Annotated in this window: 43 protein-coding genes (2 of these 43 cut by a window edge); 20 read left to right on the forward strand and 23 right to left on the reverse strand. The window is 66.8% G+C overall.

From position 1 onward, the window contains the following. Both C8271_RS01230 and C8271_RS01235 read right to left on the reverse strand, forming a co-directional pair. Nucleotides 1-453, reverse strand: partial view of a hypothetical protein gene (locus C8271_RS01230; RefSeq protein ID WP_106505778.1) — the 5' portion only. 444 nt of this gene lie to the left of the window's left edge; 453 of the gene's 897 nt are visible here — the first part of the coding sequence; its start codon is at nt 451-453; its stop codon lies beyond the left edge, outside the window. Between the two features lie 99 nt (nt 454-552). Next, a complete protein-coding gene (locus C8271_RS01235) occupies nt 553-1,647 on the reverse strand; it encodes a LacI family DNA-binding transcriptional regulator (RefSeq protein ID WP_106505779.1) in 1,095 nt (364 codons plus the stop codon). A gap of 555 nt (nt 1,648-2,202) precedes the next feature. Between C8271_RS01235 and C8271_RS01240 the strand changes: the two genes are divergently transcribed. From C8271_RS01240 to gdhA, 8 genes are all read left to right on the forward strand, one after another. Next, nucleotides 2,203-3,216, forward strand: a complete 1,014-nt coding sequence (locus C8271_RS01240) for a carbohydrate ABC transporter permease (RefSeq protein ID WP_245920715.1) — start codon at nt 2,203-2,205, stop codon at nt 3,214-3,216. Continuing rightward, entirely contained in the window at nt 3,213-4,118 is a 906-nt protein-coding gene (locus C8271_RS01245) for a carbohydrate ABC transporter permease (RefSeq protein ID WP_106505781.1), read from the forward strand. The genes C8271_RS01240 and C8271_RS01245 overlap by 4 nt, the downstream gene beginning before the upstream one ends. 148 nt (nt 4,119-4,266) lie before the next feature. Beyond that, nucleotides 4,267-5,667, forward strand: coding sequence for an ABC transporter substrate-binding protein (locus C8271_RS01250; protein ID WP_106505782.1), 1,401 nt, complete (start codon nt 4,267-4,269; stop codon nt 5,665-5,667). A gap of 2 nt (nt 5,668-5,669) precedes the next feature. Next, nucleotides 5,670-6,545, forward strand: a complete 876-nt coding sequence (locus C8271_RS01255; protein WP_106505783.1) for a glycerophosphodiester phosphodiesterase — start codon at nt 5,670-5,672, stop codon at nt 6,543-6,545. Further along, nucleotides 6,542-7,243: a glycerophosphodiester phosphodiesterase gene (locus C8271_RS01260; protein WP_106505784.1), complete on the forward strand. Its 702-nt coding sequence runs from the start codon at nt 6,542-6,544 to the stop codon at nt 7,241-7,243. The genes C8271_RS01255 and C8271_RS01260 overlap by 4 nt, the downstream gene beginning before the upstream one ends. Before the next feature lie 133 nt (nt 7,244-7,376). Next, nucleotides 7,377-8,687: a metal-dependent hydrolase family protein gene (locus C8271_RS01265; protein WP_245920717.1), complete on the forward strand. Its 1,311-nt coding sequence runs from the start codon at nt 7,377-7,379 to the stop codon at nt 8,685-8,687. A gap of 31 nt (nt 8,688-8,718) precedes the next feature. Beyond that, nucleotides 8,719-10,140 carry a sodium:solute symporter family protein gene (locus C8271_RS01270; RefSeq protein ID WP_106505785.1) on the forward strand — a complete coding sequence of 474 codons (1,422 nt, stop codon included), beginning with the start codon at nt 8,719-8,721 and terminating at the stop codon, nt 10,138-10,140. Between the two features lie 188 nt (nt 10,141-10,328). Beyond that, entirely contained in the window at nt 10,329-11,675 is a 1,347-nt protein-coding gene (gene gdhA, locus C8271_RS01275; protein WP_106505786.1) for an NADP-specific glutamate dehydrogenase, read from the forward strand. Between the two features lie 128 nt (nt 11,676-11,803). On the opposite strand, the gene C8271_RS01280 is transcribed toward gdhA, so the two are convergent. Continuing rightward, nucleotides 11,804-12,895, reverse strand: a complete 1,092-nt coding sequence (locus tag C8271_RS01280) for an aminoglycoside phosphotransferase family protein (RefSeq protein ID WP_245920718.1) — start codon at nt 12,893-12,895, stop codon at nt 11,804-11,806. A gap of 365 nt (nt 12,896-13,260) precedes the next feature. On the opposite strand from C8271_RS01280, the gene C8271_RS01285 reads away from it, so the two are divergent. Continuing rightward, nucleotides 13,261-14,175 carry a sulfite exporter TauE/SafE family protein gene (locus tag C8271_RS01285; protein ID WP_106505788.1) on the forward strand — a complete coding sequence of 305 codons (915 nt, stop codon included), beginning with the start codon at nt 13,261-13,263 and terminating at the stop codon, nt 14,173-14,175. Nucleotides 14,176-14,190: 15 nt separating this feature from the next. Here the strand turns inward: C8271_RS01285 and C8271_RS01290 are convergent, their stop codons facing one another. From C8271_RS01290 to C8271_RS01345, 12 genes are all read right to left on the reverse strand, one after another. Next, complete coding sequence (locus tag C8271_RS01290) at nt 14,191-15,087, reverse strand: hypothetical protein (protein ID WP_106505789.1); 897 nt, start codon at nt 15,085-15,087, stop codon at nt 14,191-14,193. Then, nucleotides 15,084-15,836 (reverse strand): hypothetical protein, encoded by a 753-nt coding sequence (locus C8271_RS01295; protein ID WP_138774499.1) that lies wholly within the window; start codon nt 15,834-15,836, stop codon nt 15,084-15,086. The genes C8271_RS01290 and C8271_RS01295 overlap by 4 nt, the downstream gene beginning before the upstream one ends. Nucleotides 15,837-16,211: 375 nt before the next feature. Beyond that, nucleotides 16,212-16,784: a cysteine hydrolase family protein gene (locus C8271_RS01300; protein WP_106505791.1), complete on the reverse strand. Its 573-nt coding sequence runs from the start codon at nt 16,782-16,784 to the stop codon at nt 16,212-16,214. Between the two features lie 36 nt (nt 16,785-16,820). Continuing rightward, nucleotides 16,821-19,880: a type III restriction-modification system endonuclease gene (locus C8271_RS01305; RefSeq protein WP_106505792.1), complete on the reverse strand. Its 3,060-nt coding sequence runs from the start codon at nt 19,878-19,880 to the stop codon at nt 16,821-16,823. A gap of 124 nt (nt 19,881-20,004) precedes the next feature. Then, nucleotides 20,005-21,669, reverse strand: a complete 1,665-nt coding sequence (locus tag C8271_RS01310) for an RNA-binding domain-containing protein (RefSeq protein ID WP_106505793.1) — start codon at nt 21,667-21,669, stop codon at nt 20,005-20,007. A gap of 2 nt (nt 21,670-21,671) precedes the next feature. After that, the gene (locus tag C8271_RS01315; protein ID WP_170957756.1) at nt 21,672-23,645 is read right to left on the reverse strand and encodes a site-specific DNA-methyltransferase; all 1,974 of its coding nucleotides are present in this window, start codon (nt 23,643-23,645) and stop codon (nt 21,672-21,674) included. A gap of 11 nt (nt 23,646-23,656) precedes the next feature. Then, the gene (locus tag C8271_RS01320; protein ID WP_106505795.1) at nt 23,657-24,364 is read right to left on the reverse strand and encodes a DUF4391 domain-containing protein; all 708 of its coding nucleotides are present in this window, start codon (nt 24,362-24,364) and stop codon (nt 23,657-23,659) included. Beyond that, nucleotides 24,357-27,602 carry a helicase-related protein gene (locus C8271_RS01325; protein WP_106505796.1) on the reverse strand — a complete coding sequence of 1,082 codons (3,246 nt, stop codon included), beginning with the start codon at nt 27,600-27,602 and terminating at the stop codon, nt 24,357-24,359. The genes C8271_RS01320 and C8271_RS01325 overlap by 8 nt, the downstream gene beginning before the upstream one ends. A 186-nt stretch (nt 27,603-27,788) precedes the next feature. Beyond that, entirely contained in the window at nt 27,789-29,255 is a 1,467-nt protein-coding gene (locus C8271_RS01330) for a purine-cytosine permease family protein (RefSeq protein ID WP_106505797.1), read from the reverse strand. 151 nt (nt 29,256-29,406) lie between these two features. Next, on the reverse strand, nt 29,407-30,162 hold the full coding sequence (locus tag C8271_RS01335; RefSeq protein WP_106505798.1) for a VIT1/CCC1 transporter family protein: 756 nt from the start codon (nt 30,160-30,162) through the stop codon (nt 29,407-29,409). A 301-nt stretch (nt 30,163-30,463) separates the two neighbouring features. Continuing rightward, entirely contained in the window at nt 30,464-31,957 is a 1,494-nt protein-coding gene (locus C8271_RS01340; RefSeq protein WP_106505799.1) for a dicarboxylate/amino acid:cation symporter, read from the reverse strand. Between the two features lie 211 nt (nt 31,958-32,168). Then, nucleotides 32,169-32,591 (reverse strand): YccF domain-containing protein, encoded by a 423-nt coding sequence (locus tag C8271_RS01345; protein WP_106505800.1) that lies wholly within the window; start codon nt 32,589-32,591, stop codon nt 32,169-32,171. 79 nt (nt 32,592-32,670) lie between these two features. Here C8271_RS01345 and C8271_RS01350 point away from each other — a divergent pair, with 79 nt between their 5' ends. Then, nucleotides 32,671-33,474 carry a methyltransferase domain-containing protein gene (locus C8271_RS01350; protein ID WP_106505801.1) on the forward strand — a complete coding sequence of 268 codons (804 nt, stop codon included), beginning with the start codon at nt 32,671-32,673 and terminating at the stop codon, nt 33,472-33,474. Nucleotides 33,475-33,499: 25 nt separating this feature from the next. Here C8271_RS01350 and C8271_RS01355 read toward each other — a convergent pair whose 3' ends face one another. The 3 genes from C8271_RS01355 to C8271_RS01365 all read right to left on the reverse strand — a co-directional run bounded on the left by C8271_RS01355 (nt 33,500) and on the right by C8271_RS01365 (nt 37,997). Then, nucleotides 33,500-34,309 carry a fructosamine kinase family protein gene (locus C8271_RS01355; protein ID WP_106505802.1) on the reverse strand — a complete coding sequence of 270 codons (810 nt, stop codon included), beginning with the start codon at nt 34,307-34,309 and terminating at the stop codon, nt 33,500-33,502. Next, entirely contained in the window at nt 34,306-36,621 is a 2,316-nt protein-coding gene (locus C8271_RS01360; RefSeq protein ID WP_106505803.1) for a glycosyl hydrolase family 95 catalytic domain-containing protein, read from the reverse strand. The genes C8271_RS01355 and C8271_RS01360 overlap by 4 nt, the downstream gene beginning before the upstream one ends. Before the next feature lie 113 nt (nt 36,622-36,734). Next, nucleotides 36,735-37,997 (reverse strand): MFS transporter, encoded by a 1,263-nt coding sequence (locus tag C8271_RS01365; protein WP_170957757.1) that lies wholly within the window; start codon nt 37,995-37,997, stop codon nt 36,735-36,737. A gap of 236 nt (nt 37,998-38,233) precedes the next feature. Here C8271_RS01365 and C8271_RS01370 point away from each other — a divergent pair, with 236 nt between their 5' ends. The 5 genes from C8271_RS01370 (at nt 38,234) to C8271_RS01390 (ending at nt 43,312) form a co-directional block, all read left to right on the forward strand. Then, on the forward strand, nt 38,234-39,076 hold the full coding sequence (locus C8271_RS01370; RefSeq protein WP_245920720.1) for an IclR family transcriptional regulator: 843 nt from the start codon (nt 38,234-38,236) through the stop codon (nt 39,074-39,076). A 115-nt stretch (nt 39,077-39,191) separates the two neighbouring features. Next, nucleotides 39,192-40,220: a siderophore ABC transporter substrate-binding protein gene (locus C8271_RS01375; RefSeq protein ID WP_106505805.1), complete on the forward strand. Its 1,029-nt coding sequence runs from the start codon at nt 39,192-39,194 to the stop codon at nt 40,218-40,220. A 29-nt stretch (nt 40,221-40,249) separates the two neighbouring features. Beyond that, a complete protein-coding gene (locus tag C8271_RS01380; RefSeq protein ID WP_106505806.1) occupies nt 40,250-41,308 on the forward strand; it encodes an ABC transporter permease in 1,059 nt (352 codons plus the stop codon). Between the two features lie 190 nt (nt 41,309-41,498). Continuing rightward, nucleotides 41,499-42,560: an iron chelate uptake ABC transporter family permease subunit gene (locus C8271_RS01385; protein WP_106507786.1), complete on the forward strand. Its 1,062-nt coding sequence runs from the start codon at nt 41,499-41,501 to the stop codon at nt 42,558-42,560. Continuing rightward, on the forward strand, nt 42,557-43,312 hold the full coding sequence (locus C8271_RS01390; RefSeq protein ID WP_106505807.1) for an iron ABC transporter ATP-binding protein: 756 nt from the start codon (nt 42,557-42,559) through the stop codon (nt 43,310-43,312). Before C8271_RS01385 ends, C8271_RS01390 begins: the two co-directional genes overlap by 4 nt. Before the next feature lie 8 nt (nt 43,313-43,320). Here C8271_RS01390 and C8271_RS01395 read toward each other — a convergent pair whose 3' ends face one another. From C8271_RS01395 to C8271_RS01405, 3 genes are all read right to left on the reverse strand, one after another. Continuing rightward, nucleotides 43,321-43,773: a hypothetical protein gene (locus tag C8271_RS01395; RefSeq protein WP_106505808.1), complete on the reverse strand. Its 453-nt coding sequence runs from the start codon at nt 43,771-43,773 to the stop codon at nt 43,321-43,323. A 146-nt stretch (nt 43,774-43,919) separates the two neighbouring features. Further along, entirely contained in the window at nt 43,920-44,753 is an 834-nt protein-coding gene (locus tag C8271_RS01400; RefSeq protein WP_106505809.1) for an aldo/keto reductase, read from the reverse strand. Between the two features lie 160 nt (nt 44,754-44,913). Then, entirely contained in the window at nt 44,914-46,134 is a 1,221-nt protein-coding gene (locus C8271_RS01405) for an alpha/beta hydrolase (RefSeq protein WP_106507787.1), read from the reverse strand. A 211-nt stretch (nt 46,135-46,345) separates the two neighbouring features. Between C8271_RS01405 and lysX the strand changes: the two genes are divergently transcribed. Both lysX and C8271_RS01415 read left to right on the forward strand, forming a co-directional pair. Continuing rightward, on the forward strand, nt 46,346-49,786 hold the full coding sequence (lysX, locus tag C8271_RS01410; RefSeq protein WP_170957758.1) for a bifunctional lysylphosphatidylglycerol synthetase/lysine--tRNA ligase LysX: 3,441 nt from the start codon (nt 46,346-46,348) through the stop codon (nt 49,784-49,786). A 221-nt stretch (nt 49,787-50,007) separates the two neighbouring features. Continuing rightward, nucleotides 50,008-51,513, forward strand: coding sequence for an LssY C-terminal domain-containing protein (locus tag C8271_RS01415; RefSeq protein ID WP_106505811.1), 1,506 nt, complete (start codon nt 50,008-50,010; stop codon nt 51,511-51,513). 194 nt (nt 51,514-51,707) lie between these two features. Here C8271_RS01415 and nhaA read toward each other — a convergent pair whose 3' ends face one another. Continuing rightward, nucleotides 51,708-53,105 carry a Na+/H+ antiporter NhaA gene (gene nhaA, locus C8271_RS01420; RefSeq protein WP_106505812.1) on the reverse strand — a complete coding sequence of 466 codons (1,398 nt, stop codon included), beginning with the start codon at nt 53,103-53,105 and terminating at the stop codon, nt 51,708-51,710. A gap of 61 nt (nt 53,106-53,166) precedes the next feature. Next, a complete protein-coding gene (locus tag C8271_RS01425) occupies nt 53,167-54,579 on the reverse strand; it encodes a sodium:proton antiporter (RefSeq protein ID WP_106505813.1) in 1,413 nt (470 codons plus the stop codon). A gap of 342 nt (nt 54,580-54,921) precedes the next feature. Between C8271_RS01425 and C8271_RS01430 the strand changes: the two genes are divergently transcribed. The 3 genes from C8271_RS01430 to C8271_RS01440 all read left to right on the forward strand — a co-directional run. Beyond that, a complete protein-coding gene (locus C8271_RS01430; protein WP_106505814.1) occupies nt 54,922-55,131 on the forward strand; it encodes a hypothetical protein in 210 nt (69 codons plus the stop codon). Nucleotides 55,132-55,146: 15 nt separating this feature from the next. Beyond that, nucleotides 55,147-55,719 carry a hypothetical protein gene (locus tag C8271_RS01435; RefSeq protein ID WP_106505815.1) on the forward strand — a complete coding sequence of 191 codons (573 nt, stop codon included), beginning with the start codon at nt 55,147-55,149 and terminating at the stop codon, nt 55,717-55,719. A 151-nt stretch (nt 55,720-55,870) separates the two neighbouring features. Continuing rightward, nucleotides 55,871-57,671, forward strand: the 5' portion of a protein-coding gene (locus C8271_RS01440; RefSeq protein WP_106505816.1) for a serine hydrolase domain-containing protein. It continues 26 nt past the right edge of the window; only the first 1,801 of its 1,827 coding nucleotides appear in the window; it begins with the start codon at nt 55,871-55,873; the stop codon falls past the right edge of the window.

The raw sequence follows: 57,671 nt of genomic DNA on the forward strand, positions 1-57,671 counted from the left end.
CACGTCCCAGAGGGCAGAGACGAATCGCCCGTCGGCCACGACGGTGGCCGCATCGTCGGGGCGGAACCACCAGCTGCCTGAGGAGCCGTCCAGCGTGCCGGGCACCTCACCCAGGCTGCCGCGGCAGCGCAGGGGACCCGACGGGGTCATGCCGTCGGCAAGTTCGACCTGCACGGACCCGTCGGCCCGGCGTGCGCCAGCGAGCACGCGCACCTGCGGGGTGCTCAGGCCGCGCAGCAGCAGCATGTGCTCCGAGCGTGTGGCGCCGATCCCGAAGGCATGCACCGGGGCAGGGTTGTTTGAGAGAGCCAGATGCTCGTCGATGCGCACCGCCAGAGGGGTGCCCTCACCTCCGCCTTCAGAGCTCATCGAGGAGGATCCCCACAGCGTGATCGGGCGGGACGAGCCTGGTGGGGAGAAGAAACGACGGGAGATCTCGGTGCCGGTGGGCATTGATCCTCCCTCGTCCTGCCGCGGGGCATCCCTCCGTGCCCCATCCCTGATTCTAGGGCGCGGTGCGGGCGTGTCGCACGGGGCTGTGGACGACTCCGGTCACAGCGCCGCGAGTGTCGACCCGGGCATGAGTTCTCCGGGAATCAGCACGTGCTCGACAGCGTCGGACGGTGTCTCGTCGCCCTGCTCGGACGGGGCGGTCGATCCTTCCGGCGGGAGAGACGCGATAGGCGTGTCCGGCCCGGAACCGTCGGCCTCCACCATGCGCACCATGTGGGCGACCGCCGTGCGGGCCACCTCCCGCACGGGAAGGCTCACCGTGGTCAGTCCGATTAGGTCGAGCCCGTCGGCGACACCGTCGAAGCCGACGACGGAGACGTCCTCGGGCACGCTGATGCCGCGACGCCGTGCCGCGCGCAGGAGATCGAGGGCGACGTAATCCACCGGGCACACGATGCAGGTCAGCGACTGCTCCGCCGCCGCATCGAGGGCGCGTTCAACGCCGTGCTCGACCGGGAGTAGGTCCACCTCGACCGTGCGGATGCCCAGCTGCTTGCAGCGATCCAGAAAGGATCGGACCCGCAGCAAGAACACCCGCGAGTACAGCTCTGGGGCACGCAGCACAGCGACGGCGCGGTGCCCGTGAGCGGCGATGTGATCAGCCATGAGTCGACCGTGCATGCGCTCGTCGTAGCTGATGGAGTTGATACGCGGGTCATCGTTGGGGCGGCCGATGATCATCATCGGGCGGGAGCTGGAGGCGGCGATGATCTCCTCGGGCGGGGTGACGCCGGTGGACACAAACAGGCCGGCCACGCCGAGCCCGATCAGCTGCTGGAGGCCTTGCGCTTCCGCGTGGCCGTACTCATGGCGCCGGGCCGTCACCGTGATCAGAGCGCGAGATGCGGCCTCCGCTGCACGGTTCAGCTCCGAGTGGAGCAGACCGTAGGCGGGGTTTGTGGCGTCGCGGATCAGCAAGCCGAGGTGCCCCTGGCGGCGGCCAGCGAGGGCGCTCGCGGCCATGTTCGGAGAGTAGCCGAGCAGTCGAGCGGCCTCGCGAACCTTGATCTGTGCATCGGGGGATACACGGTCATCGCCCGTGAACACGCGGGAGACGGTGGAGCGGGAGAGCCCCGAGGCGCGGGCGACGTCCTCCATGGTGGGAGGGCGAGAACCGGGCAGCGGACCGAGCATCGAGAATCTTCCTGCGGGGTGGTGGCACGGCAACGGGCCGTCTGGATGGGGCGCGTCTGGATGGGGTGCGTCTGGATGGGGCGCGTCAATGCGTTGTCTGTCGACTGTAGGGCTCGCGTCTCGGCCTGACCAGGGTGTGGCGGTGAGCAGTCGGTGAACGTGCAGAACATGTACTTCCGAGGCGGGCGGCCAGGCGGTGAAGACTTCCCGAGCAAGTGGTGAAGTCTGGTCAACGGAGGAATGTCCGACCCGGCGTGTCGGGCTGTCGAGGAGTGCCAGACCCGTTCGTGGGAGCGCTCCCACCAGCGTGCTTATGCGGTGTTCACCCATGGTTCACGGACGCGCGCCGACGGTGGCGCGGCGTCCTGACGTGCATTTATGGTCGCCGTGTCAGCTCGAGACACCCGTCGTCGGGAGTGCCGCGCGCCGCCGAGGCGTCGGTCACCCCCTCCTCGCCTCCGCGCCGTGCATGCGGTCGGACGGCGCCCCGCCCCACTGATCATGCGGTTTCCCCGCGGTTTCCCCGACCTGTGCGTCATGGATGGGAGCGCTCTCATGGCCATTGCCACCACCCTTCGGGACACCCCCGAGACCACTACGGCAGCCGCTGCCCCCGGCTCCAGCGGTGACCGCTCCGCTGCGGCAGCAGCACAGGGTCGCAGCCGCCGCCGCGACACTCCCGCCCGTCGGCGCCGCCGGCGACGGGACGCCCTCCTCTTCGCGGCGCTCGTCGCACCGAACTTCCTGGCCATCGTCGTGTTCTCCTACTACCCGGCTGCCTACAACATCGGCCTGAGCTTCTTCGAATGGGACTTCGTGGCGCCCTCGCCCGAATGGGTGGGCCTGGAGAACTACACGGATCTGTTCACCAGTCCGAAGTTCGGACGCGTGCTGCTGAACACGCTGATCTTCACCCTGGTCAGCGTCTTCGGATCGATCTTCGGCGGGATCCTGCTCGGCGGCCTGCTCGCCACCAAGCTCCCGCTGACCGGCTTCGCCCAGACCATGGCCTTTGCTCCGCACATGCTGCCCGGTGCAGCCGTCGGCACCCTGTGGCTGTTCATCTTCGACCCGAACTACGGGCTCTCGCGCTGGCTGTTCTCCCTGGTCGGCATGGCATCCCCGGACTGGACCACCACCTCGGACTGGTCGCTGTGGGCGATCACCATCGCCTACACCTGGCAGCGACTCGGCTTCGTCACCGTCATCTGCTACACGGCGATCCTGGACCTGCCCAAGGACCTGTATGAGGCGGCCGCACTCGATGGCGCCCACGGCTGGAAGCTGTTCCGCTTCATGACGCTGCCGCTGCTCAGCCCCATCACGTTCTTCCTGTCCATCACCGGAGTCATCTCCGCCGCCCAGGCCTTCGACATCATCTCGATCATGACCGGCGGCGGTCCAGGCATCTCCTCCTCGACCTTGAGCTGGATGGTCTACGAGGAGGCGTTCCAGAAGTTCAACATCGGTTCGGCCTCCGCGGCCGCCACAGTCCTGCTGGTCATCCTGCTGATCCTCACGTTCATCCAGGTCCGTGTGGGAGAGAAGAAGGTGAACTACGACTCATGAGCACCCACGCCACCACCAGCTCGCCCGAGATCCGGGACACCGCCGACGCCCCGAGCCGCTACCGTCGCGCCCGCGGCCCACGCCGACCCGCCTGGCAGACCGCACTCTTCATGGTCGGGATCATCGGGATCATCGCCATCTTCTTCGTTCCGCTGTACTGGCTGTTCTCGTCGGCCTTCAAACCGCAGGACGCGATCTACACGTGGCCGCTGAAGTGGATCCCCACCGAACTGACCCTGAAGAACTTTGCCGAAGCCTGGTCCACCGCACCGTTCGACCGCTTCTACCTCAACTCCATCATCACCACGCTCGTGGGAACCGGACTGGAGATCCTGCTAGCGATCCTGTGCGCCTACGCCTTCGCCTTTGTCGATTTCCGCTTCAAGAAGATCGTGTTCGTGCTGATCATCGCCTCGATGATGCTGCCCGGCCACGTCACGCTGATCGTCAACTACATCACCGTGGCGAACCTCGGATGGCTGAACACCTACCAGGGCCTGATCCTGCCCGGCATCGCCAGCGCCTTCGCGATGTTCCTGCTGCTGCAGCACATGCGCACCATCGACGTGGACATTATGAAAGCCGCAGAGATCGATGGAGCGGGGCATCTGCGCCGCATGTTCACCATCGCCGTGCCGCTGTCCATGCCGATGATCATCACCTCCACGCTGATCGTGATGGTCGGCAAATGGAACGAATACGTCTGGCCGCTGATCGTCACCAGCACCACGAACATGCGCACCCTGCCCATCGGCCTGCTCTTCCTGCGCAGCCAGGAGGGCTACTCGAACTGGGGCGCGATCATGGCCGGCACCGTCTTCGTGTCGCTGCCGATGCTCGTGCTCTTCTTCCTGGGCCAGAAACGGATTATCGGCGGTCTCGCCGCTGGTGCCCTGAAGTGACCCTGCCCCGGTCCCGACCGTCGCCCGCGTGCGGACAGTCAGCCCCGCCGCCGACCCTTCACTGCTGTTCCTCGTCCACCTCGACTCTCGTCCACCCGGACTCTCGTTCACACGGCCTGACCCCACCACACCGTCCCAAGGAGACGCCATGACCACCCCCCGTTCCTTCTCCCCGTCGCGCCGCAGCATTCTGACCGCCCTCGGCCTCGGCGCAGCCGGTGCCTCCCTCGCCGCCTGCGGTGCCCCCAACGGCGGCAGCTCCGAGGACGCTGAGAATCCCGTCCGCGACGGCTTCAGCCAGGCTGACATCACCGTGCCCAATGAGTACAAGGACCGCACCCCGATCCTGTTCTGGGCGCCCTTCACCGGCAACCTTCTCGAAGTCCTCAACGGCCTGTTCACCGCCTTCAACGAGTCCCAGAACGACATCGTCGCGGTGGCGGAATCCGTGGGCGGCTACGCCGATCTGAATCAGAAGTTCACCGCTGCGCTGCAGGCCCGCACCGTGCCCGACATCGTTTGCTTCCCTGAGATGCAGTGGCTGCAGTTCTACTTCTCCGGCGCGCTCGCGCCCCTGGACGACTACTTCGATGACGAGTGGAAGCTCGATAACTACATCGACAACTACACGCCCGAGTGCAAGGCCGCCGACAAGACCTACCTTGTGCCCTTTGCCCGGTCCACTCCGCTGTTCTACTTCAACCGCACCCGCTACCAGGAGGCCGGGCTGCCGGAAGAAGGCCCCGAGACCTGGGAGGACCTCGCCGAGTTCGGTAAGGAGCTCTCTAAGATCAAGGTCGAGGGGCGCTCGCTGAGCGCGATGGCCTTCTCCACCGACGACGCCTGGCACTCGCAGGCTGACATCTGGGGCTTCGGCGGCCGCAACAGCGACGACGACTTCAAGGTCACCATTGACGAGGCGCCCGGGATCGAGTGGCTGGAGTACCAGCGCAAGCTGATCCACGAGGACAAGATCGCGTACATGGCCAAGTCCGCTGGCACCGACTTCGAGTCTGGTGTCACCGCTGGTAAGCGTGGTTCGACGGCTGGCCTGACCGGCACCACGAAGGCCGTGGGCGACAAGTTCGAGGTCGGAACCGCCTACATGCTCTCCAAGGAGGGTCAGGAGAAGGCCGTGCCGACCGGTGGCTCTGGGCTGTCGATCGTCCGCGCCGATTCAAAGGATCGCCAGGACGCATGCGCTGAGCTGTTCCGCTTCCTGGGCACGCCCGAGAACTCGGCGACGTGGCACATCGGCACCGGCTACGTGCCGATCGTCAAGGCCGCCCGCGACACCCAGGAGGTCAAGGACCTCGTGGCGAAGGACCCCAACTACGAGGTGGCCCTCAACCAGCTGGAGAACGCCCGCACCGCTGACTACACCAACTGGTTCCAGTCCGCGGTCACCGAGATCTCCACGGCCGTTGCGCAGGTGCACGGTGACGGCACCGATCCCAAGAAGGCTCTGGGCTCCATCAAGGACTCCCTGCAGGAGATCCTCGACGACAACCGCGAGGACATCGAGAAGATCAAGTTCGAGAGGATCTGAGCATGAGCACGCTCGTCACGAGCGGATCGGACGTGCCCGGCTCTGATGCCTCAGGCGCGGCGGGGGCGTCGCACAGCGGCGCCCCCGCCGCGGCCGGCGCACGACCCGACCGTCACATCCCGCAGCTGGTGGGTCATCGCGGAGCTGCGGCCCTCGTCCCCGAGAACACCCTCGCCTCCTTCCGCCGCGGCGTGAAGGCGGGTGCTGATCGGCTCGAGTGCGACGTCCACCTGTCGGCCGATGGCCAGGATGTGATCATCCACGACGGCACCATCGACCGAACCGCCCAGCCTGACTCACCCCGTCGCACCGGCGCCGTGAAGGACCTGACGCGGGCCCAGCTCGATGACGTTCTCGTCGGCGGCGGCGAGTGCCCGCCAAGCCTGCGCGAGGTGCTCGAGGCGGCGGTGCGTGACGACGGCAGTCGGGTCCCGGTCAGCGTCGAGATCAAAGCCGTCGAGGCGGCCGAGCTCGTTGCCGACATCCTCGTGGACACGTTCACGCCGCAGGACGTCGCCGACCCGGCAACAGCTCCCGTGTGGGTGCTGTCCTTCCACGCGGACGCTCTGCGGATCGTGAAGGAGCGGGCCGGTCACCTGCCGCTGTTCCTCACGATCGATGAGCCCACCGAGGCGTTCTGGCAGACGGCGCAGGAGCTCGGTGTCACCACCGTCGGCCTGCGGATCGCCACCGCCCGGATCGCAGACCTCGAGAAGGCGAGGAGCCTGGGCATGCTCGTGGACCTGTGGACCGCACGCAGTGACGAAGAGTTGGAGCGGGCTGTTGAACTCGGCGCCGACACGATCGCGGTGGACGACCCGGAGTGGGCGCGTGAGCGTCTGCGAGAACTGATCCCTGGACACGAGGTGAACTCATGACCACCCCCCGCATCGTCGGCCACCGCGGAGCTCCCGCGCACGCGGCCGAGAACACCCTTGCATCCTTCGAACAGGCCCTCGCAGATGGCGCCGACCTGCTCGAATGCGATGTTCACCTGCTGGCCGACGGTCACGTGGCGATCATGCACGACGAGACCATCGACCGCACCGCGGACTCCGACTCGCCGCTCACGAGCGGCGCGCTCGCCGATCTCACCCGGGAGGACCTCGCCCGGGTGCGGGTGGGCGGTGGACACCGGGTGCCGTTGCTGCCCGAGCTGCTGGAGGCAAGCCCCGTCGGCCTGTTCCTGGAGATCAAGACACCGCAGGCCGCTGCTGCAGTCGCAGAGCTGCTGCGCACGAGTCCGCATCCCAGCGCCGCAGCCACCACGGTGATCTCCTTCCACGCCGAGGCGCTGCAGGTTATCCGGGAGGAGCTGCCGGATCTGCCGATCTCCTACCTGGTCAGCCGTCTGGACGAATCCGCCATCGCGCAGGCGCGCGAGCTTGGCGCCGACGGGGTGGGTCCCTGGGTTCGCACGCTGACCCTGTGGGGCGCCGAGCAGGTGCATGAGGCGGGGATGAGCCTGAACCCGTGGACGGTGAACACCGAGCAGGAGCTTGCGGTGGCGCGTGCCTGCGGGGCAGACACCATCACCAGTGACGACCCGGCGTGGGTGCGCCGCAGCGAGAGCTGAGAGTCCGGATCACGAGGCGGTCACGCTTGTGGACGCCCCTGGGACCGGCGCCTCATTCTCCCTAGGATGCATGGGACCTGCTGGCTGAAGAACCTGGTCAGCTGTGCCCGCCACGATCTCCAGGGAGGCTCCCGTGACTCGCACCGTTCTCACCAACGCCCGTTTCCTCGACGTCGACGCCGGAACCTGGCGGACCGCGGACATCCAGATTGACGGCGACCGCTTCAGTGCCGTCCATGAGCGGGGGGACCGTGGCGACCATGGTGGCGGCCCAGACCCGTCGGCCTCCCCCGATGGTCAAGACCGTCCCGCAGAACCGTCGACCGGAGAGGACACGGAGCGCGCCGGGCAGGTCGAGCGCATCGACCTGTCCGGCTCCTATGTGCTGCCGGGCCTGATCGACTGCCACGTGCACGTCTATGCCATGACTGCCAACCTGGCCTCCCTCACTCACTCCTCCGTGCCATACACGGTGATGCAGGCCCAGCGCCTGATGGGTGACATGCTCGACCGCGGATTTACCACCGTGAGAGACGTGGCTGGCGGTGACTTCGGCCTGGCAGCTGCGCAGGAGGAGGGCCTGCTGCGTGGCCCGCGCCTGTTCTTCGGCGGCAAGGCGCTCAGCCAGACCGGTGGCCACGGCGATACCCGCGGTCCGGCCGACCATTCGCACGGTCCATGCGGTTGTTCCGCAGCGATCGGAGTGATCGCTGACGGTGCGGACCAGGTCCGCGCTGCCGCTCGAGATCAACTGCGCACGGGAGCGCACCACATCAAGATCATGGCTGGGGGAGGGGTCGCCTCACCCACCGATCGGGTTGACTCCCTGCAGTACTCCGCCGCGGAGATGGCCGCAGCCGTCGAGGAAGCCGCTGATGCGAACCGCTACGTCGCTGCCCACGCCTACACCCCCGGGGCGATCACCCGCGCCGTCACCAACGGCGTGCGCTCTATCGAGCACGCGAACCTCATGGACGAAGCGTCCGCCCAACTGATCCTGGATCGCGAGGCGTTCGTCACCATGAATCTCGTGACCTACTGGGCGTTGCACGAGGAGGGCCCTGCCATGGGTCTGCCCACAGAGAGCCATGCCAAGGTGCGCCATGTGCTCGATGCCGGAGAACGGGCGCTACGTCTGGCTCATGAGGCCGGCCTGAACCTCTGCTACGGCTCCGATCTGCTCGGCGGCATGCAGATACATCAATCACGAGAGTTCGAAATCCGCGCCCGACACCAGGATGCGCTCGACGTGATCCGCTCAGCGACCACCACCGCCGCGCGGCTGCTGCAGCGTGAAGGCGAGCTGGGCGTGATCCGCCCGGGTGCCCTCGCAGATCTCGTAGTGCTGGACCGCGACCCGCTGGCAGATATCACCGTGCTCTCCGAACCGGACCCGCTGCGCATCATCCAGGGCGGCCGAACCGTGCGCGAACGCGCCGCCTGACACTCGCCCACCGCATCCGAAAGATCCCTCGATGAACATCACCCATGTCCTCGTCCTGATCTCCTACCTCGTCGTCATGGTGCTGGTAGGAGCCTGGTTCGGCCGTTCCAAAGAGACGGCCGACGGGGAGGACTTCGTGCTCGCCGGTCGTTCGCTTCCCGCCCCCGTTCTGGGCGGAACGATGCTTGCGACATTCGTTGGCTCCGGCTCGATTATCGGCGGAGCGAACTTCGCTTACACGTATGGCCTGTTGCCCGGATTCCTGTTCTTCTCAGGCACAGTTCTGGGCACCGTGCTCATGGTGGGGCTCTCCCGCCACGTGCGTGTGTTCGCCACCCACACGGTGCCGGAGGTGTTCGAGCGGCGATTCAACCCGACGGTGCGCGTCATCGGCACGGTACTGATCCTGTTCGCCTTTGTCGGCATTGCCGCGTACCAGTTCACTGGCGCCGGCTACATCGTCAGCCTGATCACTCCGCTGGATGAGGGCACAGGGTCGTTCCTCTCGATGCTGCTGATCACCTTTCTCGCCCTCACCGGCGGCATGAAGTCGGTGGCATGGACCGACTTCCTGTCCGCTTTGGGCATTGTGTTCGCCCTGTGGGTCGCCACCTTCTTCGTGGTGGGAGTGGATGTGGGCGGACTCGCCGACCTCTCCCAGGGCAGCGCCCGACTGAGTGAGCACTCTGGCGTTCTGGGCGGCCTCACCGCCGTGCAGATGCTCGGCTTCGCCATTCCCATTCTCGTGCTGATGCTGGGCGACCAGAACATGTACCAGCGCCTCAACGCAGCCAAGAGCGACGGACACGCCTTCGCCGGAGCCATCATCTTCGCGGTCGGCGCGGTGCTGATGGTGACGCCCGTTGTGCTCCTCGCGGTTGCCAGCGCGATTCTGCAGCCAGAAATCGAGGCGGACATGGCAGTGCTCTCTCTGTCCAGCGCGGAGTTCACGCCCGGTGTCATCGGCGGTCTCCTGCTGGCTGGAGCGCTCGCGCTGATCGTCACCACCGGTTCCTCATACCTGCTGACCTGCTCCTCGAACATCACCTACGACTTGATCGGGCAGCTGCGCCGCAAGAACCCTGCCACTGACGGGCAGAACCTCTGGTATGGCCGTGTGGCCGTGTTCGGTGTGGCTGTGCTCGCCTACGTCCTGGTGAATTTCTTCCCCAGCGTGCTCGCCATCCAGATGTACGCATACACGATGTACGGCGTGACCATCACTCCGGTGATCCTTGCGGCTCTGTTTTGGAAGCGCGCCACGGCACCCGGGGCGATCACCGCGATGCTGGTGGGTGCCGCGACCACACTCTTCTGGGAGCTCACAGGGCGCTCAGAAGACCTCAACTCCGTGCTCGTGGCGCTTCCGGCAGCGGTGATCGCCCTCGTGACCGTCTCCTTGCTCACCTCGCATCGGGATGATGAGGAGCACCTCGACCCCGCGAAGGCCTGACGAACACAGTGCCGCCCCTGAAATCGAGGCTCGGATCGCGTCGCGTTTCGGCAAGCAAGCGCGAATGAAGCCGCTCTAGCACCCGTCTCACCGTGGACGTCCCGTGCACATCGGGCGGAGGGCTCGTACCCTGGGCGCGTCCTCGTTCCGTCGGATGGGGAGTCACCGCTGATCTGAAAGGTCGTTCCGTGCTGCACGAAACCCTGACATCGACACTCGACGAGGTGCTGCGCCGCAATCCTGGCGAGCCCGAGTTCCACCAGGCCGTGCACGAAGTGTTCGAATCGCTTGAGGCGATCGGCGGCGGCCACGAGGAGTACCGCGCAGCGGGCGTGCTGGAGCGGCTGTGCGAGCCGGAACGGCAGATCATCTTCCGGGTGCCGTGGGTGGACGATGAGGGCCAGGTGCACGTCAACCGCGGTTTCCGTGTCGAGTACAACTCGGCTCTGGGCCCCTACAAGGGCGGTCTGCGGTTCCACCCGTCGGTGAACTTGGGCATCGTGAAGTTCCTGGGCTTCGAGCAGATCTTCAAGAACGCGCTGACGGGCCTGCCGATCGGTGGTGGCAAGGGCGGTTCGGACTTCGATCCGCATGGCCGCTCCGACGGCGAGGTGATGCGCTTTTGCCAGTCGTTCATGACGGAGCTGCACCGCCACCTGGGTGAACAGACGGACGTTCCCGCCGGTGACATCGGCGTGGGCGCCCGCGAGATCGGCTACCTGTTCGGCCAATACAAGCGGCTGACCAACCGCTATGAGGCCGGCACCCTCACCGGGAAGGGCCTGGACTGGGGTGGCTCGCTGGTCCGCAAGGAGGCCACCGGCTACGGCACAGCTTTCTTCGTGGACGAGATGCTGCATGCCCGCGGCGATGGTGGTGTGGATGGTCGACGTGTGGCAGTGTCCGGATCCGGCAACGTGGCGATCTACGCGATCGAGAAGGTGCAGCAGCTCGGCGGCGTCGCGGTGACCGCGTCGGACTCCTCCGGATACGTGGTGGACGATGCCGGTATCGATCTGGATCTGCTCAAGCAGATCAAGGAGGTCGAGCGCGGCCGTATCAGCGAATACGCCGATCGTCGCGGTGGCAGCGCCCGTTTCGTTGAGGGTGGCAGCGTGTGGGATGTCCCCGTGGCGATCGCCCTGCCCTGCGCCACGCAGAACGAGCTCGATGCCGATGCCGCCCGCACACTGATCTCGAACGATGTGCGTGCCGTGGCGGAAGGCGCCAACATGCCGTGCACCCCCGAGGCCGTGGATCTGTTCGCTGAGGCTGGCGTGGCCTTCGGCCCGGGCAAGGCAGCAAACGCCGGCGGCGTGGCCACCTCCGCTCTGGAGATGCAGCAGAACGCCTCCCGGGACAGCTGGAGCTTCGAGTACACCGAGAAGCGACTCGCAGAGATCATGCGCACCATTCACAACACGTGCCTGAGCACCGCTGAAGAGATCGGCCGCCCCGGAGACTATGTGGCGGGCGCCAACATCGCAGGCTTCCGTCGCGTGGCCGACGCAATGCTCGCCTTCGGCATCATCTGATCAGCGGCGCCGGGCAGGTCCGATGGGCCTGCCCGGCGCGACCGTGCGTCGCGCTGCCGTGGTTGGAGGCGGTGCTTTCGTCACTGCGTGTGCTGTTGCGTCGGCGCCATGTCCCAGGGTCGGCGCGCTCACACACCCAGCTCGCGGGCGAGCGTGCCCCGCAGAACGGGCAGAACCTGCTGATGGCGGCCCTCTTCGTAGGCGCAGACCGCAATGTGCACGAGCATGGCGCCGCGCTCGTAAGCGGTCCATGCCCGCATCCGCTCCCGCAGCGCGCCGGGATCCACCAGCGCATCCGGCGCCGGCCCGAGCTGGGCGCGCTCACGTGCGTACTCATGGACGAACGCCTTCACCTGATCGTCCGTCATCGGCACGTACCACGGCCCGCCGTGCACACTGCCACCCAGGATCGCGAGATCCCGGGCAGGATCGTCTGCCTGAGCCCACTCGAAGTCGATGAACACGGGGCCGACGGGAACCTCCGGCGCCGACGGCGTCTGCGGCCACAGGATGTTCGTGGCGCACAGGTCTCCGTGGGTGAGTGACACCGACTCCAGCGCGCTCACCTGCGGAGCGATCTGGGCGACGCGGTCCAGGACAGCGTCCAGCAGGGGATCCAGATCAGCCCGTGCGATCACGTCGGCGTGCTCGTCGCGCCACTGGGAGACGAGCTGCCCCACCTCCGTGAGTAGATCCATGCCGCCCGGTGGCACCTCCGCCCAGGGATCGGGTCCCGGCGTCACGGGCCCGCGAGCGGGGGCGAGCACGGTGTGCAGCTGCGCGAGCCGGCGCGCATGCGCCAGCACATGCTGCGGCGTCCACGCCGACGGTGCGAGCACACGGCCGGGGAGGTAGGACACGACCGCGTACGGCAGCCCCAGCGGCGAGTGCTCAGCCTGATCATGCACGGCGACCGCCGACGGACCGACCCCGGCGGGGATCACGGTGAGCGCCGCGATCTCGCGACTGAGAGCCTGGGTGAGCTCCCCAGGTGCGACGTACGGGATCCGTACCACGAGCGGTGCGTTCTCCTCCGGCTCGAGCAGCCACGCCACGAATCGCTCACCCGCACCCAGCTGACGAACATGAGCGCTGCCGGTCAGAGCGGTAGGCAGGGGAGCGTCGCGATGCTGGCCGGGCAGCTGAACCGGTTCGCCGCTGTGCTGCAGCGGGAGCACAAGGGTGCCCTCATGCCATGCCTCCAGGATCCGTTCGCCCATGGCCGGTGAGGTCGGATCAGGAGCTCGCGTTGCGGACTCGGATGCCGTTGGGGCCGCAGCTGCTGCGCCCGATGGCCGGTCTGACACGGGTGAGTCAGGGCTGGACGCAGCTGGAGAAGCGTGCGGTGGCTGCATCGGTACGTTGCTCCTCCCGGTGATCGCATCGCCTGTGCGCGCGGCAACGGTCAGAAAACCCTATCCCTGATACAGGCCGCTTCTCGGAATACCCTGGTGTGGCGCCGAAGGGCCTCGCAGAAACGCTATACCGCATCTGTTGATGAGCCCCGTGGCGCCCCGAGCACTGATGTCAGGCGCGCCCACGCCGTGCGAGAGCGCGCATGGTCACCGACACCGGAGGAGTCCGCATGGAGATCGCACTGGCCGTGATCATCGGCATCGGTGTGGGTGTGGTGGTCGGTGCGCTCGGTGCGGGCGGCGGCATTCTCGCGGTGCCCGTGCTTGTGATCCTGCTGAACCAGGAGCCGCATGCCGCGACGGCCTCCAGCCTGGTCATCGTGGGGCTCACCGCAGCGGTGAGCATCGTGCATCATGCGCGGCGCGGCAATGTGGCCTGGCGCGATGGGTCGATCTTCGCCGGGGTGTCCGTTGTTGGCGCCGTCGTCGGCTCCCGAGCGTCTGCGCTCGTTCCGGCCCACGTACTGCTGGTGCTGTTCGGCGTCATGCTGGCGGTGATCGCGGTGCTCATGGCCCGTCGCGCACGGGCCACGCGGCGCGACGAGCACCAGAGCATGGCTGCGACGAATACCCATCAGCCACCGCTGGATCACCATGACGATCCCGTGCTCGATGCCCCCGGTCCTGATCGAGTGCTCACCGCCGACGGGCACGAGCAGATACACGGAGCCTCAGAACCTGCTCACCCGTCATCGCACACGCGACCGACGGGCCAAGCCCGGGTGCCGGTGGTTGTGGCAGCGGCACTGTTCACCGGCGCGTTGACCGGGTTCTTCGGGGTGGGTGGCGGTTTCGTCGTGGTGCCGATGCTCGTGATCGCCCTGGGTCTGGCCATGCGGCGAGCTTCCGGCACGAGCCTGTTGGTGATGATCGTGGCGACCGGCGTGAGCCTGCTTGCGAGGATCGGCACCGACGTCTCGATCGACTGGGCCGTGACTCTCGCCTTCGCCGCCGGTTCCATGATCGGTGGCGCACTGGGTGGGCCGCTCTCGGCGAAGGCGCGCCCGTCGACACTCACCTGGATTTTCGCTGGGCTACTGGCCGTGGTGTCGGCCGTGACGCTGCTTCAGACGCTGTTCGCCTGAGTCGTCGCCTGTGCGCTACCAGGAGAGTGTCACCAAAGCAGCCTCGGAATCTTTGACGACGCCCGTCATGGATGCTGTGGGCAGGGCAGGCGCAGTGGACCGAGTGTGTGGGACGTGCCCCTCGACTGATTCGATGCGCCGCGTGAACCGGAAGTGGCCGCCGGTGGGCGGGCCCGACACGGTGGCGGACAGCAGCGTTGTGGGCACCAGGCTGACCGCGCGGAACTCGTGGGCAGCGCCAGGTGCACAGGTCACCGGATACTGCAGATCGATCACGCTGGCCTCACCTGCCAACAGAGGACGTGGCAGGATCACCTCCACCAGGCGCATGGTGCGCCGTATAGCACCCTCACGACCCAGGCTCGCTCCGGCCACCGTTGTGAGGGTCGTGAGCGTGGTGCCGCTCCCCAGACCCATGGCGTCCAGGGCGACGATGATCCTGTCCAGACCATCGTGCACAGCGTGCACCACATTGCGCTGGGAGACCTGCCCTTCGTGTTCGTTCTCCAGCTGCACAGTGGTCACCACGATGTCGCGGAAATAGCCGATGGGCTGTGCCAGGCCCCACTCACGCACCAGCGCACCGCTGTCCGCGCCCAGGCCAGCGATCGTTGGCGCAACGCTCCTGTGTTCGGGGACGTCCCACTGGTACAGGTGGCGATGCAGCATGCCGGTCCCGATCCCGAGGACACTCTCCAGGGTGTCGATGAGGGCTATAGATGAGCGGCGTGTGGGGAGGGATGCCGCTGATGCCCAGGACCGCAGTGTTGGTGCCGTGATCGGCGCGCCGCGCAGGGTCATCTCTTCAGCCAGCGCACGGAAAGACAGTCCGCGCGCAGCGATCGCTTGCGAGAGCGTATCGGCGAACCCGGTGTCCTGCGTCTGAGGAGTCTGGCGCGCGGTTCGGGTCACTGTTCGGCCCCCGGCCAGGTCCAGAAGTGTGCGACGCCGCCACCGGAAACCATGTTAGTGCCCTGCGCCACGGCACGGTTCCCGCACAGAGCGAGCCGGCGTCGTTCGTGCTTCGTGTACTCGGGGTCGCCCATCCGGGTGCTCGTGCGCTGTTCGATGAGTATCGGCAGCTGCTCGGGCGAGAAATCCACGCAGATCGTCATCTGCCCGATGGGGCTGGCGCTGCGTAGCTGGTGGCAGGCCTGCCCTGTTTGTGGGGGCTCGGGGCCGTTCACTGGGGTCACCGTGAACTCGATCGTGGTGATATCCCCCTTATCCAGGGGGGCGTCGAACACGAACTCACTGATCGTCTGTCCGCTCGTGCGGGAGACTCGCCGCCTGCCCAGGCGCGCGCCGGACTGCGGTTCGGAGACGCGCACGTATCGCGAATCTTCGGTGAACAGATCGGAGAAAGTAGAGGTGAGAATACGGTCCACTCCGTCATCGAGTGCTTCGAGCATCATGGTGCAGGTGGATCCTGCCCAGGATCGGTTCTCGTCGATCCGCACGACGTCGAGGATGGCAAGTCGCTTCACACCACCCGCCACGGGGAGGCCGAAGTCTTTCTGGGCAGCTAAGAACTCTTCGCCATGTTGAAGCACGATGGCCGGATCAGAGGTGGTTGTCCACCACTGTGAGGATCCGGTGAGGGGAACGTGATCGGCATCCACCAGGTAACCAGGCGGGGTGGCGAGGATCACCTCGAGCATCTCCACCGCCTTCTTGCCCTCGGCGCGTCGTGGGCGGGTGCGGCCGTTGCGCCAGAGTGACAGTGTGGACGCGGAGCAGGAGACATCGTACTGGCGCAGGTGCGCGCAGATGCGTTGCAGGCCCAGGCCACGGCGCTCGATCGCAGTTCGGAGACGCTCGGGGAACGGGCCATCCGGCCACGGCTCGGTGGTGTCGATGCGCTCCAGGTCTGTCCCCTTTCATCAGGCCCCCAGATCCTCTGGGCAGGGCGAGCGGAATGGGCCGCGTGCTCGGCGAGGTTCGGCGCTATCCGCCGAGACTGATTCTCGCCTTTAGTACCGCTCGCACAGAAAAGGCTCGTCCAGATGATAGCCGGTTTTGGACAAGCGTCGCGCTCAGGGGGTCGGTGTGAGCAGCATCGCGGAGGATGTGAGCGTCACCTGCGGCGGGAACAGTTCCATGACCGCGAGCGCAGCGCGGCCGTTCTCCTGTGTCGAGGCAGCCACCGCGTCGGTGACGACGGTGAGGTGCGCACCGGCATCGGCGGCGGCGAGCACGGTGGAGATCACGCAGCAGTCCGTGGACACGCCCGTGACCCACAGATGCGCTCCAGAGCCGACCGCGGCCTCGAGCTGTGGCCCCCACTTGCCGAAGGTCGGCTCATCAATGAGCGGGTGTGCGGTCAGGTCGGCGGCGCCGTCCACCAGGGAGTACAGCGGATCCTCGGCGGGCACATCCGCGAAGGGCCACGCCTGGAAGTACGCGCCCCAGCTGGTTGATCGATCTGCCGTGGGCAGCCAGCGTGTCACCAGGGTGCGCTGTGGCCCCACGTGCGCGGCGAGTGTCCGTATCCGTTCGAAGGCTGCTGGGAAGAACGGTGAGGCCCAGTCCGAGGCGGGGTCGGCGAAGATTCGCTGCGGGTCGATCACCAGCAGCCAGGGATCAGCGGAGGCGGGGGAGGAGCTCATGCTCGAACAGTACGCGGCGGGCGCCGAATGTGGGGGTCAGCTGCGTGCACGCGAGAAGAGCTCGTCCACGTCGGTGACGACGTCGTAGGTCACGGATCCGTCCTGCCCGGCATTGAGAGCGGCGAAGAATCTGCGCGCTGCTGTGATCTTCGCGTTCTCGGTGCCGCGGCGCTCGATATCGGCGTGCGTCGACTTCGTCTCTGCGACGAAGAAGACGTGCTCGACGGAGCCTTCCGTGAAGGCGATCGCCCAGTCGGGGTTGTAGTCGCCCACGGGTGTGGGGATCACGAATCCGTGAGGGAGCTTCGCGTACACAATGACGTCGTCGCTCGTGTCGAGGTCTTCGACGAAGCGTCTCTCGACTGCTGAGTCGGTGACCGCGTACTCATAGATGTGGCGGTTCAGCTTCGTGGCATGGGTGAGGTCGTACTTGGTGCGGTCGGCGGTGAACAGGGCATCGCTGTGGCGCTCCTCGCGCAGTGAGTAGCGGAGGTTCTCGAGGATCAGGGTGGCCTTTTGCTCGTTGATGATCCGTGCGCTCTCCCGCAGGAACTGCTCTGGGTTCTGTGCGAAGCGGGCGAAGGTGTTCGGTGTGATGCGGCTGAGGATCGTGCCGATCGTCCGGCGGGTCAGGGCGGTGTGCTCGGCGAGCTCACCGATGAGGTCGTAGGCCACGGATGATTCGACGGTGTCGACGGGTGTCTCGCTGGAATGCGCTGCGCGGGAGAAGCTGCGTCCATCGCCGACGTCGTCCGAGGTCATCGAGACGTTCTGTGCTCCGCGGTCCACGCGGTACGTCATCCGATCCACGTGGAGGCCGTGGTCAAGGGCGGCGACAGAGGACGTGATGAGGGTCTGCGTATCGAAGTCGACGTGGTAGGTAGCCCGGCGGTTGATCCGTGACCAGAGCTCACGGAATGTCGGCCCGTCGAACAGTTCCTTGTTCAAGGGGATCGGCTTGGCTCTGCGATCGTCGGTGGGGGCTGGGATATCGATGACGAGTGAGTCGACGATCTGGGTGACCTGGTAGTGGTAGGGCTCCAGGGCCTCGGGAAGCGCGGGCATCGGATCAAGGGTGTCGCGTTGGTGCCACAGATCGGTGAGGCGGTCATCGAGGTCGATGAAGTCGTTCTTGGCGAGCCAGCGGCACAGCTGTTTGGCTTCGAGCTCGGTGATGGCGTGCTCGACTCCGGTGGTGGGGTGGGTGATCTTCTTCCCGGTGAAGAATTCGGGCGTTGCGGCGCGCGGCCGCGATGCGAGGGTTTCGGAGATCTCTTTCTGCAGCCCGGTGACGAACTCGGTGTAGCTCTCATCGGTGACGACGGTGAGTTCATTGACCTCGTGTACGCGGGCGGGGTCGTCCACGCGCTCGCCGGCCTGGTTGACGCAGAGCCGCAGCCCGCGACCGATTTCCTGGCGGCGGGAGATGGTGCTGTCGGATTTCTTGAGCATGCCCATCACGAACACGTTGGGGTTGTCCCAGCCTTCGCGCAGCGCGGAGTGGGAGAACAGGAACCGCACGGGCTCGCTCTGGGAGAGCAGGCGTTCCTTGTCTTTGAGGATCAGGTCGTAAGCGGATTCGTCGGTGGCAAGGCCCTTGTCTTCGCCGCGGCCGGCGATCTTCGGGTCGATCAGCCGGTTGGTTTTCTTGTCCACGGAGAAGTAGCCCGCATGCACGGCGGAGGCTGTGTCGCGTTGGAGGAAGGCCAGGTAGTCCGCTTCGGCGTCATGGAGGGCGAGGGACTGCTGGAGCTCGCTGACGGCCCGCTGGTATTCCTCTTCGAAGATCCGGGCGTAGGTGCCGAGCGTGTCCTCACGCGTGTAGTCGCGGTAATGGGCGACTTCGTCGATGAAGAACAGGGAGAGCACCTTGATGCCCTCCGCGAAGAGCGAGCGTTCCTTCGTGAGGTGAGCGTCGATGACTTCGCGGATCTGGATCCGGCGTTTGGTCTCGTCCACCACGGTGTTCGCGGTGATCTGACCACTGTCGATCACGGCGCCGTTGCTGAGCTCGACCACGTCCTGCACAGCGTCGATGTCGGTGATGAACAGGCCGCGGTATGCCTCGATGCCGCCGGACACGTCGTACAGGTTGGTGCCGTGGTCGAGCAGCCGCATGGTTCTGCGGATCGCCCCGGTGGGGGACTTCGTTTCGATCTCCATGCGGGCGCGCGGTGCGCGACCTGCGGCGATTTCGATGGAGTCGAGGTACATGTAGGCGTCGAGCCCGGCGATGCCGTGCACGGTGATGCCGCGAACGGCGATGCGTTTGACGAGCTTTTGGTTGTAGGCGTCGACGGCGTCGAGTCGGTGGATGAGGGTGCGCGGCACTTTGTGCGTGGCGGAGTAGCGCAGGATGAACAGGCTGTTGAAGCGGGCGAGCGCATCGAGGGTCTTCTTCGCTTCGAGCCGCTGTGGTTCGTCGATGATGACGATCGGACGGTTCGCAGCGATCACGTCGATCGGCCTGCGGGACTGGAAGTCGTCGAGCACTTCGTAGATGCGCCGGGCGTCTTTGCCGGTGGCGTTGAAGGCCTGAATATTGATGATCATGACTCGGATGCCGGCATCCGAGCTGAAGGTCTCGATCTCGTGGAGGCGGCTGGAGTTGTAGACGAAGGCGCGCGGTGTGGTGCCGTAGTCCTGCTGGAAGTGTGCGGCGGTGAGCTCGAAGCTCTTGAGCACGCCTTCGCGGATCGCAACAGAGGGCACGACGACGATGAACTTCGACCACCCGTACTGCTTGTGCAGCTCCATGATCGTCTTGATGTAGACGTAGGTCTTTCCGGTTCCGGTCTCCATCTCGATGTCGAGGTTGGGGGCCGACGGGGCAGCGGGGCTGTGCGCGAGGGCCGTGCTGGTGGCTAGCCGGCGCCGCGGGTCGGTCTGGACGGCGTGGATGTTGGCGAGTAGTTCGGCCTCGGACAGTTCGAGTTCGGCGTTGCGGAATCCGGAGTCGTCCGAGGAGATCTGGCGACGAGCCCCGGGGTCGACGCGGTAGCGGGTGGGGTCGCGGCGTGGCTGGCCGGTGAAGCAGTCGACCACGGCGTCGACGGCGTCGGCCTGGAACTGCTGGTGCTTGAACTGGAGCTTCACGGTGACCTCAGGGGGCTTGCTTAACTACACACAACTGCGCGGTGCAAAAATCAACGATGACCTGCGGTGATGCTGCCGTCACTGATTTTTCGATGGTTCTGTGGCTGAAAACTGGACATTTCTATCAAAGGAGCTCCCAGCGTGGGGACCCGCGCGATCCCCGGTTGACGATCACGCCTCGGCGCGCGAGCTTCTGGAGTAGGTTGTGGATCTTGTTCCGCTTCTGGTCCTGGGTGAGTGCGGTGCTCAGCAGCGGGGTGAGGAGCGTATCGATCTCTTGACGGCTGGCGTGCCCGCGGGACTCCAGGTAGTCGGTGAGGAGCTTCGCGTAGTGCTCGTCGCTCTGTGTTCTCGTGCGGACGTAGTCGGCCAGGGAGTCGGTTGTTCGGGCGACTTCAGCGCTCACATGAAGATGCGGCCTGCGTCCTTCGATGAGGTTGTTGCGACGCAGTCGCTTTACGGTGGTGTCATCGAGGGGAAGACTCTTCTGCACCCGATCCAGAGCGAGGACATCGCGCAGATCAAGATCTGTGCGGGCCATGAGCTGGCTAGTGTATTTGGCGTCGAGAACGCTGCCGTAGATCGTGACCCGTACATGGCGCGGGTCTGAGAGATCGTAGTCGGGTAGTGGCAGGTAGCGCTGGCGTTGGGACTCGTGGATTTTCCAGATGCCGTATCCGCGGCGGTCAATCATCTTCACATCGCTCATTGCGCGGGCGAGTAGTGGGTTGCGGTAATGCTCCGGAGGGTGCGGTGTGAAGAGATAGTCTTCAACGGGGCGTCCCTCGATAAATGTTCCGGGGTTTGTGAGCACCAGTCGGTCATTGTATTCCAGCAGGCTGATGCGTTTCCCTTGAGTCCAGTCGGCGTGAGCGAGGGCGTTGTGGATGGCCTCGAGAACGGCCTCACGGTCGTACTTGGCAACTTCGGTCTGTATCAGCGTGCCAGGTCGCAGCATTCGGAGCTGGAACGTCCGGATTCGCTCCCAGATCTTCGTGGTCGTGAGCAGGAATGGAGGGGAGAAGTGCTCGTAAGCGCGGGATTCATCAGGCAGTATCCATGTGATCTCTCCGGCGTCACCGGGGATGTGATGCTGTGTCCAGGGCCTACCGAGGAGCAGGAGTGCCGCGTAGGTGAGAAGTCCTGAACGCATCAGGCCAAGGCGCGTCAGGAACTCGGACAGTGGCCAACCGGTGATGGTGGCAAACGGGATGCTGACCTGGTCGGCATAGTTGTGTTGGGCGAGACGGACCGCGTCAGGGTCGAGGTCGTCGAGGGCTGCCTCTGGGGCGGTGAGCGCGGACCAGTCTTCGATGGGGGAGAAGCGGCGGAGCTGGTCGAGCTTGTCGATCGAGAGGGCGACGAGTGAGTCGCCTGCGCGGCCGTAGTAGTGACCCTTCCACGCAACAGCTTGACCTGTGGGGGCGGCTGGGATTGCGAAGATCAGAACCCGCCCGTTCGGATGGTCGACCTCCATGATGTTCCTGAAGGTCGCGGCGGGAGATGTGTCGTGGTGGATCTGGTGCTTGAGGCCGTCCAGTCTCTTCGGGTCAGGCCTGTAGCTGGTTCCTACGACGGCTCGGTCCTTGTCACGAACTCCGAAGACGAGCCACGCATGGTCGGATCCGGCCAAGGACGCCTCGTTGGCCAGGGCAGAGAAGTACTTGCCGAGTTCGGAGGTGCTGAAGTCCGTCGTTGCTTCCTTGAACTCGACGACTTCGCTCTCGCCAACTGCAAGCAGATGCTCGAGCAGCTGGCGGGGTGAGGTCTCAGACGAGTTTATGGGCATGCTCAGATGACCTTCACATCGGTCACGCTGGAGTGCTCGGTGAAGATCTGCTCCACGTTGATCCGCAGGGCGTCGCTGGTGAATGCGCTGTCCCGGAAGACGGCGCGCAGCGGCTGCAACGCCGCGATCTCGCGTGCGAGTTCTTCGGTGGCGTTCCCCTCGAAGCAGGCAACGAGCGCGCCACCATCGACGATGAACACCTCACGCCCGGCGATCGTGGTGCGTTCAATCGGCAACGAGAGTTCCAGCCCCCAATCCAGCATGACCTGGAAGAGCAGGTCCTCGGCGGTGCGTCCGGACTTCACGCTGCTGACGAACTCCATCACATTGTCCTGGTCGTACGCCGACGGGGTGAGCGTGGTCTCGTTCATGTTCGTGGTGTCGATGCGAAATGCGCGGAAGCCGAGGTCAGGGTGCGGTGCAGCATGATTCATTGTCTCGCGAAGCTCGTTCCCGGACCGCCGGATTCTTTCCCTGCACAGCGAAGAGATCGTCTGATGCCCTGCACGCATGGCGGCAGAGTCGGATTCAAGTTCCTCGGGCAGCTGAACTGCGATCCAGCGGCGATGTCCGCCGTCTTCCGCGTTCAGAGTCATCACGGCATGAGATGTTGACCCGGAGCCAGCGAAGAAATCGAGGATGATCGCGTGCTTGTCGCCGCTTGTTGTGGCATTTATCCATGTCTTGAGGACGTCGATGTCCTTTGGGTAGTCGAAGACTCTTGCGCCCATAAGACGCGACAAAGAGTCGCTCGCTGGGGCTCGCTCCTGAGAAATAACTGGGCGGATGGCCTGATGGCTCATATCTCGGAGGAGTCTCTTGAATCTTGGTGTTGTAGTTTCGTCCTCACCAAAAAGTATATGACCATCCTTTATTCTCTGATCCATTGCGTCCTTGGTGAGCCTCCAGCCATTTCGGTGCATGGGTACCGGCTTTAGTGTGGTTGGGTGGAGTACGTCATACATGAGGTTTTTTCTGGGGTTTGGGCTGGCGAGGTTGTCCCGCGTGAAAATGTTGCCATTTGAGTCGATCTCAGAGTATGCGCGAAGTCCGGCCTCTACGTCCGGTTTTGTTTTCCACCATTCGCGAAAAAGGTTGGTCGCTTTGGCTTGGTCTCCGTCGGATAGGTCCCATGCGTTCCGGCCTGCCTCAAGAACGTCTTCATATCCAGCCTTAGGGCTTTTGAATCTGACGTCGTTGGCGATTAGGGCACGCCTGCTCCGGGCGTAGATGAGCATATAGTCAACTCCGCCGGCAGTGAAGCGCGCATCATTCTTTCCGGAACCCTGCCACACCGCGTTTGCAAGGAAGTTGTCGCTACCGAAAATTTGATCCATCGCGGCTCGAAGATTGGCGTGCTCGCCATCGTCGATCGCGGCGATGATGACGCCATCCTCGGTGAGTAAGTTCCGCGCCAGCTTCAGGCGTGGATACATCATGCTCAGCCAGTCCGAGTGGAAACGCCCGTTGGACTCCGGGTTCGATGTGAGGCCCACGCCGTCCTCGTCGCGCTGACCGGAGCGCTCGAGGTAGTCCTTCGAGGTCTTCGCGAAGCTGTCGTTGTACACGAAGTCATGCCCCGTGTTGTACGGCGGGTCGATGTAGATCAGCTTGACCTTGCCCAGGTAGCTCTCCTGCAGGAGTTTCAAGGCGTCCAGGTTGTCGCCCTCGATGAAGATGTTCTTCGTGGTGTCGAAATCGACGGACTCCTCGCGCTGAGGGCGCAGCGTCTTCGCGATCGGAGCATTCGCGGCGAACAGCGCTTCTCGCTTGCCCGGCCAGTCCAGCTGGTACCGCTCCTGAGGACCCTCCACCACATGGTCGGAGAGCTCCTGGCGCAGCAGATCGAAGTCGATCCCGCGCGTCACATTCCCCTCAGCGTCGCGGGTCTCCGTCACCACAGACGGGAACAGCTCCGCCAGGCGATCAATGTTCGCTGCGGTGCCATCCGCCGAATGCATCTTCAGGTGCTCCACGTCGTACTCCTTCATCGGGCATCAGGGCCTGGGCCCACCTCGAGCGCTGTACGCGCTGCCTGCAACGAGCGCAGTTCGCGATGCAGCTCCACTCGACGGTTGAACTGCACCTCGCGACGCATACGCGACTCCACCTGCGTGATCTGGCGATCAAGATGGCCAGCTTCCCTCATTGTGGCAGCGACCTGGGACACACGAGCGCTACGCGGGCACACCACCGGGAGGATCGGCGCCAGAACAGCCAGATACAGCAGTTCCAGATCCGCCGCCGCAGGAAGCGGGCGCCGGGCAGCCGTGGCCGCCTCCCACGGTCCGGCCGCCATCGGCACCTTCACCGTCGAACCGGCACGTTCCCGCGGGAACGCGACCATGCGTGACTCACGTCCTGCCACGCCGTCCCGCGCGAGCTCCAGCACCGTCACATGAGGGATCGCCCGGTCGATCAGCGCAAGCACATCCGCAGGCAGATCGTCTGCCCGCAGGTCAATCTCGACGATCACGAACTCCGGCACAGCCTCTGTTCCGCCCAGGCCCATCAGCGCGGGGGACAGTGAATACGCCCACCGGATCTGCTCAACATCCTCGGTGAGCGCGGTGCGCAGCGCCGTTGGAGCTGCCGACCTGCCAGCGAGCTGACGCTTAGGAATCACTCGCCCCATCCGTGCCGCCTCGGGCCAGCGCACCAGGCTGGAAGACGCCAGCTGAGCGTGATCAGTCATCAGCACTCCGGATCGCCACGAACGCCGTCAGCTCCACAGCATCCAGATCGGCACGTGCCTGCGGCGGTGCAGCGGTCATCCCTGGCATGAACAGGCTATCCATCACACTGCGCTCCTCAGCCTCCGTGATCGACGCGATCGCAGTGGATAGCAGCCGCGAATAGTTCCCCATACGGGCGCCGTCGGCCGTCTGGATGTTGAACGGCTCGAACACGGCCGGGATCGGATCAGCGTGCGCGCGGCATGCCATCCGCAGCAGCTCCAGAACACGTCGCGGATTCGTATGCGGCACCACCACCTCCCCGCCCTCATCGAGATACACGAGGTAGTGAGGATGCAGCTGGTTCCTGCCCGACGTCGCATCGTCGGCCTTCACCCAGCGCAACGCGAAGATCACACCCGGAACCAGCCCCTTCTCCGGGGCGGCGGGCACCACCGTGTGCAGGCCCCGCGGTGCCGTGGCCACAGAATCGTCATCGCGGCAGTGCGACTGCAGATCCATGTGGAAATCGTTCAAGCCCAGATCCGTGATCGAGACACCAGAGCGGGTGTCCTCCAGATCCACGATCTCGTGCTGAAGGCGCTCCAGCTGCCGCCGACGGAACGCGGCCTCATGTGACTCCGCGGGATCCAACAGGTTGTCATCCCCGGTTGCCGCCAGATTCGTGATTCGCATCCGGCTCTCCACACGCTCCACCAGTCGGATGTACTGATCCAAATCCACGTCGGGCCAGAAGTTCACCAGCTGGATCCGTTCGTTCGTCGACCCGATGCGATCCACACGCCCGAAACGCTGCACGATCCGCACCGGGTTCCAGTGGATGTCGTAGTTGACCACCATGTCGCAATCCTGGAGGTTCTGGCCCTCACTGATGCAGTCCGTCGCGATCAGGACATCAACCTCTCGCGTATCCCCTGGCATGAGAACATCCCGCCGCTTCGAGCGTGGAGAGAAGAGTGTCAGTGCATCCGCGAAATCGATGCCTTTGCCCAGAGTCGATCGTGCGGCCGAGGCCCCACCGGTCACCAGCGCCGTATGGAGGCCGCCCCGCTGCAACGCTGGGGCGACGTTGTCGTACAGGTACTCCGCGGTGTCAGCGAACGCCGTGAACACCAGGATCTTCCGGTTCCCGTTATTGAGCGGGGACGCGATCTTCTCATCGATCACAGACATCAGCGCCCGCAGCTTCGCGTCACGGTCCGCATCGATGCCGGCTAGACCCTCCAGCAGCCCCGTGAGGATGAGCTCGTCGGCCTCGAGATCAGCACGGAAGCTCACATCGTCCAGGTCATCCAGGTGGATCTTGACCGTGCGGCCCACATGCGTGGGCACCGTGAGGTCATCCTGGGCATCCTCATCGAGGTTCTCCCAGTCCACGGCCTCCTCGAGGGGCTGGCTGGCATTCAGCGCCGCAAGATCGCTCTGCACCTGATCCAGCACGTTCTGCAGTGTGCGACGGAATGCCTCGACAGAGCTCTCCAGGCGCTTCAGCAGGTTCGTTGTCATGAGCCGTTTGATGCCCTGTTCGCGTGAGTGAGCCCCGAGATTCGAGATGTCGCCCTTGCGGCTGTTCTGGCCTGCGCCCGCATTGCCGTACTCCTGCTCGTAGGCCGCCAGACGACTGGGATGCACATAGCTCAGCGGCGTGTACGTCGCGAGCGTGAGATCCGCGAGCCGATCAGCGATCTGTTCGAAACCTGGCACATCCTCCAGAGTGGTCAGTGCCGGGCGCTCCGAGCGGGGAGGCATGCGCGTGGGGAACGACCCGATCGCGGAGGTGTCGTAGAACTCCGTCACCTGCTTGCGGGACCGCGCGATCGTGACCGCATCGAGCACGGTGAAGAAGTCCATGTCCAGCATTCGCAGCAGGGCTGTGGTGCTGCGGTCCTCCGCAGGGCGCTTCGACCAGTCATTGAAGGCCGTCTGCGCACGACGGAACACCTCATCGAGAGTCGTCCCCAGATTCATCTGGGCAGCGACCTGCTCCTCTATGCCGTCAACCGCAAGGTTCAGCTGATTTCGCAGGTCGAGGAAGCGGTTGTTCACCGGCGTGGCGGAGAGCATCAGAACCTTCGTGGCCACACCCTCGCGGATCACCTTGCGCAGCAGCGCGTCGTACCGCGTCTCGCGGTCCTCATGATGGATCGCGTTGCGGAAGTTGTGGGACTCATCGATGACCACAAGGTCATAGTTGCCCCAGTTGAAGTCGCGGAGCGCCTGACCCATCGATTCGCCGCGGTCGCGCTGCAGGTCGGTGTGTGCGAGAACGTCGAAGCGGAACCTGTCCTCCGCCAAAGGATTGGAGCGCCGGTTCTGCCGGAACGTGAGCCAGTTGTCGCACAGCTTCTTCGGAGCCAGGACCAGCACCCTGTCGTTGCGCTCCTCGTAGTACTTGATGACCGCAAGAGCGGTGAAGGTCTTGCCCAGGCCCACGCTGTCCGCCAGGATGCAGCCGTTGAATCGCTCGAGCTTGTTGATCAGGCCGGTGGCGGCATCAGCCTGGAAGTCGTACAGGGCCTTCCACACGGCGCTGTCGCGGTAGCCGGTGTGCTCGTTGGGGAGCGCGTCCGTGAAGACCTCGGTGAGGAACTCGGCGAAGACCGAGTACAACACCACGTAGTAGAGGAACTGCGGTGGATTCTCGGCGAACACACGGCCGATCTGGGCCGCAATCTCCTCGGTGATGTCCCGCGAGAGCTCCGAGTCCTCCCACAGCGCCTCAAAGCGCTGGAGGAACTGCGGGACCGAGTCAGCGTCGAGCGTCGTGATCAGCTGCGAGTAGCCAGCTGAGGGTGAGAGCCCAAGATCCACCGTGGTGAAATCCGTGAATCCGACGTACCCCATGCGGTCGCTGATCATTGCGGCAGGCTGCTGCCGCGGAGCGTTCGACGCACGGAACGAGGCCTTTCGACGCACCCAGTTGGCGCACTCGCGTGCAATGTGGCGCTGGGTGAGCTCATTGCGCAGACGCAGCTCGAACTCCGTGCCATACAGCGAGGACTCCGCGGGATCCCGGTGGTCGACATTGAACACGCGCCGCTGCGAGGATGACCCCTTCTCGAATGCGGGGGAGGTGAACAGGAACTGGAACTCCTCAACGGACTCCAGCTCATCGCGCAGGGCCTCGAAGGCGTACAGGGAGAACGTCGCCGCGGCGACGCGCACGACGTCACCTGCCCGGATCTCTCCCCGCAGATCGTCGACCCACAGTGTTGAGACGTTGTCGATGACCCGCATCGCGCTCCTGTCCTCGGGCGGACCGACCCACGCCCGTCCATCACGTGTTCAGCTCCTCGATCGTACGTGGCCGGATCCTTCCTCTGGCCGGACGGCCGGGCTGGGATTCCACCAACGCTGACGGGGCGGCTCCCGCTGCTGCGAGAACCGCCCTGTCAGCTGATGAGAACCGAGGTTGGAGCTGAGTCAGCCCCGCCGCGCGAGGCCGTCCTCCTGCCGACGGATCGTGCCGCGGCGCAGCACGAGCGTGACCACGAAGCCCAACACGAGCGCGAGCAGCACCCCGAGGTTCGCGTATGCCCAGGGGCCATCCTTGCCGCCGATCGGGCCCAGCAGGTAGCCCTGCCAGTTGTTCCACGCGGCCTCGTCGGCGAAGGTGTTGACCACCAGGCCCCAGCCCAGCACCGAGGCCACCACCATGGTGCCGATCGAGACCCAGTCGACGGTGCCGTAGCGGCCGCTCGCGTCGAACAGAGCGTGCTCGTCGTAGTCGGTGCGGCGGGTGAGGATGTCGGCGATGAGGATGCCGGCCCAGGCCGCGAGCGGCACACCGAGGGTGATGAGGAAGGACTGGAACGGGCCCAGGAAGTCGTGCGCGAAGAACACCACCCAGATGGTGCCGAGCGTGAGGATCACCCCGTCGATTCCAGCGGCGGCTGGGCGCGGGATGCGGATGCCCAGGCTCAGAAGTGTGAGGCCCGAGGAGTAGATGCCCAGCACCGCGCCGGAGACCAGCGCGAGCACAGCAGTGATGAGGAACGGGATCAGCACCCACACCGGAAGGATCGTGGCGAGCGCCCCGATCGGATCCAGGGCGATGGCGTCCAGCAGCTCGGCGTCGCTTGCGGCCAGCAGCAGACCGAAGATCACCAGCAGCACGGGTGCTACGGCGCCGCCGATCGTGTTCCAGGCGATGATCGCTGCGTCCGACGCGGAACGCTTCTGGTAGCGCGACCAGTCTGCCGCGATGTTGATCCAGCCCAGTCCGAAACCGGTCATCACCATCACGAGTGCACCGATCACGGCCTGGGGGGAGCCGCTGGGCACTGTTGCGACGGCCCCGAGGTCGATATGCGGGATGGCCAGTGCGATGTACAGGATGGTCACCGCGCCTGTGATCCAGGTCAGCACCGACTGCAGCTTCATGATCGTGTGATAGCCAAGCACGCTCGCCACCACGATCAGAGCCGCCACTGCCGCGGCGGCAGCGATCTTCACCCCGGTGCCGCTGGGCAGACCCAGGCGGGCGAACACGGTGGCGGTGGCGAGCACCGCCATGATCGCCAGGTATGTCTCCCAGCCGATCGAGGTGAGCCAGGAGACGATGCCCGGCACCTTCTGGCCGTGCACGCCGAAGGCCGCGCGGGAGAGCACCATCGTCGGTGCGCTGCCGCGTTTGCCCGCGATGGCGATCAGCCCGCACAGGAAGAACGAGATCGGAATGCCGATCAGCGCCACCAGCGTGGCCTGCCAGAAGCTGATCCCGAAGCCCAGCACGAAGGAGCCGTAGCTCATACCGAACACGGACACGTTCGCCGCGAACCACGGCCAGAACAGGTCTCGCGGTGACGCGGTGCGCTCGGATTCGGCGACGATCTCGATGCCCGTGGTCTCCACCAGGGTGGAGCTGCGGGATTCGGCGGGAGCGGTCATGGTCCCTCCAGGGATGGGGGTGAGGCCGACGTCGCACACGGCGTCGTGCGGGAAGGGGCGCGCGGGCCGACGGTCGCGCGCGGAAGGATCAGCCCCATCTTCTCAGATGGACCATAGGTGGGGCGCCCGCATGCACGCAGAGCGTCGTCGGTCAGGTGGCCACGCCCGCGTTGCCCAGCAGCATGCCGATCACGAAGGTGACCGTCAGCGCGAGTGCACCGCCGACCACCACTCGCACCGCGGCGCGCACCGGGTTCGCGCCGCCCACCTTCGCTGCGATCCACCCCGTCAGCGCCAGTGCCACCAGGGTTGCCGCATAGGTGATCGGGATGCGCACGCCCGCCGGGGGCAGCAGGATCGCAGCCATCGGCAGGATCGCACCGGCCAGGAAGGCGAGGAAGCTTGCGATCGCGGCGTGCCACGGTGAGGGCACGTCATCGGGATCCACCTCGCCGTCGATCTCCAGGCGCGCCGCGAGCGGATCGCGGCGGTGCATCTCCGTGGCGACGCTCCGGGCGGTGTCGCTGGACAGGCCGTGCCCCTCCCAGCGCTTCACCAGCTCCTCGAAGGCGCCGTCTTCGTCGTCGGCCAGTTCCTTCTTCGCCGTTGCAATGGCGGAATGCTCCGCATCGGACTGACTGGAGACCGACACGTATTCGCCCAGCGCCATGGAGACGGCGCCGCCCACCGTGGCCGCGAGACCCGCGGTGAGGATCGGACCGACGGCCGCAGTGGCACCGGCAACACCGACGACGACCGCGGCAGTGGAGACGATGCCGTCATTCGCGCCGAGCACGGCAGCGCGCAGCTGATTCAGGCGCTGCTGATAGCCGGTGGTGCGCTCCGCGGCGCCATCCGGTTCCGGTGCGTCGGCGACGGGGGTGGACGAGGGTGAGGGGGCGTTCATGCGCTGATCACACACCTTTTCCTGACACCCTGCAAGGAAGATAAGGCTGTCCTCACCTGCGCTTCTGTCCGTTTCGTTGGGTTCTTTGGCCGACGGTGTGGACAGACGGGAGGTGCCTCATTCGTGACAATGGCGGCATGAGGATCTGGTCGTTACACCCCCGCCACCTTGATCGAGGTGACCGACGGCGAGCTGGCGTTTGAGCGTAAGCATCTGCTGGCGAAACTGCGTGTGCGCAGCCCAGACGACGCGAAGCGCCTCGAGGCATCACACCTCGAGGCGCATCCGCTGCTGACAGTGGTCAGCGGACCTGTGGCGTCATGGGAGCGGGGCTGACCGCATCTGTGGCGGGGGCGGTCACAGCCTCCGCGCCGGCAGCGGTGTCCTCGTCGGACGGCGCCACCGTGGTGAATGGCAGCGTGCGCGCGGCGTCATACGCCCCGCGATCCAGGATCTTCTCCCGGGCGGCGACGATCACGGCGACCAGCGACTGACCGGTGACGTTCAGGGCTGTGCGGCCCATGTCCAGGATCGGGTCGACGGCGAGCAGCAGGCCCACGCCCTCCAGCGGCAGGCCCAGCGTGGACAGCGTGAGCGTGAGCATCACGGTGGCGCCGGTCATGCCAGCGGTCGCCGCGGAGCCGAGTACTGCCACCATCACGATCAGCAGGTACTGGGTGATGCTGAGGTCGATGCCGTAGAAGTTCGCCACGAAGATCGCTGCGAGCGAGGGGTAGATCGCCGCGCAGCCGTCCATCTTGGTGGTGGCGCCCAGGGGGATCGCGAACGACGCGTAGTGGCGTGGCACGCCCATGCGTTCGGTGACGGTCTGCGTCACCGGCATGGTGCCCAGCGAGCTGCGGGAGAAGAACGCCAGCGAGGTCGCGGGCCACACACCGCGGGCGAAGGACAGGATGCTCAGACCGTTCGCCTTCAGCAGCAGCGGGTAGACGACCAGCAGCACGATGAGCATGCCGATGTAGACGTCGGCCACGAACACGCCGAGCGAGCCGATCGCATCCCAGCCGTAGCTGGCCATGGCGTTGCCCAGCAGGCCGACGGTGCCGATCGGCGCCAGCCGGATCACCCACCACAGCAGCTTCTGCACGATCGCGAGAGCGGAGTCGACCACGGTGAGGAAGGGCTCCGCCTTCGAGCCCACGCTCAGGGTCGCGACGCCGACGGCGATGGAGATGACGAGGATCTGCAGCACATTGAAGCCCAGGAACACAGCGCCGTCGCCGCTGGTGCCAGCCTCGATGCCCAGGAAGTTCGCGGGGACGAGACCCACCAGGAAGTCGAGCCAGCCGCCCTGTTTGCCGGGGGCCTCGGCTGTGGAGGCGTCGATCGAGGTGTGAGCTCCGGGCTGGGTGATGGCGCCCAGGCCGATGCCGATCAGTACGGCGATCAGGGAGGTGAGCGCGAACCAGATCAGCGTCTGGGCCGCCAGGCGCGCGGCGCCGGTGACCTTCCGGAGGTTCGCCACGGAGCTGACGATCGCGAGGAACACCAGCGGCGGCACGAGGGCGCGCAGCAGCGTGATGAACGTGGAGCCGATGGTCTGCAGGGTGGTGGTCAGCCAGTTCGGGCCGGGCTCCCCGGACTCGGTGGCGACGGGCCCCATGGCGGCGGCGACCAGACCCAGTGCGACACCGAGCACGAGGCCGATGAGGATCTGCCACCCGAAGGGGATGCGGGTGAAGGGGTTGCGTGAGGGGCGCTTCGGGTCGGCCTGTGCCGCGGGAGTGCGCTCTGCGGCCGACGGCGCCGGCGGGGACGAGGGTGAGGAGGACATGCGGCCAGCGTAGGGAGCGGCATGACCTCTGTCAGCAGAATGCCCTAAGAAATGCTTTGCGAGTGCCCAAGTTCACGTGTGGGGTGTTGTGAAGGAGAGCGACCGGGCAGACGGCTGCGGTCATGAGCCGTGCGCGGTGCCCCAGCCACACGTCGTGGCGTGGCTGCGGATGGTGAGCACGCGGTGCGCTACGGCTCCGCCCCGCGCAGTCTCAGCTGCGCGCAGTGGGAAGCATCCGAGCGCGGTCGCTGCGGGAGCTGACGATCTCCTTGCCGAAGGGGAAGCAGGTCACCGGGATCAGCTTGATGTTCGCCCACGCCAGCGGCAGACCGATGATCGTCACGGCCTGAGCGGCAGCGGTGACCACGTGCCCGATCGCGAGCCACAGCCCGGCGATGAGGAACCAGATGACGTTTCCGATCGTCGAGCCGGTGGTGGGGCGATGCCGGTCGACCACCTCGCGACCGAAGGGCCACAGCACGAAGCTCGCGATCCGGAAGGACGCCAGACCGAAGGGGATCGTGACGATGAGGATGCAACCGAGCAGGCCCGCCAGCACGTACGAGAGGAACAGGGCCCAGCCGGCGGTCAGGACCCAGATGATGTTCAGGATGAGGCTGATGACAGAGCGCATGCCTCGATCCTACGGAGCGCCGCGGCCCGAGCCCTGGACCGAAGCCCCGCGCTGCCGGTCAGCTGTCTAGTCTCGCTGCATGAGCGAGCACCACTACACCCACGGGTACAGCGCTGCCGTGATGGCCGGGCATCGTCGCCGTACGGCTGAGAACTCCGCCGCCCACCTGGTGCCGCATCTGCGGTCGGGCGACCGACTGCTCGACCTGGGCAGCGGGGCCGGCACCATCACCGCGGACCTCGCCCGCATCGTCGGCCCCGAGAACCTCACCGCAGTCGAGGTCGCCGAGGAGGCCGCCGCCCTGACCCGCGGTGAGCTCGCCGCCCAGGGCATCGAGGGATCCGAGGTGGTGCTCGCCGACGGCTCCGCCCTGCCTTTCGCAGACGACACCTTCGACGTGGTCCACGCCCACCAGGTGCTCCAGCATGTCGCCGATCCCGTCGGAGTGCTTCGCGAAGCCCGTCGCGTGACCCGACCCGGCGGCATCATCGCCATCCGGGACAGCGACTACGGCGGATTCCGCTGGTTCCCGCAGTCCGAGGTGCTCGACCACTGGCTCGCCTGCTACCTCGACGCCGCGTGCCGCAACGGCGGATCGCCCGACGCCGGCCGTCGCCTGCTCTCCTGGGCCCGAGCCGCCGGTTTCGAGGACATCACCGTCAGCTCTTCGACCTGGTGCTACGCGACCGAGGAGGAGAAGGAGGCCTGGGCGATCACCTGGTCCGGGCGGCTGCGTGACGGGGCGCTGGCGGACTCCCTGCAGCGGCACGGCCTGATGGGTCCCGAGGACCGCGAGCAGGCCGCGCGTGCCTTCGAGCAGTGGGCCCGGCAGCCGGACGGTTGGTTCAGCGTCCTGCACGGGGAGATCCTCGCCCGGGCCTGACGCCTCCGATGCACGGCGAACCCGCTCAGCCGCGGGCAGCGACCTGCTCGGCGGCGCGCAGCGTGGGCGTGGTGTATGCGTCGCCGAACAGCGCGACATGTGCGAGCAGGCCGAACAGCTGATGCGCCGGGATGTCCTCGCGCCAGCCATCCGGCAGGGGATGGGCCTGCTCGTACCCCGCCTCGATCTCGGTGAGACGATCGGCGCCGAACAGATGCAGCATCGCCAGGTCCTCCAGGCGATGGCCGCCGTGGGCGGCCGGATCGATCAGAGTGCCGTGCACGGCGCCGTCGGCCCCGCGCGCCCACAGCAGATTCCCTGCCCACAGGTCGCCGTGCACCCGAGCCGGCGCCTCCGGGGAGCGGCCGGTGCCCGCGCCGCCGATCGCGTCGAAGGCGCCGTCCTCGACCACGGCGATGGCCCGTCGCAGCAGATCGACCTGCGCGGGTCGCAGCTGCGCCTCCACCCGGTCCACGAGCGGCGCCAGTCGGTCCTGGGCCCAGAAGGGCCCGAACTGCTCATGGCTGCGTGCAGGCACCTCGAAAGGGGAGTCCAGCGGTCCGAACCAGGTCGGCTGATGGGGCGCCCAGCCGAAGCCCGGGGCGCCGGTGTCGTGCAGGCGGGCAAGACCGCGACCGAATGCGTGGGCTGCGTCCTCATCGGGTGCCCCTTCCGCGAGCCGCTCCAGCAGCAGCTGGTCGGTGCCGACGTCCAGAACCTGCACGACGGGTATGGCGCCAGGCTCAGCAAGCCAGGCGAGGCCAGCTGCCTCGGCGCTGAAGAATCCCTCGGGTGCGCCGGGCCGGGACTTGGTGAAGACGTCCCCGCGGTTCATCGGCTCACCGTGTGCGTCGTGCCGTCCACCAGCACCTCGACGTGCGCACCGGGCAGGGCGCGGTCACCAACCACGGACCAGTCCGTCACGCGCCCGTCGGCCCACGAGACGCTGACCCGCCAGCCGCCGCGCGCCCGCAGACCCTCCGCACAGCCCTCGCTGGCCCACGCCGAAGGCAACGCGGGCAGCAGTGTGATCCGCCCATCGTGGCTGCTCGCGAGCATCTCCGCGATAGCAGCGGTGATGCCGAAGCTGCCGTCGAGCTGCATCGGCGGGTGGGTGGCCCACAGGTTCTCGAGCATGCTGTGGCGCAGCAGACCGCGCACCATCTCGTGTGCCGACTCCGCCTCGCCCAGCCGCGCGAACAGGGCCGCCCGCCACGGCCAGGTCCAGGAGCGGCGGGAGTCCCCGGAGACGCCGTCGGCCTGCACCACCGCCGCGTCGAGCTGGCCGCAGCGCGCCGCAAGTGAACGCCGGGCCGCAGCGGCCAGCTGTGGCGTGCGCTGCGGGGTGATCTCCCGCCCCGGATAGACCGCGAACAGATGCGAGGTGTGACGATGCAGGTCAGTGGGATCATCGAGGTCCTCGCGCCACTCCTGCAACTGCCCCCATGAGCCGATCCGGTCCCCGCCCAGTCGGTCATGGATCCGCTGCCATCGCCTCCGCTCCTCCCGCGCGGAGGAGTCGACGCCCCCACCTGGCGCCGCATCACGGGCCGACGCGGCAGCGGACGTATCGGAGACCGACGTGGACGGCGCCGGCGCAACCCCACCCAGCGCGCGAGCCTCAGCGAGCTGCGACAGCTCCACGGCGCGAGCGAACAGATCCCGCAGGATCTGCTGGTCGTACGCCACTCCATGCTCGCGCGGCCCGTGCTCCGGCGACCAGCCGTCCGGCGAGAGCAGCTCCGGCCCGTGCTCTGTCATGCCCGGCCCCTCAACCAGGCGGGCCTCCCAGAACGCGCACACCTCACGGACCAGCTCAAGCGCCCGAGCCACGTCGGCTCCCGCGGGGGAGAAGGCCGCCTGCTCGGCCACGTGCTGCATATACCAGGCGCTCGCCACGGTGTTCCACTCCCACGCGCTGCCGCCGAAGGGGCTCTGCGAGGTACGGCAGGTCCAGCCCGGCACGTCACCGAAGGCGTGCCGCGTGGCCCGGGCGCAGGAGTACCGTGCCGCCTCGAGGAAACGCACCAGGCTCTCGTGCGCCTCAGGCATATCGCAGGTCTCCGCAGCCCAGTAGTTCATCTGCACGTTGATGTTGGAGTGGTAGTCGCTGCCCCAGGCCGGCTCATCGGAGTCGTTCCACACGCCTTGCAGATTCGCGGGCAGAGTGTCCGCCCGAGAAGAGCTCAGCAACAGGTAGCGGCCATAGGCGAACAGCAGCTGCTCCAGTGACGGATCCGCCCGACCGGCCCGGTAGCGCTCAAGGCGCTGCGGGGTGGGCAGTGCCAGGACCTCCGGTGCCGACGGCGTCCACGCGACATGCACCCGGTCCATCAGCGCGCCGAACCGCCGTATGTGCTCGAGGCGCAGCGCCTGCTCACCACGGGACGCTGCTGCGTCCAGGCGGGTGGTGATCGCGGCGACCGGGTCTGCGCCGCGCCACCCGGTGTGTGCGCTCGGGGCGTAGTCGGTGCCCAGGTCCACCAGCAGCACGAGCTCATGCGCGCCGGTGACCTGGAGTGTGGGGTGGGACGGAGCGGCGCCGGTGACGGTGACCTCGCCGTCGGTGCTCGCGATCTGCACGCATCGCGCATGCCGCAGCTCGTTCGGGAAGACGCCTGTGACCCACAGTCTCGGGGACTCCGGATCGATCGACCAGGACGCGCCCTCTTGTGTGCACGTCAGCCCGATCTGCGCCGCGAAACCGCCCGGGTGATCGGTGCTGTACCGCAGCACGAGCACATCGGCGTCGTGCGGGGCGTACGCCTCGCGCAGCATGCGGGTGTTCCCCGGAGCGAGCTCTGTGATGGTGTGCAGGCCCGTGCGCAGGTCCAGCCGACGGTCATAGGCCGTCTGCACCGAGGATGAGACATCGGGCCATTCGAGTCGCACCTGCAGCTCGCCGCCGCTGAGGAAGCATCCGGCGCCATGCCAGCCCAGATCCTGCACATCCTCGGCCACCCCGGCGAGGGCGTTGTCGTAGTCGTTCGCGCCCGCCCACAGCGATTCCTCGTTCAGCTGCACGCGATCGAGGCCGCGCTCGCCGTAGAACGTAGCGCCGAGCCGACCCGTGCCGATCGGCAGCGTCTGAGACGCCCAGTCGTCGGCCGGGGCATCGAACACGATCTCGAGCGAGGTGCGGGGCATGGAGGGGCTCCTGGTCACGGCGACGGTGGCTGAGGGAAGGCGGTAATCATCCTATGTCTGCGCCGGGGTTGTGCCACAGGATCCACGTGCCCGGGCGCGCACAGCACCCCACCTCACCGCCGCACCAGCACGGCCAGTCCCACTACAGCAATCACCACACCCGCACCGATCGCCACCGCGAACCCGGCCACCGGGCCCGACGCTGCGGTGAGGGCGCCGCCGAGCATCGCTCCCAGGCTCACGCCCACCGTGATCGACGACTGCATGGACGTCATCGCCACCGAAATGCCGCCTGTGGGGGAGCGGCGCTCGGCGATGGAGAACGCGGTGACCATCGTCGGCCCTACGAACAGGCCCACCGCGAACAGCAGCAGCGCCGTGGCGACCAGGGAACTCGCTGCCGCCGACGCGGCGAGCATGAGCGCCATGCCCGCGCCACCGATGAGCACGCGCACCGCGAGCCGCACCGAGTCCGGCACGAGCACCACGGCAAGCGCGGTGGCTGCGGAGCCCAGGCCCATCAGGGCGTAGACCAGGCCGGCGGCACCGTCTGCGCCGAGCAGCGCGGCACGCTCAGTGGTGGCCGCCTGCACGGAGCCGAAGTTCGCGCCGATGCAGAGCATGATCACGACCGCCGGCAGCACGGCAAGCAGTACGCGCGGGATCGGCGGGACATCGGCCCGCGAGCGGGCGGGGGAGTCAGGAGTCACCGTCATATCCACTGCATCCGCGCGAGACACCTGCCCGGCTGCATCCGCGTCTTTCGGCCTCGCGGCCAGCGGCGGGGAGGTGATCGCGAACGGGATGCCCGCAAGCAGCACAAGGGTGGCGGCCAGCGCGATCGGCGCCGCGGGGAACGCCGTCGACGCCGCCACCCCGACGAGGGCGGGCCCCAGCACGAACGTCATCTCGTCCACGGTCGACTCATAGGAGAAGGCGGTGGACAGTTCCCGGGGGCTGCGCACAAGCGACGTCCACCGGGCACGCGTGAACGAGCCGATCGGCACAGCCGTGGAACCCAGCAGGAGGCATACGGCCCACAGCAGGGGGCCGTTCAGACCGGTCAGAGCGGCGGTGAGCAGCAGTGCGAAGGCAACAGCGCTAAGCGGAACCAGGGTGAGCAGCACCCGGCGCTGCCCGGCGTGGTCGGCCCAGCGGCCGATGAGCGGACCAGCGACCGCGCCTGCAGCGGAGGCGAGGCCGGTGGCGAGTCCGCCGGTGGCCACAGAGCCGGTGGAGGCGGTGATCGCGGTCATGGTGCCCAGCGGCACCATGGCGTATGGGGCGCGAGCAGCGACGGCGAGAATCATCCAGCTGCCGGACGCCCGTGAGGGAAGAATGCGGTACTGCGCGAGCGCGCTGAGAGAAGAAGACACGGGAAGACGACTTCCGACTCGGGTGCCCGCACGGGACCGGTCGACGCCGACAGGGGCCGACGGGTGCATGCGGGCGGCGCAGGAATCCGTCCCCTGGCCTCTGTGACGTGCCTGTGACATGCCCGGGCAGATCCGGCGCCGATCCATGGTACGGCGCGCTGCCCCGATGTGTCCCCCGCGGCAGCAAGAATCACGGTGCAGGTCAGAGAGGGGCCGGGGTGTCGTCTCGCCGGAAGATGGCATATTGGACCGAGATGGCACCTGAAGCGAAGGGCGGTTCTGGGATGGCGGGGGAGAGTCGTCCCGCAGCGCCGAAGGCCCCGGCGGCAGATGCTGCCCTGCGCCTGCTGACATTCTTGGCTGCGCAGCGCAGCCCGGTCCCGGCTGCCCGCGCTTCCGCGGAGCTCGGGCTGCCGCGCTCAACCACCTATGACCTGCTCGCGACCCTGGTCCAGCACGGGTATGCGCTCCATCTACCCCATGAGCGCCAGTATGCGATCGGGCCGAAGGCGTATGAGGTGGCGAGCGCCTATGCCCGCCATGCGCCGCTCGCACGTGTGGGACGTCGGATCGTCGAGAGGATGGTGGATGCCGCGGGGGAGTCTGGTCACCTGGGCAGCCTGCAGGGTGGCGATGTGCTGTACCTGGTGGAGGAACGGGCGAAGAACCGGCCGTCCCTGGTCACCGATATCGGGGTGCGCCTGCCTGCGCATCTGACCGCTACCGGTCGGGCCATGCTCGCGGCGCTGCCGTCGGCCCATCTGCGGACGCTGTATTCGGCGGGGGCGGAGCTTGCTCAGCGCACTGAGGCGGATGCGCCGCGCACGGTGGCTCAGCTGCACGCCCAGCTCGATGAGGCGCGACGTGACGGTGTGGCGTGGGAACGCGGCGAAGTGACCGACGGCATGGTGTCGGTCGGCGCGGCTGTGCTGGACCAGGCAGGCTGGCCCGTTGCTGCGCTGTCGCTCACCTGGGATGGTGCGAGCGTCACCCCGGAGAAGGCTCAGTCCTGTGCTGCCCTGGTGCGTCGGGCGGCAGACGATATGGCGCGTGTGATCTCGGGGCGCCGTCCGGGCTGATCCAGCACGCGGTCTTGAATTACGCAACACCCGACTGGCGTAATCGCCCGAGGTAAGGCTACACTTCCCTAAGCGCCGAGACTGGCGCACTGCTCTTCACGGAAGGCCCACCCTGATGACCGCACTGAGTCGCCGACGCCTCGGCACCCTCGCCGCCATGAGCGGCCTTGGCCTGTTCGCAAGCTCCTGCTCCTCGCCCGCCGGCGACGAGGCTGCTGGTGGATCCACCAGCTCCGACGGCGGCAGCGGCACCGGAACGTCCACCGACGGCACGATCAGCGTCGAGGACAACTTCGGGACCGTTACCGTGCCCGCTTCTCCCACCTCTGTGGTCGCCACGGATAACCGCACTTTCGAGACGCTCGACACCTGGGGCATCGAGCTCACTGCGGCCGCTGTCACGCTGATGCCCTCGACGATCTCCTACACGAAGAATCAGGACATCGTCGATCTGGGAAGCCACCGCGAGCCCGACCTGGAGGCCGTCGTCGCGGTCGAGCCCGATCTGATCATCAACGGTCAGCGCTTCGCCCAGTACCGCGAGGACTTCACCAAGCTCGCCCCGAATGCCGCGATCGTCGAGCTTGACCCCCGTGACGGTGAGGACTTCGCCGCCGAGCTCAAGCGACAGACCACCGTGCTCGGTGAGATCTTCGGCAAACAGGACGAGGCGAAGCAGCTGTGCGACGACCTGGACGCCGCCATCGAGCGTGCCAAGGCCGCCTACACCAGTGACGACACCGTCATGGCCGTGACCACCTCCGGGGGCGAGATCGGCTACATCGCACCGACCGTCGGCCGCACCCTCGGCCCCGTCTTCGACATCCTCGGCCTCACCCCGGCCCTCGAGGTCGAGGGCTCCAGCGATGACCACCAGGGAGACGACATCTCTGTGGAGGCGATCGCCAAGGCGAACCCCGACTGGATGCTCGTCATGGATCGCGACGCCGCCATCTCAGCTGACGACCCCTCCTACGAACCGGCCGCCGCCGTGCTCGAGAAGAGCGAGGCGCTGACCTCCGTCACCGCGATCAGCGAGGGCAACGTCGTCTACATGCCGGCAGACACGTACACCAACGAGGGCATCCAGACCTACACTGAATTCCTCGAGTCCCTCGCTGACGCTTTCGAGAAGAAGGCCTGATCAGACCGCCCCCGGGCGGTACTTCCCCGATGACACACGACCTCACGCGAACCGATGCGTCCGACGCCCCCGCGGCGTCGGGCGCATCGCCCGTTCCCGCCCCCGGGCCGAAGCCCGCACAGGCCGTCGTCCGACGCAGCCGCGAGCGACTCGTCGACGCCAAGCTGATCCTCGGCATCATCGGCGTCGCCCTCCTGCTGCTCGCCTCCCTTGGCGTCGGCGTCTTCGACCTGCGCGGCGAGGGCGGTGCAGAGATGTTCCAGATCACCCGCGTGCCACGCACCATCGCCCTGGTGCTCTCCGGCGCCGCGATGGCGATGTGCGGCCTGGTCATGCAGCTGCTCACCCAGAACCGCTTCGTCGAGCCCACCACCACCGGGACCACCGAGTGGGCAGGCCTGGGCCTGATCCTGGTCATGGTCGTGGCACCCGACGCCAGCCTGATGACCCGCATGGTCGTCGCGATCATCGCCGCGTTCCTCGGCACCATGGTGTTCTTCGCGTTCCTGCAGAGGGTTTCCCTGCGCACCTCGCTGATCGTGCCGATCATCGGCATCATGCTGGGCGCTGTCGTCGGCTCGGTCTCCACCTTCATCGCTCTGCAGACCGACACGCTGCAGAACCTCGGCGTCTGGTTCGCCGGCTCCTTCACCTCGGTGCTGCGCGGCCAGTACGAGGTGCTGTGGGTGGTGCTGCTCGTGGTGATCGCCGTGTTCATCACCGCCGACCGGCTCACCGCCGCCGGACTCGGCGAGGAGATCGCCACCAACATCGGCGTCAACTACAAGCTGATGGTCCTGATCGGCACCGCACTGGTCGCCGTCGCCACCGGCGTGGTCACCGTCGTTGTCGGGTCCCTGCCGTTCCTCGGCCTGATCGTCCCGAACGTCGTCTCCCTGATCCGCGGTGACGACCTGCGCTCCAACCTGCCGTGGGTGTGCCTGCTCGGCATCGCCATCGTGACGGTCTGTGACCTGCTCGGACGCCTGCTGATCATGCCGTTCGAGATTCCCGTCTCGGTGATCCTCGGCATCGTCGGCGCCGTCGTGTTCATCACCCTGCTGCTGAGGACCCGTCGCAATGGCTGAGCCCACCACTGACACCGGCACCGTCCGCGTCGCCCGCAGAGGTGAGGAGGCCGACGCCCGTCTCGGCACCGTTCGCCGCACCCCGCCGCTGCCCGCTGGAGAGGCCTCACGCCCCGGTCGTCGGCAGGCGCTCGAGCTGCTCAACGCACAGGACGCGCCCCCGGCTGTCCGCGCCACCCTCGGCGGCGGCATGCCCTGCGAGTCCGGCTCTCCGGCCTGCATCAACTGTCCGGCCGGCCCCGGCGCCCGCTGCACCTCCGGCGCTTTCTCCACCAAGCAGGGGTATCGCCGCTACCGCATCGTGATGACCGTGCTGGTGCTCGCCGCGGTCGTCTTCGCTCTGGGCCATCTCGCCTGGGACAATCCGATGCCGCTGGGCACCCGCGGTTTCTGGCTGATCGCCGAGCTGCGCGCCACCTCCCTGATCGCCATGGCAGTGGTCGCGATCGCCCAGGCCATGGCCACGATCTCCTTCCAGACGGTGACCAGCAACCGCATCATCACGCCCTCGATCATGGGCTTCGAGTCGCTCTATGTCGCGATCCAGACCTCGGTGATCTACTTCCTGGGCGCCGCCGGGATCACCGTGCTCGTCGGCACCGGCCAGTTCATCCTGCAGATTCTGGCGATGGTGGGGCTGTCCTTGCTGCTGTACGGCTGGCTGCTCTCCGGAAAGTACGCGAACCTGCAGGTCATGCTGCTGGTGGGCATCATCCTGGGCGGAGGTCTCGGCTCCGTCTCCACCTTCATGCAGCGTCTGCTCACCCCCAGTGAGTTCGACATCCTCACCGCCCGCATGTTCGGCTCCATCTCCAAGGCCGACGCGGACTACTTCCCGATCGCACTGCCGCTGGTCGCACTGGCCTGCCTGGGGCTGTGGCTCAACGCACGGCGGCTGAACATCATGGCGCTGGGCCGGGAGACCTGCATCAACCTGGGCATCGACCACAAGCACCAGACCATCATCATGCTGGTATTGGTGTCGGTGCTGATGGCGGTCTCCACCGCCCTCGTCGGCCCGATGACCTTCTTCGGCTTCCTGGTCGCAACCCTGACCTACCAGCTCATCGGCACCCACGACCACCGCAGGCTGTTCCCGGCCGCGGCCCTGCTCGGCTTCGTCGTGCTCTGCGGCGCCTACTTCGTGATGAACAACGTGTTCTACGCGCAGGGCGTGGTTTCGATCATCATCGAACTGGTGGGCGGCTCGCTCTTCCTGTTCGTCATCCTGAGGAAAGGACGCCTGCAGTGATCTCCCTCGACGGCGTCACCAAGCAGTACGCCAGCGACGTCACCATCGGCCCGGTCACCGCACAGATCCCGCCGGGCGGCATCACGGCGCTGGTGGGCCCCAACGGTGCCGGCAAGTCCACGATGCTCACCATGATCGGCCGACTGCTCGGCATCGACGAGGGCGCGATCGAAGTGGCCGGATATGACGTCACCCGCACCAAGTCGAAGGACCTCGCCCGGATCCTGTCGATCCTGCGGCAGGAGAACCACTTCGTTACGCGCCTGACTGTGCGCCAGCTCGTCGGGTTCGGCCGCTTCCCGTATTCGCAGGGGCGCCTGACCGAGGAGGACGAGCACAAGATCAGCGAGGCGATCGACTTCCTGGACCTGGGGGAGCTGGAGTCGCGTTACCTCGATCAGCTCTCTGGAGGTCAGCGCCAGCGTGCCTATGTGGCGATGGTGCTCGCGCAGGACACCGAGTACCTGCTGCTCGACGAGCCGCTGAACAACCTGGACATGAAGCATTCGGTGCAGATGATGCGTCGGCTCGAGGCAGCCGCCCGCACGCTGGGCCGCACCATCGTGGTGGTCCTGCACGACATCAACTTCGCCGCCCGCTATGCCGATCGCATCATCGCGATGAAGGATGGTCGGATCGCTGAGTTCGGCCCAGTCGAAGAGATCATGCGCTCTGACGTGCTGACCTCCGTGTTCGACACCCCCGTGCAGGTGATCGATGGGCCCGACGGGGCCCTCGCCGTGTACTTCTGAGGCCTGCGTCAGCCGAACGGGCCGCCGCGCGGCGCCAAGGGGTCTTCCTCGCCGAACAGTGCCCGGGGACGGCGACGTCGGCCCGGAGACGACGTCTCATCCGCCGACGCACCGGGCTCGTCGACCGTTTCCCGCTCCGAGGACCATGTCGGGCCCGTCACCGGGGTCGAACTGCTCGAGAAATCCGACGTCCAGGCCGTGGTGGAGTGCTCGCCTGGTGCTGAGGGCGGGATGCTCTCCGCTGGCCACGTCGGGAGGTCCGCGGCTGATCGCTCGTGCGAGTCCGTGGCCCGTGGTGAAGGACGTGACTCCTCGGGACCGTGGAGGGTGCGACGGACTCGAGTCACCTGCGAGCGGACGAATCGGATCATCGACCAGACGAACATGACAAGGACGAACAGCACGATAGGCCGGTCGCCGATGACAGAGAAAAGATGGTCGATGAGGTCGTGCGGGAACATGCCACTAGTGTGCCTGAGGGACCACGAGCTCTAGGCCGCCGCGACATGAGAGGCGGCTCGCCTCGCAGGCAGGCATGGCTGGTGGCGCGTATACCAGCGGCCCGGCGAATCGTGAAGCCGATTCGGCCGGGCCGCAGAGGTGTGGATCAGAAGTCGCAGGTCACCGGGTCGCCGCCCACACGACCGTCGGGACGATCCAGTGCGTTGATCTGTTCGACCTGCTCCGCAGTGAGGGACACATCCAGCGAAGCGAAGTTCGAGACGATCCGCTCCGGCGTCACGGACTTCGGGATCACCACATTCCCGATCGCCAGATGCCAGGCGATGATCACCTGGGCATTGGTCACGCCCTTCTCCTCGGCGATCTGGGAGATCACCGGGTCGTTCAGCACCGCACCGCCGGAGCCCAGCGGCGACCATGCCTCGGTGACGATGTTGTGCTTGGCATGCAGCTCTCGCAGCTCGCGCTGCTGGAAGTACGGGTGCAGCTCGATCTGGTGGATCGCCGGCACCACGCCCGTGGCCTCGATGATCTCCTCCAGCTGCTCGGCAGGGAAGTTCGAGACGCCGATCGAGCGGGCCTTACCAGCCTGCTGGATCTCGATCATCGCCTTCCATGCCTCCAGATACTTGCCCTGCACCGGCTTCGCCCAGTGAATGAGGAACAGATCCACCTGCTCCAGGCGCAGACGCTCCAGGGAACCGTCGATCGCAGCGAGCGCCTTATCGCGGTCATGGTCGTCGTTCCACAGCTTCGTGGTGATGAACAGGTCCTCGCGCGGCACGTCGGCGGCGCGGACGGCACGGCCCACACCCTCCTCGTTCCCGTAGATGCGGGCGGTGTCGATGTGGCGGTACCCGGCGCGGATCGCCTGCTCGACCACGTCGGCGGCGACGTCATTCTCCACCTGCCACACGCCGTAGCCGAGCTGCGGGATGCTGTGGCCATCGTGGAAGGCGACAGAGGGGCTGATCGTCATGAGGATCCTCCTGAGGGAATCGAAGGGATCGATCGCACGGTCGGTTCGTCTCCACCCTAGAGCAGGTGCCTGGTCCTTCCCCAGAGGGTGACCGGGCTGGCAGGGCCGCGACGGGTGGAGCGGTCTGTCAGGGCCGGGGACCGGTGAACCGGTTACGGCGTCACGCCCCGCGGAACGCCGGAATGTTCTCGCACAGCCAATCGATAGTGGTGCCAGCGTGCGACATCCACAGTGCCATCGCATGCCCACCTCGGGGGGTCATCTGCACCGTGAGAACGGTGGGGCCGCCCGGTGAAGCAGCCACAGCCCGCTTCATTTCTGCGAGCGTCGGACCAGGCAGCGGATCATCGGAGCCAGCGAAGAAATACATGGTCACCGCCGGTTTCTTCGTGCGGACGATCGCGGGCACGTCGTACCGTGGGTCATCCGGGGCGGTCCACACCTGGTGTTCGGCATACTCCGGGCGGAAGTAACCGGCCAACGAGATGCTCGTGCGGAACAGGTCAGGGTGCCGCACAGACAGCATGGAGGCGCACCAGCCTCCCGCGCTGTACCCATAGGTGGTCCAGGCCGACGGGTCCTGCACGGTGCGCAGATGTGAGGTCGCGTAGCCGACTACGTCCTTCACGAGCCACGTCTCCCACAGGTGGCCTTGCCGATGCCCCGCCATGGTGGTCTGGTCCACGCACTCGGTGTCGTAGTGACCCGGATACACCCGCGGGGCGACGACAATGCTGGGCTTCATCGCGCCGGAAGCGACCCGCTGCTCGATCAGGCCGCCCAGATCAAAGCTGCTCTTGAACGCGTCGGGAGATCCCGGGATCCCGCTGAGCGCCATGATCACGGGATACCGCTGGTCGGGATGCTGCAGGTAGCCCGCCGGGAGGTACACAAGCGCATCGGACGTGACGTCGCTGGCGTTGGCGGGGATATTCACATGCACCCACTGCCCCCGGTCAGTGTCCTTGATGCCCGTGAGCGTGGTGTCGGCAAGCGGATTCTGGAGCGCAGAGGTTACAGGGGCTTTCTGGGCGGCCTCGAGCGCCTCCGCCTCCTGGGCGGTCAGGGGAGCGGCCTCCTGTCCGTCGGCACCGATCGACTCCGCGGTGCTCACGTTCCCGGAACCGAGGAACAGATCGCTCCACGAGGGGTACATCGCGAACGTGCGATTGATCCACACCGCTACGGTGATGAGCATCAGTGCTGCGACCAGCAGCATCGTGACCAGTTGCGCGAGGACATGCCGAGTGCGTACGTGCCCGGTTCGCGCGGGATGACGCGGCAGCCGCACCGCACCGAACAGCAGCACAGCGGCGCTGACCACGGTGATCATGATGCACACGGGCAGTCCCCGTAGATCGAGCAGACTGGCGATGCTCATCTCCTTCCCTCCCGGTCTGTGCAGCGGGGCCGAAACCTTGTGCTACCGCCCGCGGGCACAGGCAGATTCTGCGCCTCTTCCTTCAGAGACGCACGTGGCCGATGGTCGAGTACAGCAGCTGTTTTCTCGACTTTGGTCGAGGGTTGTGTGCACAGTGCGGCAGGCAGGTGGGACGTACATTGGAGCCCGTATTCACGGAAGGGCACCGCGCATGGACCGCAGCGAGAAGATGAGACATGCTCGCACCGAGCGCGCCGTCGACCTGCTGATCTGGGGGCACATCCTCGCGGCCCTGGCGAGTCTTGGCGCGCTGCTGTACGTCAGGCAGGGGCGCCAGCTGCCGTCGTTGCCGGAGCTGGTCTTCTCCGCGATCAACGTGCCCGTCTTCCCGTCGTTCGTCTCCGTGGCCTTGCTGATGCTCCTGATCAGCGGCCTCGTGCGACGCAAGCGTCTGGCTCTGCTCGGTGTCGCAACCCTGCAGGTCACCGGGGCGCTCTACTCCGCCACCCGCTTCGTCACAGTGGCCAGCCAAGGCGCCTTGCCCGGCCCGACCGGCCCGCGCGGTGCCGTGATACTGCCTGTGATCGCGGCTGATCTCCTCAGCCCGGTCGCCGCCGTCGCCATGCTCGTCCTGCTGTTCCGTCTGCGCGGCGCGTTCCCGGGCACCGTGGCGCGGCGTTCATGGCCGCAGGCACTCTTGGTGCTCGCCGGTGGGGTGGCGGTCACGGTGGGCGTGACCTATCTGATGCTGCTGGCTACGGTGAACGACCCCCGCGGTGAGGGCCGGCTGCTGCTGTTCTCCCTGGGCAGAGCAATGGGTCTGGTGGCAGGCCGGATCGGTGGCACACCGGCGCAGGTGTCGCTCGTGACCGGCCTGCTGCTGGGGCTGACTGTGCTGGCTGCAGCTGTGATCTTCCTGCGGTCGCCGAAGGGGGACCGTACACGCACCGGTGAGCAGGAAGTCGCTCTGCGTCGCCTGCTTGCTGAGCACGGCCGTGCTGATTCTCTGAGCTACTTCGCTACCCGTCGGGACAAAGAACTCGTGTTCTCGCCAGACGGCGAGGCTGTGATCGCGTACGAGGTCTCGGGAGCGGTTGCTGTGGCCGCGGGTGATCCGATTGGGGTGCGCAGCTCGTGGCCTGCAGCGATGGATGAGTTCCTCGTGCTGTGCCGCCGCTCTGGCTGGATTCCGTCGGCGCTTGCAGCAGGCGAGGATGCGGCCCGCGCCTGGACCGAGCGTGGCCTGATCGCTGTGCCGATGGGCGACGAGGCGATCCTGGATGCCGAGCATTTCCAGACGGCGTCGACCTCTCTCACTGAGGTGCGTCGCGCCGCGGCGCGGGCCCGTGCTGACGGTGTGCAGGTGCGTCTTCGCCGGCATGGGTCACTCACGGTGGAGGAACGCGCAGAGATGATCCGCTGCGCGAACGCCTGGCGGCACGACGGTGACGAGCGCGGCTTCTCCATGGCACTCTCCCGCCTGGGCGATCCTGCCGACGCGACGTGCCTGCTGGTCAGTGCCCACGCCGCCGACGGCACGTGGGTGGGACTGCTCAGCCTGGTGCCCTGGGGACGCACTGGTGCGAGCCTGGACGTTATGCGGCGGTCACCCACAGCCCCGCACGGCGTGATGGAACTGATGGTCTCCACACTGCTCACAGACGGCCCGCGCCTGGGCGTGAAGCAGGTCAGCCTGAACTTCGCGATGTTCCGCCAGGTCTTCGACGATGCGGAGAAGCTGGGGGCCTCGGTCACGACCCGGATCATCGCCGCGGTGCTGCAGCGCGCCGACCGCTGGTTCCAGCTGGAGCGCCTGTACCGCTCGAACCAGAAATACAGGCCGACGTGGGTGACGCGATACCTGCTCGCCGATGGTCTGCCGTCACTGCCACGGACCGCGCTTGCCGCCGCGCGTCTCGAGGGATTCGCACCCCGTCTCACCCGACCCGCGCCGGAGGCCCCCGCGCTGGATGCCACCCAGCTCGACGACGTGCGCCGCATCGAGTCTGCCGCCCCGGTGCCGTCGGATCTGGCGCCGCGACGCTCGGACCAGTCCCGCCACCGCGTGCTGCACCTTGAACAGCTGAGGGCCGCCGGGATGGAGCCGTACCCGGTGGGGGTGCCCGCACCCATGGACCTCGCCGAGGTCGCGAAGAAAGTGCAGGCCGATGCGGCGGGGTCGGTCTCTCTGGAGCCTACGGAGGGGGCTGCCGGGCATCTGCGGGACGACGGGACGGGGACGCATCCTGTGGCGTCGTCGGCCCCTCTGAATCCCTCGGAGGACCCGCTGACGCACGACGGGCAAGATCGAGGGGAACTGCGTGTTGCGGGGCGTGTACGGCACCTGCGCGACTTGGGCGGTGTCGCGTTCGTCGAGCTCATGGATCGGTCCGAGCGCTTGCAGGCGATCATGGAGCGGGAGCAGCTGGGCGCCGCATCCTTCGACCTGCTGACTCGTGCTGTGGACCGCGGTGACCTGCTCGAGATCTCGGGGCGCCCAGGGCGCTCGCGCACCGGGGAGCCGTCGCTCATCGGGGCCAGCTGGCGGATCGTCTCGAAAGCGCTGCAGCCGATCCCCTTCGACTCTTTCGAGGACCCAGAGTCGCGTCTGCGACGCCGCGCCACCGATCTGATCGTGCACCCTCAGACCGCCGAGCTGTTACGCGCACGCTCCGCCGTTGTTCAGGCGGTGCGGCAGACCCTTCTCGATGCTGGGGCGATGGAGGTTGAGACACCGGTTCTCGCGACCGTGCACGGCGGTGCGAATGCTCGCCCCTTCCGCACCCGCATCAACGCCTACGACACGGACCTCACCCTGCGCATCGCCCCCGAGCTGCAGCTCAAGAAGCTGCTGGTGGGTGGACTCGGCCCGATCTTCGAGATCGGCCGCAACTTCCGCAACGAGGGCGCTGACGCTACGCACAATCCCGAGTTCACGGCCCTGGAGACCTACTGGCCGTACTCGGATTACACCGGCATGCGCCACCTCACTGAACGATTGGTGCGGGCTGCCGCGCGTGCGGTGCACGGTGACGAGGTGTTACCTGTGGGGGAGGGCGGTGCCCTCGTGGACGTCTCGGGGCCGTGGGAGGTGATCACGGTGTGCGATGCGGTCTCCCGTGCTGTGGGACGCAGCGTGGACGTGAACACCGATATCGATGAGCTGCTCGAGATCATCCGTGATCATGACCTTGAGGTGCGTGAAGACATGGGGCCGGGCGCCCTCATCGAGGAGCTGTACGGCGAGCTGGTCGAGCCCGCCACCATGATGCCGACGTTCTACCTGGATTTCCCAGCCGAGACGTCGCCGCTGACCGCGCCGCACCGCAGCTGTCCCGGGCTCGTGGAACGCTGGGATCTGGTGGCGGGAGGTATGGAGATCGGCACCGCCTACTCCGAGCTCGCCGACCCGCTCATCCAACGCGAACGCCTCACGGCGCAGTCGTTGAAGGCTGCCGCGGGTGACGCGGAGGCCATGGAAGTGGACGAGTCCTTTCTGGAGGCGCTCGAGAACGCGATGCCGCCCGCCGGGGGCCTGGGCATCGGCATGGACCGCCTGGCCATGCTGATCACGCGCACCGCGATCCGCGACGTGCTGGCCTTCCCCTTCGTTCGGCCGCACCCCCGCACTGCGGGATCACCTGGGGCGTAAGGGCGTGGTGCCGCGTGTGGTCGCTCATGGACGTATAGCTGGGGCCAGGTGGATTATTCGCACGGCTCCACGAATACCGCCATGCGTGAACGATGCAGCGGCGGGGCGGCGGTGTCGGGCGGTGGCGCGGTGCGGCCCGGCGTGACCGCGCAGATGGGCGGCGGTGCCGCCGTGCCCGCGACAGTGCGAGTCAGCGCCCCTGCGCCGCCTACGATGTCGGCATGACCCCGGCGCGCCGTTCGAGACTGGCTCCCCTGCAGCGGCCGGTCCCGTCAGAGCCACCCGAATACGACCACGACCGCGGCCACACCACCGTCGGCCCCCGTATCGAGATCTACGGCCTGCTCGACACGCTGTTCATCATCGCCGGCCTGGTGGTGTCTGTGTGGCTCGCGGTGCTGTATCTGCTGGAGGGCTTCTCCCTCACCCCGGTGAGGCTGCTGTACCTGGTGGGGTTCTGGTTGCTGCTCACCTACATCGCGCTGCCGCGACTGCATCAGCTGCTCACGTGGATCTATCTGCCCGACTACTTCTTCGGTCGTACCCGCACCACCGAGGGAGTGCTCTCTGACCCGATCAACCTGGCGTTCGACGGGAAGGAGGTTGACCTGCACGTCGCCATGCGCAAGGCAGGCTGGGTGCTCGCCGAGGAGCGCACGGTCGGCTCTGCGTGGGGCATGGTGCGCGCCACTCTGATGCGTGACTCCTATCCGTCGGCCCCTGTGTCTGACCTCTATCTGCTGGGGCGTCGGCATGACTTCACGTACCAGCAGGAAGTGGGCGGCACCACCGCTAAGCGCCACCACGTGCGCTTCTGGCGCGTCCCCAAAGACTTCGTGCTGCCCGGCGGCTACCGCGCCGACTGGCTGGCGGCCGGAACCTATGACCGTGCCGTCGGCTTCTCCTTCTTCACCCTGCAGTTCACGCACCGGATCGACGAGAACATCGACGTTGAGCGCGACTACATCATCGACACGGTGCGGTACGCGGATCCGGACATTGACGTCGAGGTGATCGAGGATTTCTCCACGTCGTATCTGCATCGCAACGGGCAGGGCGACAGGATCCGCACCGACGGTGACCTGCCGATCGTGGACGTGACCGGCGCCGCCGCACGCTCCGACGGGGCGACTGCGGTGATGCTGCCTCGGCATCGCCCCACCGGTATCTCCGTGATGAAGGCGCGGGCGCTTGCGGCGGCGCAGGCCGCGGTGGATGCGAAACGCGAGAAGCTCTCGCGGCGCCAGCTCAGCGGCCAGTGGCAGGACACCGTGGAGGACCTGCAGGATGTGTGGGCCGGGGCCGCCGACCATCATCTGCCGCCGCCCACGATCCTGTTCACCGCCGGCCTCGTGCTGGTGCAGGCGATCCTGCTGGGCATCCAGTGGGCCGCCCGCGCGCTGGACGCGGATCTGGGGTTGATCGCCGAAGACGTGGTCGCCCTGCTGCCACACGCTGATGCGCTAGGTGCCGCGACCGTCCTGTGCCTGGTCAGTGCTGCCCTCGTGGTCGGCGTGTTTCGACGCAACCGGTGGGCGCGCCTCGCCCTGATGGCGGTGTTCACGGCCGACGCCCTGGTGAGGCTCGCCATGGCGACCTCTGCCACGGGGGAGGTCGAGCATTCGCTGCTGGTGGGCGTGGGCGCGAGTGCGCTCGGCGTTATGGCGATCTCCTCGGACGCCTCACGGCTCTGGGTGCAGACCCAGCGGCTCGGCCCGCGCGACTGAGCCGAGCGCATCCCTCGGGGCGCCGACGGTCGGGGCGCCGACGGTCGGGGCGCCGACGGTCGGGGTGCGAACGGCGACGGCCGACGGGCAGGCCACGCGGTACGCGGGCGCTGTGCGATCCCGGCGAGTAGGCAGGCCGGCGCACCGACGGCGTCGGCCTCAGTGCTCACTGCCGTCGGCCGACGCCGCCGTGCTCAGCGCTCCGACTGACCTCGCGGGGTATCGGCGTGGCCCTGTTCAGAGCCGCCCGTGCGGGCGGAGTCGTCGGCGAACACGTCCGGGATACCGTCCCGGTTCACGTCCTCATGCTCGCGGGCGTAGATCTTCTTGTAGTGCGCATCGCGCGGCAGCAGGAGCACGGCGCCGACGATCGCAGCGAGCACGGAGGCGGTGAGCACGCCCACCTTCGCCACATCGTGCAACGGATCTTCGACCGCGAAGCTCAGCTCCGCCACCAGCAGCGAGACGGTGAATCCGATTCCCGCGACCGACGCGAGGCCCGTGAGGTCGTACCAGGTGATGTCGGGGTCCAGGTTCGCGCGCCGCAGCCGGGTGACCAGGAATGTGGAGCCGACGATCCCCAGGATCTTGCCGCCGACGAGCCCCAGGATCACGCCGAGTGCCACGGTGGACTGCCAGGCGTCGAGCAGACCGGAGAACCCGCCGACGGCCACGCCCGCGCTGAAGAACGCGAACACAGGCACAGCGAACCCCGAGGAGAGCGGCCGGAAACGGTGCTCTAGGGTCTGCAGCAGTGAGTACTTCTCGCCGAACGGCGAGCGGGCGCTGGCGGGTACGGCGAACGCGAGCACCACACCGGCGATCGTGGCGTGGATGCCGGAGTTGTAGAACAACGCCCAGGTCACGATAGCCAGCGGCAGTAGCAGCAGCCACGCGGCAGCGTAGGACCGCTTGAACCAGGACTCCGCCTTGATGGCGAGCAGGGCGAACAGCGCGATCGGCACGATCGAGAGCGCGAGCCAGCCCAGCTGCAGGTCGCTCGTGTAGAAGATCGCGATGATGAGGATGGCGATGAGGTCATCCACGATCGCGAGGGTGAGCAGGAAGGTGCGCAGCGCCGCCGGCATGTGTGAGCCGATGATGGCGAGCACCGCGAGCGCGAAGGCGATATCGGTGGCGGCGGGGATCGCCCAGCCGCTCAACGAGCCCTCCGGCCCGAACATGTTGATCGCCGAGTAGATCAGTGCCGGGGTGATCACGCCGCCGAACGCGGCAGCTACCGGCACGAGGGCGCGGCCCGGGTCGCGCAGATCTCCGCGCGTGAATTCGTGCTTCAGCTCGAGCCCGGCCATGAAGAAGAACAGGGCGAGCAGACCGTCGGCTGCCCAGTGGCCCACGGACATCTTCAGACTGAAGTCACCGATGTCGAAGCCCAGGTAGGTGTCGCGCACACCGAAGTACAGGTCGGACAGCGGCGTGTTCGCAAAGATAAGCGCCGCTGCGGCGGCGATCACGAGGAGTAATCCACCGACGGTCTCGGTGGTGATGAGCTTCTCGATGCGGGAGTACTCACGGTAGGTGCCGCGCTCGAGGATGTGCCGCGGCACGTCGGGACTCGGGGACGTGGTCACTGGGAATCTCCTGACGTCGAGGATCGGGTGGGGCGGGAGCGGAGCCGCGCACCCGATGCCGTCAGGCGTGAGTGGCGGACTCCGTGGACGAAGAAGCAGCGCGGGGCGCGCGAGCGAGCAGTGCGCAACGGATAAGCAGCGCGAGGAGCACGAACACCCCCGCGATGGTGCTCCAGATACCGGAGGCGATGAACAGCAGCACCATCGCCAGCAGCACCGGCGCGAGGTAGCGGAACGCTTCGCGGACGTAGCCCAAGAACGACGGCATGTCGACACCGTCGGACTCGGCTAACGATTTCACCATGAAGTTCGGTCCGTTGCCGATATAGGTCAGTGCACCGCACAGCACGGCGCCCAATGAAATGGACACCAGAAGCGCCTCGGGCACGTCCGCCACACGCGGCTCGCCCGCGATCTGGGTGGACATCTCGAAGAACGTCGCGTACGTGGGGGCGTTGTCCAGCACGGCGGAGAGGCCGCCGGTGAAGACGAACAGCGTCACCTCGTTCAGGGGCAGGCGCGGGGCGACGGCGCGCAGCACCTGCAGTGCCGGCACCATCGTCAGGAAAATCCCGACGAACAGCGCGGCGACCTCGAGGATCGGCCCGAAGGTGAACTGGTTGTCCTCGAACCGTACCTTCTTGGATCCCAGCAGGTAGGAGCCGGCGGCTGCGGCCAGCATGACCATCTCGCGCCACGGCACCCAGTTCAGGCCCTCGATGTGCCCGTGTGCGACGGCATCGATCTCCAACGACGGCACTAGCGCGACGGCCAGGATGATCATCGCGAACCACAGGAAGTTCGAGGCACCCATCAGGCGCAGCGGTTCCACGGTGGAGGCGTCTTCGCTGATCGTGGCCGGCGACTCCTTGGCATGCATCGTCCGGTCGAGCGCCCAGTACGTGGCCAGGAGCAGGGTGTTGACGAACAGCCATTGCGGCAGCAGCGAGAAGGTCCAGGTGAAGGGGACGCCACGCAGCATGCCGAGGAACAGTGGCGGATCGCCGAGCGGGGTGAGCAGGCCGCCGCAGTTGGCGACGATCAGGATCGTGAACACGACGGTGTGCGCTCGGTAGCGTCGTTCGTGGTTGGTGTTCAGCAGCGGCCGGATGAGGAGCATGGCTGCACCGGTGGTGCCGATGAAGCTCGCCAGGAGACCACCGATGGCCAGGAAGATCGTGTTCGTGCGCGGGGTGGCCGCCAGATCGCCGCGCAGGAAGATCCCGCCGGACACCGTGAACAGGGCGAACAGCAGCGCGATGAACTGCACGTACTCGATCACTGCATGGGCGACCAGCTCCGGGCGTCCCACCACCAGGAGCGTCACCGCCACCGGCACACCCAGGGCGAGGGCATACAGCAACTGGTTGCGGGGCTTCTCCCAGTGGTGGGCGAGGGCGGGGATCAGCGGGAATGCGGCGATGCCGAGCAGCATCAGGATGAAGGGAATGATGCTCCATGCCGGGAACGACATCGTTCCGTGCTCCTTCTCCGTGGAGCCTGCGTCGCATGGTCGTACGCAGGCACCTCCTGGCGGAGATGGATGGTCCGGCCTGCGCCCAGGCAGGTGGTGGGGCGGAGAGCGTCATCGGATCCTTCGGGGTCGTGGACGGCGGGCACAGGGCCCGTGCCGACCAGTCTTCCCGGCTCTCCGGGGCCCACTCTCTCATGCCGACGTCTCGAGAGGGTGGGGCCTCGGGTCCTGGCCGGGGTGACCGAGACCCAGATCTCAGTCCCCACGGCTGCCCGGTGCTGCTCTCTGGCGGTGCCGCGTCGGCGCAGTCTTCCTGGTCTGGCGGATATCCTGGCTCGCAGCATGATGCACCCGGTCGTTCTGCAGACAGGCACGGTCACCGCGCTCGTCGGCGCCACCGTCATGGTGTTCGCCCTCCGGCTCGAGGTGCTGTGCGAGGCGGACCGGATCGTGGTGCGCGAGAACGGAACTGTGGTGGAATCAGGGCAGGACGAGGAGCTGGCGAACACGGGTGGAGGATTCGCGGCCCTGCTCGCGAATCAGGAGACTTGAGGGGGACGCTGCACGATGACCGCACCGCGTAATCCGTCGTCGGACCATCTGGCCGGTCCGATGGCCCCTGTCGGCGGCCAGCCTGTGACCGCTCCGACGGTCCCACCGCACGGACAGCCGCACCTGCTGCAGCAGCGGCGCTGGGTGATCGTGCTGGCCGTCGCTGCCAGCGTGCACCTTCTATGCGATGTCCTTGGAACCTACCTCGTCCCGCTGCTCGCGGTGCCGACGTCGGATGCGCGGATGGCACTCGTGGTGTCGGGTCTGCTGGTGATTTCCGTGGTGGTGGTCCTGTTCATCAGCTGGCTGGCGACACTGGTGGCCGGCATCGTGGTGGCCGTGCGGGAGCGCGCGCTGGCTCGGGTCGGCGCGTTCGTGATCCTGATCAGCATCCTCGCATCGACCCTGTTCGTCTTTGAGTTCGATGCCGAGGGGAACGGGTCCGTTGACGGGCTCGACGCCGTGGTGCAGGCAGCGTCCCTGATCGCCACGATCGCCGGCATCCTGCAGTCGATCGCGTTGGCTGTCGGCCTGGTCATGGTGCTGATCGCCCTCGTGCGGGACCGCGCCGCCATACGCCGACTGTGAGCCGCCCCGAGCGACGGTGAGCCGCCCCGCCCGACGGTGAGCGGTCCCGCTCTATCCACAATCCCGACGGCGGTCTTGAAACGGTGGCCTGGCGCTCCTAGCGTCGGCTCCCACGTGCACAGATGCATGTGACGCCGACGAAGGAGCCCCCGTGGACACCTCTGCCCGCCGCACCACCGTCCGACCCAGCCGTCGCAGCGTGATCCTCGGATCCGCCGCCGTGACCGGGACGGTCCTGCTGCCCGCCGCGGCCCATGCCGCCCCGCACACCGGGCCAGACTCCGCCGACGGTGACTCCGCCGGCCGGGGCCGCCGCGACCGCCACCCGTGGGACCGCTCCCGTGGCCCGAAGCGCCGACTGCGCGACGGGAACCCCGCGTCCGCAGGTCTTGATGCCACGCTGCTCGAGCAGATCCCCCGCATCCTGCAGGACGGCATCGACTTCGATCCCGCCCGTTTCTCCGGTGCCACTGCCCTGGTGGCGCGTAAGGGACGCATCGCCCACCGCAGCGCCCGCGGCTACGCCTTGCGCTGGAAGAGCGACACCGAGCTGCTGCCCGAGGGTCAGTGGATCCCGGCCGCGGCCGACACCATCTACGACCTTGCCTCGATCTCGAAGATCTTCACCGCCGTCACGGTCATGCAGCTGGTGGAGCGGGGCGAATTGGGCCTTGAGGACACCATCGCCTCCCATTTCCCGGACTTCGCCCAGAACGGGAAGGAGTCCCTCACCGTCCAGCAGCTCCTCACTCACTCCAGCGGTCTGCCCGCCGGCATCAACCTGTTCACCGATCCGCTCACCGATGAGGAGAAGGTCGCCAGGGTGATGGCGGTGAAGCTGAGCAACCCGCCCGGGACGGCTTACATGTATTCCGATGTGGGCTTGATCGTGCTGGGCCTGCTCGTCGAACACCTCACCGGTCAGAGCCTCGATGAGGTCGTCGCCGAGCGCGTCACCGGCCCGCTGGGCATGACCGAGACGATGTACAACCCGCCGCAGGAGCTTCTGCCCCGCATCGCCGCCACGGAGGCGACGGGTGAGCGCGGGCTCGTGCACGGCGTCGTCCATGACGAGAACGCCGCGGCTCTCGGTGGAGTGGCCGGTCACGCCGGCGTCTTCTCCACCGCTGATGACCTGGCGATCTTCGCGCAGATGTTCCTCAACGGCGGCTCTTACGGAAAGGCCCGCGTGCTCAGGCCGGAGACCGTTGAGAGCATGTTCACTGACCACATCGCGGAGATCAACGGGCCCGGAGGCGACCGTCGAGGACTGGGGCCCGAGCTGGAGGCCTGGTTCTACCACTCCGGCCTCACCAGCCCGTACAGCGCCGGCCACACCGGCTTCACCGGTACCTGCCTGGTGATCGATCCGCTCACGGACACCTTCCACATCATGCTGGCGAACTCCGTGCACCCCACCCGCGAGTGGTCCACCACCTCGGTGACCCGCCGCGAGGTGTCCACCTGTGTGGCGCGGGCCCTCGGCCTGGACCCGTCGCTCACCGAACGCGGCTGGGCCGCCGGCACCGAGGACGACGCCACCGCGATCCTCTCCGCACTGGTGGAGATCCCTGAGGGCATCGATCAGGCGGCCCGGCTGACGATCGATATCTCCCACCACCTGGAGACCACCTCCGACCTGCTCATGGTGGAGGCGAGCGCCGACGGCGGCGAGACCTGGGTGGGCCTGAACGGTGCGCTCGAGGCTCGAGGCGGCCGTGTGCAGGAGATCGTCGACGGGCTCGTCACCGGCTGGGGCGAGAGGGTCCGCTGGGATGGCGACTTCCGCATCGCCGATGGCCGCGAGCCGCTCACCGGTGAGGTCGAGCTGCGGCTGCGTGTGGTGACCGACGAGGCGATCCACGGCCTCGGCGTGCACCTGTCCCGACTGCGGGTGTCCGCTGACCACGATCGGCTGCTGGACACCCGCCGTGAGCCGGACGCGCTCGTGG

This window comes from Brachybacterium timonense (genome assembly GCF_900258505.1).
GTDB classification, from domain to species: Bacteria; Actinomycetota; Actinomycetes; order Actinomycetales; family Dermabacteraceae; genus Brachybacterium; species Brachybacterium timonense.

What these genes read in the sequence shown, in the direction of transcription:
- C8271_RS01405 (WP_106507787.1), bottom strand. Translation starts at nt 46,134, where the DNA reads ATGAGCATCGCCAGTCTGCTCGATCTACGGGGACTGCCCGTGTGCATC.
- C8271_RS01360 (WP_106505803.1), bottom strand. Translation starts at nt 36,621, where the DNA reads ATGCCCCGCACCTCGCTCGAGATCGTGTTCGATGCCCCGGCCGACGAC.
- C8271_RS01375 (WP_106505805.1), top strand. Translation starts at nt 39,192, where the DNA reads ATGACCGCACTGAGTCGCCGACGCCTCGGCACCCTCGCCGCCATGAGC.
- C8271_RS01340 (WP_106505799.1), bottom strand. Translation starts at nt 31,957, where the DNA reads ATGTCCTCCTCACCCTCGTCCCCGCCGGCGCCGTCGGCCGCAGAGCGC.
- C8271_RS01330 (WP_106505797.1), bottom strand. Translation starts at nt 29,255, where the DNA reads ATGACCGCTCCCGCCGAATCCCGCAGCTCCACCCTGGTGGAGACCACG.
- C8271_RS01270 (WP_106505785.1), top strand. Translation starts at nt 8,719, where the DNA reads ATGAACATCACCCATGTCCTCGTCCTGATCTCCTACCTCGTCGTCATG.
- C8271_RS01240 (WP_245920715.1), top strand. Translation starts at nt 2,203, where the DNA reads ATGGCCATTGCCACCACCCTTCGGGACACCCCCGAGACCACTACGGCA.
- C8271_RS01335 (WP_106505798.1), bottom strand. Translation starts at nt 30,162, where the DNA reads ATGAACGCCCCCTCACCCTCGTCCACCCCCGTCGCCGACGCACCGGAA.
- C8271_RS01400 (WP_106505809.1), bottom strand. Translation starts at nt 44,753, where the DNA reads ATGACGATCAGCCCCTCTGTCGCCTTCCACGATGGCCACAGCATCCCG.
- C8271_RS01430 (WP_106505814.1), top strand. Translation starts at nt 54,922, where the DNA reads ATGATGCACCCGGTCGTTCTGCAGACAGGCACGGTCACCGCGCTCGTC.
- lysX (WP_170957758.1), top strand. Translation starts at nt 46,346, where the DNA reads ATGGACCGCAGCGAGAAGATGAGACATGCTCGCACCGAGCGCGCCGTC.
- C8271_RS01345 (WP_106505800.1), bottom strand. Translation starts at nt 32,591, where the DNA reads ATGCGCTCTGTCATCAGCCTCATCCTGAACATCATCTGGGTCCTGACC.
- C8271_RS01425 (WP_106505813.1), bottom strand. Translation starts at nt 54,579, where the DNA reads ATGTCGTTCCCGGCATGGAGCATCATTCCCTTCATCCTGATGCTGCTC.
- C8271_RS01285 (WP_106505788.1), top strand. Translation starts at nt 13,261, where the DNA reads ATGGAGATCGCACTGGCCGTGATCATCGGCATCGGTGTGGGTGTGGTG.
- C8271_RS01245 (WP_106505781.1), top strand. Translation starts at nt 3,213, where the DNA reads ATGAGCACCCACGCCACCACCAGCTCGCCCGAGATCCGGGACACCGCC.
- C8271_RS01395 (WP_106505808.1), bottom strand. Translation starts at nt 43,773, where the DNA reads ATGTTCCCGCACGACCTCATCGACCATCTTTTCTCTGTCATCGGCGAC.
- C8271_RS01325 (WP_106505796.1), bottom strand. Translation starts at nt 27,602, where the DNA reads ATGCGGGTCATCGACAACGTCTCAACACTGTGGGTCGACGATCTGCGG.
- C8271_RS01310 (WP_106505793.1), bottom strand. Translation starts at nt 21,669, where the DNA reads ATGCCCATAAACTCGTCTGAGACCTCACCCCGCCAGCTGCTCGAGCAT.
- C8271_RS01350 (WP_106505801.1), top strand. Translation starts at nt 32,671, where the DNA reads ATGAGCGAGCACCACTACACCCACGGGTACAGCGCTGCCGTGATGGCC.
- C8271_RS01295 (WP_138774499.1), bottom strand. Translation starts at nt 15,836, where the DNA reads ATGCTCGAGGTGATCCTCGCCACCCCGCCTGGTTACCTGGTGGATGCC.
- C8271_RS01415 (WP_106505811.1), top strand. Translation starts at nt 50,008, where the DNA reads ATGACCCCGGCGCGCCGTTCGAGACTGGCTCCCCTGCAGCGGCCGGTC.
- C8271_RS01380 (WP_106505806.1), top strand. Translation starts at nt 40,250, where the DNA reads ATGACACACGACCTCACGCGAACCGATGCGTCCGACGCCCCCGCGGCG.
- C8271_RS01280 (WP_245920718.1), bottom strand. Translation starts at nt 12,895, where the DNA reads ATGGGCGAACGGATCCTGGAGGCATGGCATGAGGGCACCCTTGTGCTC.
- C8271_RS01255 (WP_106505783.1), top strand. Translation starts at nt 5,670, where the DNA reads ATGAGCACGCTCGTCACGAGCGGATCGGACGTGCCCGGCTCTGATGCC.
- C8271_RS01250 (WP_106505782.1), top strand. Translation starts at nt 4,267, where the DNA reads ATGACCACCCCCCGTTCCTTCTCCCCGTCGCGCCGCAGCATTCTGACC.
- C8271_RS01235 (WP_106505779.1), bottom strand. Translation starts at nt 1,647, where the DNA reads ATGCTCGGTCCGCTGCCCGGTTCTCGCCCTCCCACCATGGAGGACGTC.
- C8271_RS01320 (WP_106505795.1), bottom strand. Translation starts at nt 24,364, where the DNA reads ATGACTGATCACGCTCAGCTGGCGTCTTCCAGCCTGGTGCGCTGGCCC.
- C8271_RS01300 (WP_106505791.1), bottom strand. Translation starts at nt 16,784, where the DNA reads ATGAGCTCCTCCCCCGCCTCCGCTGATCCCTGGCTGCTGGTGATCGAC.
- C8271_RS01370 (WP_245920720.1), top strand. Translation starts at nt 38,234, where the DNA reads ATGGCATATTGGACCGAGATGGCACCTGAAGCGAAGGGCGGTTCTGGG.
- C8271_RS01385 (WP_106507786.1), top strand. Translation starts at nt 41,499, where the DNA reads ATGCCCTGCGAGTCCGGCTCTCCGGCCTGCATCAACTGTCCGGCCGGC.
- C8271_RS01435 (WP_106505815.1), top strand. Translation starts at nt 55,147, where the DNA reads ATGACCGCACCGCGTAATCCGTCGTCGGACCATCTGGCCGGTCCGATG.
- C8271_RS01355 (WP_106505802.1), bottom strand. Translation starts at nt 34,309, where the DNA reads ATGAACCGCGGGGACGTCTTCACCAAGTCCCGGCCCGGCGCACCCGAG.
- C8271_RS01260 (WP_106505784.1), top strand. Translation starts at nt 6,542, where the DNA reads ATGACCACCCCCCGCATCGTCGGCCACCGCGGAGCTCCCGCGCACGCG.